The sequence below is a fragment of the Pontixanthobacter luteolus genome (genome assembly GCF_009828095.1).
GTDB lineage: Bacteria > Pseudomonadota > Alphaproteobacteria > Sphingomonadales > Sphingomonadaceae > Pontixanthobacter > Pontixanthobacter luteolus.
Genome location: NZ_WTYP01000001.1, coordinates 1,193,307 through 1,248,663, shown reverse-complemented (window position 1 = coordinate 1,248,663; position 55,357 = coordinate 1,193,307). Strand labels below are relative to the sequence as shown.

The following is a 55,357-nucleotide window of genomic DNA, read 5'->3' as shown; positions in this document are numbered from 1 at the left end:
TGATCGCAGCCGGCTGGATCCTCGTGCTTTTGCTGGCGGGCGGATTTGCGCTCGACCGCGCGCTTACCGATCTTGTTGAGGATAATTTCGACGAACAGCTGGAATATATGCTGACTGCAATGGTCGCCTCCGGCGAGATCGGCCCGGACGGCGAAGTGCTGTTTTACCGCGCGCTGGGCGATCAGCGCTTCCTCGAACCCAATAGCGGCCTGTACTGGCAAATCAGCGGAGATGGGCACGAACCGTGGCCTTCGCGCAGTCTGTGGGACCGGACGCTGGACCTGCGCGCCGACCACATCGACAACGATGTGCATTTCTATGACAGCGATCAATTCGGTGCAGAGCCGCTCCGTGTTGTCGAGCGTACGGTCATCCTGCCCGACAGCGACACCCGGTGGACGTTCGCCGTTGCATCTGCGCGCGGTGAACTGGACAATCAACTTGCCCGCATCCGTTCGATCCTGATCTGGTCGTTTGCGGTACTTGGCCTGGGCCTGTTCATCATGGCCGCCTTGCAAAGCTATTACGGGCTGCGTCCGCTGCGCCGGATACGCATGGCGATCCAGCGGATCAGAACAACCGGCACCAACCGCGTGACCGACCCGCTACCCCTGGAGGTTCAGCCGCTCGTTGAAGAACTGAACATGCTGCTCGACCATTCCGAAAAACAGGCCGACGAGGCGCGGATGCATGCCGGCAATCTCGCCCATGCGCTGAAGACGCCGCTGACAGTTCTGATCAACGCGGCGACAGCGAAGGACCCCGACCTGTCAAAGCTGGTCCACCGCGAAACGCGGACTATGCAGCGTCAGGTCGAACACCACCTTGCCCGCGCGAGGGCGATTGGCCGCCGCGCTGCCGGCCTCAGCCGCGCGGCTGTATGGCCCAGCGCGGAATCGGTGCTCCGCGCCGTTACCAGACTGTATGAAAACACCCGGTTCGACCTTGCGGGTAACAAGGTTGAGGTCGCGATCGAGCGACAGGATCTGGACGAAATACTGGGTAATTTGATCGAAAACGCAGCCAAATATGGCGGCGGCAGCGTGTTCGTGACGGTGGATGCAGAACCCGATGCGAAGGATTGCGTGATCTGGGTTGAAGATGACGGGATGGGGATACCCGAGCAGGAACGCACCCGAATATTCGACCGAGGCGCGCGTCTGGACACCGGAAAACCGGGCACCGGGCTGGGTCTGGCCATCGTTCGCGACGTGGCGGAGATTTACGGCGGTACGGTTGAACTTGGCGAGAGCGAAGATCTGGGCGGTCTGCTGGTCAAGCTGACCCTGCCGCGCGCGATTTAGGCCTGTCTAGCGTTCTTCGCGCGCCTGTTCATGGTGGCGGATCACCTCGTCGATGATGAAACGCAGGAATTTCTCCGAAAATTCGGGGTCCAGATGCGCCTCTTCGGCAAGGTTACGCAGCCGGGCGATCTGGCGCGCTTCGCGCTGCGGGTCTGCCGGGGGCAGGGTAACCCGCGCCTTATATTCACCAACCGCCTGTGTGATACGGAACCGTTCTGCCAGCATATGGATCAGCGCGGCATCGATATTGTCGATGCTGCGGCGGAAGGCTGCAAGCTGCGGATCGGGTTCGGGCGTGTCGGTCAGGTTGCTCATTGCGCAACTGCCTATCACGCAATTTGCAACGATTCTACGCCCGTTCGTACTTGCCATAACTTCGCCGCGCCGCCATGTGACTTCGCACTATGACCGCTGAAGTCGTTCCGATCCCGCGCAAAAAGCCCACGCTCGATCCGATGCTGGCACTCACAGCAAACGGCATGAACGCGGTGAATTCCGTGATTCTCGACCGGATGCAGAGTGAGATCCCATTGATCCCGGCCCTGGCTGGCCACCTGATTTCAGGCGGCGGCAAGCGGCTGCGCCCGATGCTGACGCTCGCCGGGGCTGAACTGGTGGGATACACGGGCGACCGGCACTACAAGCTCGCAGCGGCGGTGGAATTCATCCACACCGCGACCCTGCTGCACGACGATGTGGTGGACGGCAGCGACCTTCGCCGGGGCAAGGCGGCGGCCAACATCATTTACGGCAACCCGGCGACAGTGCTGGTCGGCGACTTCCTGTTCAGCCGCTCGTTCGAATTGATGACCGAAGACGGCAGCCTGAAAGTGCTCAAAATCCTGTCCGGTGCCAGCGCGATCATTGCCGAGGGCGAAGTCGATCAGTTGACCGCCCAGCGCCAGATCGAAACCAGCGAAGAACGCTATCTCGGGATTATTGGTGCAAAAACGGCGGCCCTGTTTGCCGCAGCCAGCCGCATCGCAGCAGTCGTCGGGGAATGTGACGATGCGCAGGAACGCGCGCTGGATGATTACGGACGCAATCTTGGCGTCGCGTTCCAGCTGGTCGATGATGCGATCGATTACGATTCCGATGCAGCCGAAATGGGTAAGGATCAGGGCGACGATTTCCGTGAAGGGAAAATGACGTTGCCAGTCATCCTCGCCTATTCACGCGGCACCGAAAGCGAGCGCAAGTTCTGGAAGAATGCGATTTCCGGCATCAAGGCAGACGATGCCGCGTTGCAGGAAGCGATTTCGCTGATCGACAAATACAACGCAGTGGAAGACACACGCGAACGCGCCCGCCATTTTGCCAGCCGTGCGGTGGATGCGATATCCATCTTCCCCGATAGCAAGGCGCGCGCAGCGATGGCAGAAGCCGCGCATTTCGCGGTCGCCCGGGGATATTGAGCGAACAACTGCCAATCCATTCGGTATTGCCGGAACTCCTTGGCGCGCTGGGGAGTGACGGCACCGCTGTCCTGATTGCCCCGCCGGGTGCGGGTAAGACCACTGCCGTTGCGCCCGCGCTGCTCGATCAGGATTGGTGCACCGGGCAGGTAATCCTGCTTAGTCCGCGCCGCGTTGCCGCCCGCGCTGCTGCCGAAAGAATGGCGGAACTGCTGGGCGAAAAGGCAGGTGAAACGGTTGGCTATCTGACCCGCCTCGACAGCAAGCAGTCACCGCGCACACGCATATTGGTGATGACGGAAGCGATTTTCGTGAACCGCATCGTCGAGGATGCCGAACTTGCCGGGGTCAGTGCGGTGTTGTTCGACGAAGCACACGAACGCCACCTCGACAGCGATCTGGGGCTGGCACTCGCGCTGGAAAGCCGCGCCGTGCTGCGCGATGATCTGCGCATCTGCGTTATGTCCGCCACGATTGACGGCGCACGGTTCGCCCGCCTGCTGGGCGATGATGCGCCGGTTATCGAAAGCCAGGGCAAAGCTTATCCGCTTGCGATCGAATGGCTCGGCTCGCGCGCGGAACTGCGCATCGAAGATGCGGTGACAGCGGCGGTGATGACCGCCTGGAAGGCAGAGGAGGGCGATGTGCTCGTGTTCCTTCCCGGAGTGCGCGAGATCGAGCGGGTTCGCGAACGGCTGGCGGAAAAACTGCCCGGAACACCGATCCTGCCGCTGCACGGGCAAGTCGACCCGGCCAGCCAAAGGGCCGCAATCAAGCGCGACCGTGATGGCCGCCGCCGGATAGTTCTGGCCACCGCGATTGCGGAAACATCGCTGACGCTCGACGGTGTATCCGTGGTTGTAGACAGCGGCCTGTCGCGGCGCGCGGAATTCGACCGGGCGGCGGGAACCTCGCATCTGATTACCGTGCGTGCGAGCCAAGCGGCTGCGGACCAGCGCGCTGGCCGTGCAGCGCGTCAGGGGCCGGGCACTGCCTACAGGATGTGGCTGGAAGGCGGCCATGCGGGCCGGCCACAGTTCGATCCGCCGGAAATCGAAACTGCTGACCTTGCTCCGTTGCTGCTGTCGCTGGCCCGTTGGGGCACTGCTGATCCATTATCGCTGCCGTGGCTCGATACTCCGCCAGCCGCGTCGATCGCGTCTGGCCGTGACCGGCTGCAAAAGCTGGGTGCGCTGGACGAACGCGGCGCGATTACTGACTGGGGCGCAAAGATTGCCGCCCTGCCAATGTCGCCGGCACAAGGTGCGGCGGTCTTGTTCGGGGCGCGATTCGGGTGCGCTGAAGATGCGGCGAAAATCGCGCTTCTGCTGCAGGAACGCGGATTAGGCGGGCGCAGCGAAGACCTGTTGCAGCGTCTTTCGCGCTGGAATGCCGACAGATCGGGCCGGGCAGAGGCGTCTCGCAAGCTCGCACATCGCTGGGCGAAAACGGCAAAGGGGCTTGTCAGTGCCGACGGCGCCGAAGCGCCAAGCCCGTCCGCCGCGCTGGCATTTGCGTTGCGCGACAATATCGCCAAACGGCGCGGCGCGTCGGGCGAAAACTGGATCTCAGCCGGTGGGCGCGGCTATTTCCTCGACCCTGCTTCGCCTCTGTCGCGGGAGGAATGGCTGGTTGTCGGCGATGCGCAGGGTCAGGCAAAAGGCGCGCGGATCACCGCTGCTGCGCCCTTGCTGCCCGAAGAAGTCGATCAGTATCTCGCTGACATGATCGAGCAGCGATCTACGCTCGCGTGGAATGAACAGGCCGGCAGGGTGGAGGCGCGCCTTGAACGTGCGCTGGGTGCGATCACCATGGCAAGTGGGCCGGATCCTGCCCCGGACATGGACGCGGTCCTGACATTGCTGCTGGAGAAAGCGCGCGAAAACCTTGGCGATTTAGTCCCGCCAGAACTTCTCGCCAGAGCGCGCTTCGCCGGCGTCGATGATCTGTCACTCCAGCGGCTTTCCGACAATGCCGAATTGTGGCTGGCCCCGCTGCTGACCGGCAAGCGCAATCTCGATGTGGCGAAGGGGCAGATTACCGAGGCTATCCTTGGCCAGCTGGATTGGAATGCGCGCCAGTCGCTCGATAAAGTCGCCCCGCGGCAGTTTACCAGCCCCGCTGGATCAAGCCACCCGATCGACTATTCGGGCGAGGGGGCACCGTCGGTCGAACTGCGTGTGCAGGCCCTGTTCGGGCTGGATAGCCACCCGATGATCGGCAAAACGCCGCTTCAGCTCAGCTTGACCAGCCCGGCGGGGCGTCCGATCCAGACGACCCGCGACCTTCCCGGATTCTGGCGCGGAAGCTGGCAAGATGTGGCGAAGGACATGAAGGGCCGCTATCCTAGGCACCGCTGGCCCGACCAGCCGTGGACAGAAAAGCCGAGCCTGAAAACCAAGAACGCCTTTTCACGCAGCGAAAGCTGATTTAAGGGGGCGGCCATGGCTGCACGTATTTACCAGATTCCGAAGAGCGCGATGCAATCGGGCAAGGCGAAAATTGACACCTGGGTGCTCGAATTCGAGCAGTCCGAGGCGCGCACTGCCGATCCCCTGATGGGCTGGACCGGCAGCGGCGACACGCAGGCGCAGGTGCAGCTCAAGTTCGAGAGCAAGGAAGCGGCCAAGGCGTATGCCGAGAAGCACGGCATCGCCGCGCGGGTTCATGCCACTCCGCCCAAATCGCTCAAGCTTCAGGCATATGCGGATAATTTCCGCTAAGCTGCTCGGATAAATCGGTTCCGGCGGCGCGACGCCACTGGACAAACCCCTGCAACATCACCATATGGCCGCCCGGGAGTCGGGTGGACGTTTGCGTTCGCTCACCGGGTCAGGTCCGGAAGGAAGCAGCCCAGGCGTGTTGCGACGGGTCGCTCGGCTCCTTTTTCACACACAATTACTGCATGCAGGAACATGACAAGCGCGGCTGCTGCGCCTACCAAGTCATGCATGGGTGATTCACCGGACAACACAGATTCTCCGCCTTGGGATACGGGCGAACAGGATAACACGCCGTCTGCCGCAGAGCTTGAGGCGGCGGGACAGAATTCGATGTTTGGCGATGCGCCCGCTGAACCGGAAAAACCGGCTGAGCCCGCACCGCAAGCGGTAGAGCCGAAACCAGCTCCGGCCCCGGCTGCTGCTCCCGCACAGGCCAACCAGCCTTACCGGGTTCTCGCGCGCAAATACCGTCCGCAGACATTCAGTGAACTGATCGGGCAGGAACCGATGGTTCGTACGCTGGCTAACGCGATTGAGCGGGACCGGCTGGCGCACGCATTCCTGATGACCGGTGTTCGCGGGGTCGGCAAAACCTCCACCGCGCGCCTGATTGCGAAAGGTCTCAATTGCATCGGGCCGGACGGGCAGGGCGGGCCAACGATCGACCCGTGCGGCGTGTGCGAACCCTGTACGGCCATTGCCGAGGGCCGCCATATCGACGTTATCGAAATGGACGCCGCATCCCATACCGGCGTGGATGACGTGCGCGAGATTATCGAGGCAGTGCGTTATGCAGCGGTTTCGGCGCGCTACAAGATTTACATCATCGACGAAGTTCACATGCTTTCGCGCAATGCTTTCAATGCCTTGCTCAAGACACTTGAAGAACCGCCTGCGCATGTGAAGTTCCTGTTCGCCACAACCGAGGTCGATAAGCTGCCGGTAACGGTGCTCAGCCGGACGCAGCGTTTCGACCTGCGGCGAATTCCCTCGGAAATGCTGCAGGAGCATTTCGGCAAGATTTGCGGCCTGGAAAATGTCGAGGCTGAGGACGAGGCGCTGCACATGATTGCCGCCGCAGCAGAAGGGTCTGTGCGCGACGGCCTGTCGATCCTGGATCAGGCAATCGCCCATGCCGACCTTGGCGGCGAGGGCAAGGTTACTGCCGAACGGGTGCGCGACATGCTGGGCCTGTCCGACAAAACTGCGCAGCGCCGTATGCTGGGCCTGCTTCTGGCTGGCGACGGCAAAGGGCTGCTTGCGGCGATGGCGGATCAGTATGCGCTGGGTGTCGAACCGCTGGCTCTGCTGCGCGGTTTGATGGATCTGGTCCACCGGATCACGGTGGCGCAGGTTGGCGGCGGCGAACCCGATGCGCCGACCAGCGAAGAACGCGCTGCACTCAAGGACTGGGCGGGCAAATTGTCTCCCGGCCAGTTGCACCGCCTGTGGCAATTGCTGCTGAAAGGGCACGAGGAAGTGCGCCAGGCGCCCGATCCGCTGATTTCTGCGCAGATGGCGCTGCTGCGCGCGTTGCACGCCGCCGATCTGCCCGATCCGGGCAAGCTGGCGAAAAAGCTGGAGCATCTGGCGACCACCGGGATCGCAGCCGCGCCGGCAGGCGGCGAGGGCGGGGCACCTGCCGCGCCTGCCGCCAGTGCGAACTGGAAAGAACTGGTTGAGCAGGTTGAACAGAACGGCAATCATCTCGCGTCGAGCATCATGCGTTTGCAGGTCCGGGTTGTCTCGCTGGAAAGTCAGACACTTCGCTTTTCGCGCCCCGAACAGTTCAAGGATGATATCAGCGCGCAACTGCGCGACGCATTGATGGGCGCAACGGGCGACCGCTGGACCGTCGAGGAATGCGATGAGGGCGGTGAAATGTCGCTCGTCGAACAGGACGAAGCGGCTCAGCGATCTGCGCTTGAACAATTGAAGAAACATCCCCTTGTAGAAGCCACGATGGCTGTCTTCCCCGATGCGGAGATGGTCGAAGAAGACAATTCCGCGCCGCAGAGCCGCAAGGCCTGGGGCCGCTAACCGTTTGAGGAACACCCGATGAAATCGATGGAAGAAATGATTCAGGCCGCGCAAAAAGCCGCCGAAACGATCCAGACGCAAATGAACGATGTGCAGGCCAAGCTCGATGCGATCGAGGTTCAGGGCGAGGCAGGCGGCGGTCTTGTGAAAGTCCGCGCCAGCGCCAAGGGCCGCATTCTGGGCGTGACCATCGATGAAAGCCTGATGAAGCCCGAAGAGAAGCAGATGGTCGAAGACCTGGTCGCGGCGGCGTTTAACGATGCACGCGGCAAGGCCGACCGGGTTTCGGAAGAGGAAATGAAGAGAATTCAGGGCGGTATGGGCCTTCCCCCAGGCTTCAATCTTCCCGGTATGGGATAAGCTATTTCCGTGCTATCAGTGGCGGAAAGAGACTGAAGGAGAGAGCGCAATGGCAACCGTAATGAACGACAATGGCACCGGGTCCGACGCAGATGTACGCGGCCAGGTTTCGGAAGAAGAATGGGCCGTTCGCGTCGATCTTGCCGCTGCCTACCGTCTTGTTGCGCTCTACGGTTGGGACGATCTGATTTTCACGCATCTGTCCGCGCGCGTACCGGGGCCGGAGCATCATTTCCTGATCAATCCCTACGACATGATGTTCGAGGAAATCACTGCGTCATCGCTGGTGAAAATTGACGTTGAAGGCCAGCCGGTTATCCCGACCTCGCACCCGGTAAATCCGGCCGGTTTCACCATTCATTCCGCGCTGCACATGAATTGTGAAGACGCGCACTCGGTCATGCATCTGCACACACCGGCCGGTCAGGCTGTCAGCGCGATGGCCGACGGGCTGATGCCGCACACGCAAACCGGCATGATTGCGCGCCACGACATCGCCTATCACGAGTATGAAGGCATCGCGACCGACCTTGAGGAGCGCGAGCGCCTGGTTGAGGATATGGGCGACAAGCACGCCATGATCCTGCGCAATCACGGCACGCTGGCGATCGGACGGACGGTGGGCGAGTGTTTCCTGCGGCTCTATTTCATCGAGCGCGCCTGCGATGCGCAGGTGAAAATGCTGTCTGCGGGCCGTGAAAACCTCAACAATCCGCCGCAGGGCACACCGGAAAAAGTGCAAACGCAAACGTCGCCTGCCGGTATCGGCATGGTCGCCAACGGGCTGGCATGGCCGGCATTGCTGCGCAAGCTGGACCGGATCGACCCGAGTTTCCGCGACTAGCGGAGACCGGGGGCGGGGGTTTTTGGATGGGAAGCGGGCGATGACTGACAAGTCGGCAACGTCGTTGACAGAACATTGCTACTGATCAAAAGTGTCCTTCATGGACGCTGTTATTTCTTCCGCTATTCTCTCTGCCATTCTCATTGCAATTCCAGAGCCTTCTTCGGTTCCGACCGAAGAACTCGGAGAATTAATACTCGAAGAGCGGGCTTCCCAGCCAATTGTTAGCCAGGAGCTTCGGCATTCCCAAATCTTCCGGCCTCTCACCGCGCTCGTCCTTAACGAGCAGGCGGTACGCCAAGGAGCTTCATGCCGCCGCACACAATGGCTGGTCAGGCTAACACCGACTGGAAATACAAACGAGACGAAGGTTTGGTGGGTCGACAGGAAGAAGGGAGTGCGTAGCCAAAGCCAGATCGCCTTGACGGACCCCTCAGGTGAATGCACCACCGAAGGCTACATACAAATATCGGATCAGGCGCGCGCTGATTCTGAGCGAGTGGCTTGGGGGCTTGATCGTTATCACGCCTTCTTGAACGGTGAGGAAACCACTCCTTACCGTTGCGTTGCTGAGGAGGAGCTGTTCCTTGACGCGTGTTCAGATCTTGAGGCCCTACGCTCAAGGCTTAGCGAAAAAACACCGGTTTATATCAATTCTTATAGCCAACATGTTCGGATCAAGATCGACAGTATGAGCGATGTCGAGATCGACTTTGCGTCTCCCCATCATTTGACCGTAAAATTGCATCGCCCAGCGATTTTCTAGCGGCATTCGCAAAACTTCTTAGCGCTCCGTCGCTTTCGCGCGACAACGCGACATACCTGATTTCCTACAAACGCCGCCGCCGCTAACATAGCCTCAGCGCCAAATGGCTCAACTTGGTCACCCGGCACCCGGCCTTTTAACTTAGCCCGTCTGGCACTGATCTTTTCCCGTTCAGAACCGTGTTCCATGTGTTCCAAGCTGTAGGATTTGCCGGGGGCGGGAGGTGATTTGGCGAGAATTGCCATGGCTGGCCCAACATCACCGTTGCAGCCGCGCGCAGGGGTTCCCATATGCTTTGCATGACACAGACATTTCCCCTTCTCCCCCTGCGCGACATCGTCGTGTTTCCTGGCATGGTTGTCCCGCTTTTCGTTGGACGCGACAAATCTGTTGCCGCGCTCGAAGTGGCGATGGAAGGCAACAAGGACATTTTCCTGCTCGCCCAGCTGGACCCGGGCTGTGATGATCCGCAGACCGATGATCTTTACGATATCGGCGTGGTGGCGCAGGTGCTGCAATTGCTGAAACTGCCCGATGGCACCGTTCGCGTACTGGTCGAAGGGACGGGCCGCGCGAAACTGGCGGAGCTGCGCGCCGAGGGCGAGCATATCCAGGCCGAAGTCGAATTGCTGGAACCGGAAACTGCGGCGGGCACCGAAGTCACCGCGATGATGCGGTCTGTGACCGAACAGTTCGGCGAATATGCCAAGCTGAACAAGAAGCTTGGCGAAGATGCCAGCGACGATCTGGGCGATATCGACGATGCCGGTGCGCTGGCCGATGCGATTGCCGCGGCGATCAATACCAAGGTTGCCGATAAGCAGGCGCTGCTGACCGAAGCCGATCCGCTGAAGCGTCTGGAAATGGTCATGTCCTTCATGGAAGGCGAACTGTCGGTGCTGCAGGTGGAGCGCAAGATCCGCGGGCGTGTGAAACGCCAGATGGAAAAGACCCAGCGCGAATATTACCTCAACGAACAGATGAAGGCGATCCAGAGCGAGCTGGGCGGCGACGGTGAAGATGGCGATGAAATTGCCGAGCTCACTGAAAAGATCGAAAAGCTCAAACTGTCGAAGGAAGCCAAGGCCAAGGCGCAGTCGGAACTGAAGAAGCTCAAAGGCATGCAGCCGATGAGCGCGGAGGCGACTGTCATCCGCAATTATCTCGACGTGCTGCTCGGGCTGCCATGGGGCAAGAAGAGCAAGATCAAGAAAGACATTTCGAAGGCTCAGGAAGTCCTCGATGCGGATCACTATGCGCTGGAGAAGGTCAAGGACCGGATCATCGAATATCTCGCGGTGCAGGCGCGCACGAACAAGCTGAAGGGGCCGATCCTGTGCCTCGTCGGCCCTCCCGGTGTGGGTAAGACCTCGCTCGGCAAGAGCATCGCCAAGGCGACGGGCCGCGAATTCGTGCGCCAGTCGCTGGGCGGCGTGCGCGACGAAGCGGAAATCCGCGGTCACCGCCGGACCTATATCGGTTCGCTGCCGGGCAAGATCGTGACCAATTTGAAAAAGGCCGGGACCAGTAACCCGTTGTTCCTGCTGGATGAGATCGACAAGCTGGGTCAGGATTTCCGCGGCGATCCTGCATCGGCCTTGCTCGAGGTTCTCGACCCCGAACAGAACAGCAAGTTCCAGGATCACTATCTGGAGCTGGATATCGACCTGTCGGACATCATGTTCGTGACCACCGCGAACAGTCTGAACCTGCCGCAGCCGCTGCTCGACCGGATGGAGATCATCCGGCTCGAAGGTTACACCGAAGACGAAAAGGTCGAGATCGCCCAGCGTCACCTGATCGCCAAGCAGATCGAACAGCACGGCCTGACGGAAGGCGAATTCGAGCTGACCGAAGACGGTCTGCGCGATCTGATCCGCTATTACACGCGTGAAGCCGGTGTGCGTACGCTGGAGCGTGAAATTGCCCGCCTGGCGCGCAAGACACTGCGCAAGATCCTCGAAAAAGAGGTCACCGGTGTGGTCATCACGCCGGAAAACCTCGGCGAATTCGCAGGGGTGCGCAAGTTCAAGCACGGCATGTCGGATGACGAGGCGCAAGTCGGCGCGGTGACCGGGCTTGCCTGGACCGAAGTCGGCGGAGAGCTGCTGACCATCGAAAGCGTTACGACACCTGGCAAGGGTGAGATCAAGACCACCGGCAAGCTGGGCGAAGTGATGAATGAAAGCGTCGCCGCTGCCTTCAGCTTTGTGAAGGCGAGGGCGCCCGCTTACGGGATCAAGCCGAGTATCTTCCAGCGCAAGAACATCCACATCCACCTTCCCGAAGGTGCGGTTCCGAAAGACGGGCCGAGTGCAGGTGTCGGTATGGTTACATCCATCGTCTCGACGCTCAGCGGGGTGGCTGTCCGGCCCGATGTCGCGATGACCGGCGAGGTTACTCTGCGCGGCCGTGTGCTCGCGATCGGGGGGCTGAAGGAAAAACTGCTCGCTGCCTTGCGCGGCGGCATCAAGACCGTCCTGATCCCGGAAGACAATGTGAAGGATCTTGCCGAGATTCCGGACAATGTGAAAACCGGGCTGGAGATTATTCCGGTGGCGCATGTCGATCAGGTGCTCGAAGTGGCGCTGACGTCGATGCCGGCGGCAATCGAATGGACAGAAGCAGACGATCTCGCGAGCCAGCCTGGCGGAGCGGGAGCAGGCGGAGCGCCTTCGCCGACCGCGCATTAGGTCATCCATGGCAATGCTGCATTGCAGCGACTCGGAAAAAAGCGGGGCGCCGACTTTCAGTGCGGCGCCCGCTTTATTTGCCCGGGCCGTTTCGATTCATCGCAAAATCTTTGATTATGCTTGGTTTGGGCCGTTTTTGACCGGATTTGCCTTTGACAGGTGCTGCAAAAATCCCTTCAATCTCGCGCTTCGCGGCGGCGATTCCGATGTCCCGCTAAAAGCATAATCCAGTGGGGGTTCAAGAATGAACAAAAACGATCTGATCAGCGCAGTAGCCGACGCCAGCGGCCTTTCCAAAAGCGACGCGGCAAGTGCGGTTGAAGGGGTTTTCGATTCGATCGTCACAGCACTTTCCAAGGGCGACGAAGTCCGTCTTGTCGGCTTCGGCACTTTTGCAGTTGCAAAGCGCAAGGCTTCAATGGGCCGCAATCCGCGGACCGGCGAACCCATGCCGATCAAGGCTTCCAACCAGCCGAAATTCAAGGCCGGCAAAGGCCTCAAGGATGCTGTGAACTAATACTGCGATAAACGATACGAACAGGGCCCCGTCAGCGTATTGCTGGCGGGGCCCTGTTTATTTGTACCTAGTACATGGGGGCTGGGTGGCCGCCCTTATTGGGCCAGATGGATCAAAGCTGTCGGTGCAGCCGCTGTCTTGAGCGACACGTTCCATGTCAGTGTCTGGGCAGAGACGCCGCCTACCGGGCCTTCATCGGTGTTGTTCGCCAGAATACTCCCATTGGTGATAATCCGGAATGTCCCGTCCATCATCGGAACCCCCGGCATTGCGCCGCCGCTTTCTTCGGCGTTAGCGCCCTCTGACATCGCAGCCGCCATTCCGCCTGCCATGCCGCCCATCATAAGGCCGCTCATCGGATTGTTACCTTCCGATGCTGTGAAGCCCGGCGCGTTGACGCGGACCTTGCCTTCATCGCGCAGGATGACCTGGACGAAGGGGGAGGGCACAGGCACGCCTTCCAAAATTGGAAATGTCAGGTCGTGGGTCAGGCGCCCGCTGACTGCGTAGCGCACGTTGAACAGCCCATCGCCAGCATATTCGACCGATTCCCACCCGCGTTGCCGTGCCAGCTTCTGGGCCAGCTCGTTACCGGCCTCGGGATCAGTAGGATCGATGCCGCCCATCATCTGGGCCATCTGCTTGGCTTCTTGCTCTCTCTTCAGGCGCCGCTCTTCAGCCCCTGCCTGCCATTCGGCTTCCTGCTCGGCTATCTCGGCGGCGGTGCACTCGCGGTCTTCATACGTATCCTCGTCGAAGCAGCCATCTGCCTCGTAAGTCTCTTCGCTATTGCTGCCCATCATTGCGAGCTGGCTCAGCCCAAGAAAGAATATCTCGCCCTCATAGGAGAAGCTGAAGCTTTCATCCCGGTTCAGCGTCAGGGTGGAATCGAACTGGCCGGGCGTGACAAAACACCCTGTCAGCATCATCGAGAGTGCGAGCAGCAGGCTCACGGCGCCGTTGCGTTTACGTGGCGTGGACTGAGACATGTAAAATTCCCCCTGATCATGTGCTGGATGACCTTTAGCGCGTGGCTATAGCATAAAGTGCAATCGCCGCCGCATTCGAGACATTGAGGCTTTCGATTGCGCTACTGATCGGCAGCTTGGCCAGTGCATCGCAGTGCGCCGCGATGTTCTGCCGCATTCCGTCGCCTTCGGCACCCATCACGAGCGCGACCGGCCCGGCGGGCAGCGCCTCGGCCAAAGTGGCTTCCGCTTCACCGGCCATACCGATTCGCCAATAACCAGCCTCTGCTATTTCATCGAGCGCGCGGGCCAGGTTCACGACCCGGACCCACGGAACAGTCTCCAGAGCGCCGGATGCGGTCTTTGCGACAACCCCCGATTCTGGTGGAGCGTGGCGATCCTGGGTGACAATGGCAGAAGCGCCAAATGCGGCAGCCGAACGAAGGATCGCGCCGACATTGTGCGGGTCGGTCACCTGGTCGAGCACCACGATCGGGCGGCTTGCGTCGCCACTCAGCACTTCATCCAGGTGAATATCATCGAGCGGGGCGCATTCCAGCACCAGTCCCTGATGCGGGGTGTCGCGCGTTACCAATCGGCCCAAATCGGATGCGTCAGCGTATTCGACAGGAAAATCTTCCGGCAGTTCACCATCGAGCGATGCGACACCCTCTCGTGTCGCCCACAGCTTGTTGTGGCTGCGCTGCGGGTTCATCAAGGCCGCTTCGACAGCATGGCGGCCCCAAAGCCGAACCTGACCCGTGCTTGCGCGCCCGCTGCCGCGACCACCTTGCATCCGGCCGGCTCGGCCCCTCAATGCGCGTTTGCGGTCACCCTTGGCCATGAATACTCCTGAAAATGTGCGTTCTTGGCGCCCCATGCCAGTAGCCCCATTGACAGGCAAGCGGACGTTCGCCATTGGGGCGCCTCTCGGCAGGTGACCTCGCGTTTTCGTGATTACCAGCAAAGCGGGATTTCCCGCTTCAGGCAAGCCAGTGGACAGGTGGCCGAGTGGTTAAAGGCAGCAGACTGTAAATCTGCCCGCGCAAGCGTACGCTGGTTCGAATCCAGCCCTGTCCACCACTTGCCCCACTCTTCAAAATTGTCGTTCAACGGCCACGCGAAATTTGATTTTGCGGGCTCTGAACTCCTGCGCCGTGTGCATACGAATGCGCCGAGTGGTGCAAATTGGACACTAAGTGTAAAAGTTGCGTGTTAAAACCGACACATTGCGTTGTGTAACGTTAGGACCGTGTGCATTAGTCGAAAATAACAGGACCGGCCCGTTTTAGAGGTGCGGCCTGACGATTAAGTGCCGGGATCGGCATGTGATATAAAGGGAAGAGGATGAAGAAAGCTCTGTTGAGTTCAACTGCGTTTGCGTTTGCCATGGGTTTCACCGGCACCGCTTATGCTCAGGATAGCGAAGCCGAAGAGGCGCAGGCGAATACGGACGATATCATTATCGTTACCGCGACCCGCCGCGCAGAAGACGTCCAGGATATTCCAATCGCCGTTACCGCCGTCAGCCCGGTTCAGCTTGAACGCCAGGGTGTCGTGAACGTGCAGGAAATCACCAGCGTTTCGCCAAGCTTTTCAACCTCAAGCGCGCAGCTTGCGTCCGGTTCGGTCGTTCTGCGTATTCGCGGTGTTGGTACAACATCGAACAATATCGGTTTCGAAAGTGCGGTCGGTATTTTCGTTGACGGTGCATACCAGTCGCGCCCCGGCGTTGCTCTTTCCGAGTTTGTCGATGTGGAACGTGTCGAGGTTCTGCGCGGTCCGCAGGGAACACTTTTCGGACGTAACACTTCCGCCGGCGCTCTCAACATTACCAATGTTCGCCCCGATCTCTCCGAATTCGGCGGCTTCGCGAACGCAACTTACGGCAATCGCGACCTGATGAGCATTCAGGGCGCTGTGAACCTTCCGGTCGTGCAGGACACTGTCGCTGTACGCCTGACAGGCGCTTACCGCGAGCGTGACGGATATATCACGGTCGTTGATCGCAACGGCACTGAAATCGGCGAATCGAACGGTTCCGATCAGTATCTGGTTCGTGGACAGGTGGGCTGGGAAACCGAAAGCGGCATTCGCGGCCGGATCATCGGCGACTATTCCAAGAGCGACGCCGGTGTCGGCGCTGCAGTGGAAGTGCTGCAATCACCTGTCGAAACGGCAGGTTTGTTCGCGGCGGTGGGCCTTGGCGCTCGTGGCGGTATGGCTGGGCCAATCGTGGCGACGAACGGTTTCGATCAGCAAACGGCCGAAGCGGCGACTGACAATCTGATTGCAACCGCGAATTTCGCACCAATCACAGAAGTCGAGCAGTTCGGTGTCACCGGCGAGATCGAGATCCCACTCGGCGATTCTGCGGACATTATCTATATCGGTTCGTACCGTGAGTTCGACGCATTCGAATCATACGATTCCGACTTCTCGGGTCTCGATGTGTTCAATGTCGATGGCAACGTGACCAGCATCAACACCATGACGCACGAACTGCGCGTTCAGGGTGATGCATTCGATGGCCGTATCAGTTGGCTGATCGGTGCGTATTATTCTGAGGAAGACATTTCGCAGGCCGTCAGCTTCTCGCTCGGGGAAGATTATGGCGAACTGATCGGTGCACTGTTCTTTGCACCAACCGGCGGTGCCTTGGGCGCTAATCCGCTCACGCTGCTTTCGGGCGGTGTCGATCCGGCGGGTACCACCAACACCAACCTCTACGCTCAGAACAGCAAGAGCTGGTCGGTGTTCACCCACAACACGTTTGAAATTACTGACAGTTTTGATCTGACAGTCGGTCTGCGGTATTCGGATGAAAGCAAGGATGGTTCCTTCGCGCAGGGTAACAACACCAATGCGATCTGCCCGGCAATTCTCGCATCGATCGCAGCGGGCGGGGTACCTGCGCCGCTGATCAACAACGTGTTCGGAACGGGCTGTTTCGCATTCACTGCACCGGCCGATCTGCCGCAGGCTGCGGCGTTCCCACTGCCGCGGACCTTCAATTCCAAGTTCAGCGACGAAGAACTGATCTATACGGTCAAGCTGGGCTACGAATTCGAGGCTCCGGTTAATGTCTACGCCAGCTTCACGCACGGTTATAAGTCGGGCGGTTTCAACCTCGATTCGACCGCTGCATCAGGCGGCGCAGACCCTCGCTTCGCCTCGGAAGAAGTCGATGCGTATGAAATCGGCATGAAGGCGCGTTTGATCGATAACGCGGTAACCCTGAACGTTGCGGCGTTCCGTGAGGAATTCACGAACTTCCAGGTTCTCGAATTCACCGGCGCGCAGTTCCAGACTTTCAACGTCCCCAAGGCGAATACCCAGGGGCTTGAAATCGAAACGGTTATCCGCCCGAGCGACAATCTGACGGTGAATGCCGGTGTCACATACACTGATGCCAATTACCCGAGCGATTGTGCGGGTACGCAGACCGCGGTCAACGTGGTCAACCTGTGCGGAATTTCTCTCACCAACGCGCCAGACATCGTTGGTATTATGGGCGCAACCTACGAACGTGATCTTGGCAATTACCTCGATTTCTTCATGACCGGTCAGATCCGCTTTGAAGATGATCGCCGGACTTCCACTCAGAAGTTCGATCCCGCGATCACCACGTCGCAGGTTCTGGTCCCGTTTGACGTTCAGGACAGCAACACCAAGATCAATCTGCGGGCCGGCATTGGTGCTCAGGATGATAGCTGGGCGCTGGAAGTGTTCGGAACCAACATCACCAACCAAGTCACTCGCGGGGTTACCTTCAACACCGTGCTACGTTCGGGTTCGCGCTCTGCGTTCCCGCAGGAACCACGCAGCTACGGCGTGACACTGCGCACCAAGTTCTAAGAACTGCTGCAAACATCGAACGGGCCGTCTGCGAGTGGCAGGCGGCCCGTTTTTTTATGCGCGGAAGGGAAGCGCAAATCTTGCGGCTCGGCCATTGCCGCAGTAGGCAGCAGCGATGGAACTTACACATCGTCCCGTCATTTCATCGACCGGCCTGTTCACGCCGTCGGAAAGCATTTCCAACGCAGAACTGGTCGAAAGCTTCAACAATTATGTAGAGCTGTTCAACACCCGCAACGCTGACGCGATTTCGGCAGGGGAGGTTGAAGCGCTTGCCCCTAGCTCAGTCGAATTCATCGAAAAAGCCAGCGGTATCAAGGCGCGCCATGTCATGGCCAAGGATCCTATACTCGATCCGGAAACCATGGAGCCGCGCTGGCCTGAGCGCGGTAATGACGAGCTTTCCATCCTCGCTGAAATCGGCGTTCTGGCTGCCCGCCAGGCGCTGGAAAAGGCCGGCCGCGACGCGAAGGATGTGGACGCTGTTTTGTGCGCTGCTTCCAATATGCAGCGGCCTTATCCGGCGATGGCCATCGAAATCCAGCAGGCGCTGGGAATCGACGGTTTCGGTTTCGATATGAACGTGGCTTGTTCCTCGGCGACCTTCGGCATCCAGACAGCGGCCGATTACATCCGCGCCGGTAACGCGCGCTCTGTTCTTGTGGTCAGCCCTGAAATCACCAGCGGGCACCTTAACTGGCGCGATCGCGACAGCCATTTCATCTTCGGCGATGTAGCGACTGCGGTGCTGGTCGAGGACGCAGCGATCGCCCCAGCCGAACATTGGGATATTCTGGGTACCAAGCTTAAAACAGTGTTCTCGAACAATATCCGTAACAATTTCGGGTTCCTCAATCGCGCTTCGCCGGAAACGGAAGGCACGCCTGACAAACTCTTCGTTCAGGAAGGGCGCAAGGTCTTCAAAGAGGTGGTCCCGATGGTCGCGCAGATGATTATCGACGAGGCGGATAGGCTGGGGATTGAACCTGAAGGGCTTCGGCGCCTGTGGCTGCATCAGGCCAATGCGGGGATGAACCGCCTGATCGCGCACCGTGTGCTCGGGCATGAGGCGAATGACGATGAAAGCCCGACTGTTCTGGACACCTATGGCAACACGTCCAGCGCAGGTTCGATTATTGCTTTCCACCTCAACAGCGAAGATCTGAAGGCGGGCGATACCGGCCTGATCTGCAGTTTCGGGGCAGGCTATTCTGCGGGTACTGTGTTCGTCAGGAAGGGGGCCTGAACCCTCGGCAGAGGGGCAGACTGTCCACCGCTTCGGTCCCAAAGGTAGGCGCTTCGGCTTGTCGCTTTGCCGGCGAGACCCTAGGTATCAATCATGGCCGGTGAAATTCTAGACAATCAAGGGCGCGGTGAAGCTGGCTGGCAATGGCCGGCAATTCACCCTGAAGGCAGGAAGTTTGGCGTGATCGCAGGTGCGATTGCGCTGGCATTCCTGCTGATTCTCGATTGGGAAATCATCGGGTGGCCAATGCTGGCTCTTACCGGCGGCATTTTCGCATTTTTTCGCGATCCGGAACGCGTTGTCCCGCAGGATGACAGAGCCATCATTTCGCCAGCTGACGGTACTGTTTCGCAAATCATACAGGTTGAACCGCCCAGAGAACTGGTTGGCGATGACGGGTCGGGTCATGACGGTTTGTCTGACGGCGCGATAACCAGAGTTTCGATTTTCATGAGCGTGTTCGATGTGCACATCAATCGCTCGCCAATCGCGGGTACGGTGAAGCGCCTCGTCTATATTCCCGGGAAGTTCATGAACGCTGACCTCGACAAGGCGAGCGATGAGAATGAGCGCCAGCATATCCTGGTTGAACGCGGTGATGGCATTGTGATCGGGTTCACCCAGATTGCCGGCCTGGTTGCGCGGCGGATTGTTCCGTTTGTGAAACCTGGCGACATGGTGGCCGCTGGTCAGCGCGTCGGTCTCATTCGTTTTGGCAGCCGAATAGATGTTTATCTGCCTGCCGGTACCGCACCCAAGGTATTGATCGGACAGAAAGTTGTTGCAGGTGAGACGGTTATCGCCGAACTGGGGCAGCAGAAACTAATTGAGGGAGTTGCCCAGTGAACGAAGAGAACGCTCGGGTCGGTCCCAAGGCCGCAGAAGATGAAGTCCCTGCAAAGCATGGCTTGCGCAAGGGGCTGTCGCTTAGAGCGGTGCTGCCCAATGCTATTACAGCTGCCGCGCTTTGTTCGGGGCTTACAGGCATCCGTTTCGCCATTTCGGCCGATTGGGGGCCGGCCATCTTTGCAATCATTCTTGCCGGCTTGCTCGACGGGATAGATGGCAGGATCGCCCGCCTGCTGAAGGCGCAGTCGCGTTTCGGCGCAGAACTGGACTCGCTTGCTGATTCGTTATCCTTCGGGATGGCACCTGCGATTATCTTCTATCTCTGGACGCTGCAGGACTTGCCCCGTCTGGGCTGGTTCGCATCGCTTGCCTTCGCGATTTGCTGCGCTTTGCGGCTGGCGCGCTTCAACGCGCAAATCGACACCGATGATCAACCGCACAAATCCGCAGGATTTCTGACCGGCATTCCGGCACCAGTGGGTGCGGGGCTTAGCTTTCTGCCGTTTTACCTTTGGATGGCAACCGGCATCGCCGAATTCCGTGAGCCGTGGTTCAACGCTGTCTGGATGATTATCATCGCGTTCCTGATGATTTCGAACATCGCCACGCTTAGCTGGACTTCGATCAGGCCGCGCAGGCAGGTGAGGCTGGAATTGATCGCGCTGGTCGGGATCCTTTTCGCAGCGTTGCTGCTCGAACCTTGGTGGACCCTGGCGGTGATTTCCGCAGGTTACCTCCTGCTCATGCCATATGGTCTGATCCGTTACGGCCGGATCAAGCGGCAGCGGGCAGCAGCATAGGATCGGCCAGACCGGCATTTTCCCGGAACGACCGGGTGATGCGGTAAGTATTGGCCTCCGCCAGCAGCGCAAAGTCTGCAGGTGCGTGTTCACGAATAACTTCTGCCTGCGGCACTGCCGCGCAATCAGGCTGCGAAGCTTGACGCAAATGCTGATAGGCCCTGTGGCCGCGCACCGCGCTGTCCGCCAGCGAAATCAGCGTTGCCACAGCGGCAACAGCGAACAATGTACCCAGAACAAATGCAGTCATCTCGAACCTCAATCAATCGGCACAGGCTGTTGGTAACCTGTGGATATAGTGTTAATACGTCTGGAGAACGCATCTGGTTTCCCAATACGGAACAATGTTCTCTGTTTGTTCTCGCCTGTCAAGCGATTTTCGCGGCAGGCTTGGCATTTTCGTCGGTGAACCGAGGGCAGATTGAGGGTGGATTTCCATCCGGCACAGCGCTATGGGCACCTATCTGAATGGCGGAGGCCCCGATTCCCGGGGTGAAAGTCATCAGAAAATCCACATGGAAAGCACATATACCGGTGCCGCAGAGGGATCTCCTCACGGTTCCAGCTTTCCAGAGGCATAACCGGAAGGAATTCTACTATGGCGGCACCTACCGTCACAATGCAGCAATTGATCGAGGCCGGCGCACACTTCGGCCACCAGACCCACCGCTGGAACCCGCGGATGAAGCCGTATATCTTCGGCGCCCGCAACGGTGTTCACATTATCGACCTGTCGCAGACTGTTCCGCTTTTCGCGCGCGCACTCGATTTCGTTGAATCGACTGTTCGTTCGGGCGGCAAGGTCCTGTTCGTAGGCACCAAGCGTCAGGCGCAGGAACCGATTGCTGAAGCTGCCCGTCGCAGCGGCCAGCATTTCGTAAACCACCGCTGGCTCGGCGGCATGCTGACCAACTGGAAAACCATCAGCGGTTCGATCAAGCGTCTCAAGACCCTTGAAGAGCAGCTTGGCGGCGACACTTCGGGTCTCACCAAGAAAGAAGTCCTCCAGCTCACCCGCGAACGCGACAAGCTGGAACTTTCGCTCGGCGGTATCCGCGACATGGGCGGCATTCCGGACGTGATGTTCGTAATCGACGCCAACAAGGAAGAGCTGGCGATCAAGGAAGCCAACGTTCTTGGTATTCCGGTTGTCGGTGTTCTCGACACCAATGTCGATCCGTCGGGCATCGCGTTCCCGATCCCTGCCAACGATGACGCGGCACGCGCCGTTCGCATGTATTGCGACGCGATTGCGGAAGCAGCGACTTCGGGCAAGGGCGGTGCAGTTGCCGATTCCGGCGCTGACTTTGGCGCGATGGCTGAACCACCGGTTGAAGCGTAAGCTTTAAACCCGATATCAGCGTCACATTCTTGCAATGGACGCGATCTAGCGCGCCGGACCAGCCCGATCTACCGTTTATGGCAGGTCACTTTCGCGGTCCGGCGACGCAATTTTTGAAAGGATTAGAGCAATGGCTGCATTCTCAGTCGCTGACGTAAAAACGCTGCGCGAAAAGACCGGCGCAGGCATGATGGACGCCAAGAAGGCGCTGACCGAAGCTGGCGGCGACATCGAAGCCGCTGTCGACGCGCTTCGCGCCAAGGGTCTCGCAACCGCACAGAAGAAATCCAGCCGTACTGCGGCTGAAGGTCTCGTGGGCGTTGCCGTGGAAGGCACCCGCGGTGTCGCCGTTGAAGTGAACTCCGAAACTGACTTCGTCGCGAAGAACGACCAGTTCCAGGAATTCGTACGCAACACCACCGAAGCTGCACTGGCTGTTGACGGTGACGATGTGGAAGCTCTCAAGGCTGCATCTTACCCGACCGGCGGTACCGTCGCTGAAAAGCTGACCGATAACATCGCAACCATCGGTGAGAACCAGCAGGTTCGCCGCATGAAGACCGTCACTGTCGAAAACGGCATTGTGGTCCCGTACATGCACAACGCCGCAGCGCCGAACCTCGGCAAGATCGGTGTTCTGGTCGCGCTGGAAAGCGAAGCCGGTGCTGACGTGCTGGAGCCGCTTGGCAAGCAGCTTGCGATGCATATCGCTGCTGCTTTCCCGCAGGCCCTGAACGCTGACGGCCTCGATGCAGACCTGATCGCACGCGAACGCGCGATTGCTGCCGAGAAAGCTGCTGAAAGCGGCAAGCCTGAAAACGTCCAGGAAAAGATGGTTGAAGGTGCGGTGAAGAAATTCGCCAAGGAAAACGCACTCCTCAGCCAGGTCTTCGTGATGGACAACAAGACGCCGATCGCAGACGTCGTCGCCAAAGCTGGCAAGGATGCCGGCAAGGAAATCGTCCTGAAGGATTATGTCCGCTTCCAGCTCGGTGAAGGCATCGAGAAGGAAGAGAGCGACTTCGCAGCTGAAGTTGCAGCAGCAGTTGGCGGCTAAGCCACGCTGAAAACTCGGCAAAACAAGATCGGCCGCCGGACCCAATCGGGATCGGCGGCCGAATTATTTTCGGGTCCGTATACCGCGCTGTCGCAACTGGTTTACAACCTGCTTTCGATCTCGAGTTCGTTGTTCCCTGCTGGAAGGACAAGGATCAAGAGACCTTCGCCGCTGGTGATCTGTCCATCAAATCGAGATTGCGGGCGCGGCCTCCGCCTGCATCAATGACGAAAACATGATCGCCAACGACGATCACATTGCATGTCCCGGCACCGGCTGGATTTGGCAGTGCTAATCCGGTTCCACAAAGGCCGAGTGTAAGCGCGTCTTCTGAAGCCAGTACTCGGCGCGTGTTTCGGCTTTCTACTGCTTTTTCAAACAGTAACTGGACGGTCTGCTCCTGAAATGTGAAGCTGGCTGTTACGATCAAACCTGCCAGCCTGAACAGGCTCAGCAAACTTTTCTTCATGGGCATTCCCCCCAAAGCGGGCGGCCTTTCCCTTTGCGCCTGTTCGGCTGTCCGGCTAAGGAACCCGGCAACCTCATAAACAGCCGGATTCTCGTAAAGCCATGACAGCCCCCAAATACAACCGCGTCCTGCTCAAACTTTCGGGCGAGGTGCTGATGGGGGAGCAGGACTATGGCATCGATCCTGCCTATGTCGCGCGCCTGGCCGAGGAGGTTAAGGCAGCCAAGGATACGGGCCTCGAAATTTGCCTTGTAATCGGCGGCGGCAATATCTTCCGCGGCGTTGCAGGGGCGGCTAGGGGGCTGGACCGTACGACCGGCGATTACATGGGTATGCTGGCCACAGTGATGAACGCACTGGCCATGCAAAATGCGCTGGAGCAGATCGGTGTTCCTACCCGCGTCCAGTCGGCCATTCCGATGTCGTCCGTGTGCGAACCCTATATTCGCCGCCGTGCCGAACGCCACCTCGAGAAAGGGCGGATCGTGATCTTCGCCGCGGGCACAGGCAATCCGTTTTTCACCACCGATACCGGCGCTGCATTGCGCGCTGCCGAAATGAGCTGCGATGCCTTGCTTAAAGGCACCAGCGTTGACGGTGTGTATGACAGCGATCCGAAAACCAACAAAGACGCCCAACGTTTCGAAGAGATCACCTATTCGCGTGTTCTGAATGACAATCTGAAAGTTATGGATGCCACCGCCGTTGCGCTATGCCGAGAAAACAGCATCCCGATCGTGGTCTTTTCGATCCGCGAGAAGGGCAATGTCGCACGGATAATCGACGGTGACGGCACCAAGACAGTTGTGAGAGAGGAAGCCTGACAATGGCAAAGTATGAAAAAGCCGATATCGAACGGCGTATGCAGGGCGCGGTGGACGCGCTGAAAAGCGACCTTTCCGGTCTGCGTACCGGGCGCGCGAACACATCGCTGCTCGATCCCGTGGTGTGCGAAGTTTACGGCGCAATGATGCCGCTGAACCAGGTCGCAACCGTCTCAGCGCCGGAACCGCGCATGCTCAGCGTGCAGGTGTGGGACAAGGCAAACCTAACCGCAGTCGAGAAGGGCATCGCACACGCCAATCTTGGCCTCAATCCGATGATCGATGGGCAGACACTGCGCCTGCCGATGCCCGACCTGACGGAAGAGCGCCGCAAGGAACTGGCAAAACTGGCTGGCACCTATGCGGAAAAGGCCAAGATCGCAGTTCGCAACGTGCGCCGTGACGGCATGGAATCCCTGAAGGAAGACGAGAAAAAGAAAGAAATCTCGGAAGACGACCGCAAGCGGATGGAAGACGAGGTGCAGAAGCTAACCGATCGCTTCACCGGCGAATGCGACACCGCTGCCGAAGCCAAAGAAAAAGAAATCATGACCCAGTGATCAGATCACTCGGGGGATTTTCAGAGTGACTAGCGAAAGCCAGCAGGGCGATAGCGCCCAGAAAGCGCGGCATGTCGCCATCATCATGGATGGGAACGGCCGCTGGGCGAAGCGCAAGCACTTGCCGCGGGTCATGGGCCACCGGCAGGGTGTGGAGGCGGTTCGCAAGCTGGTGCGAAGCGTGGAAGGCATGGGGATAGAATGCCTGACGCTGTATGCCTTCAGCAGCGAAAACTGGAAGCGGCCCGAAGAAGAGGTTGATGACCTGATGAATTTGATGCGCAAGTTCATCAAATCGGATTTGCCAGAATTCATCGCCAATGATGTCCGGCTGAAAATTATCGGTGATTGGCAAGGGCTTGCGCCCGATATTGTGGAGATGCTCGAGGATGCGCTCGATCAGACTTCCAAGGGCAAGAATACGCTTGCCGTTGCGCTCAATTACGGTTCGCAGGACGAGATTGTCCGCGCAGCCAAGAGCGCCGCAGCGGCGGGGGAGATCACCACAGAAAGCTTAGAAGCGAACCTCGATACCGCAGATCTGCCGCCGCTCGACCTGCTCATCCGCACAAGCGGTGAAGTGCGGCTGTCAAACTTCCTGCTGTGGCAATGTGCCTATGCAGAAATGAGTTTTGTCGACGTATTGTGGCCGGATTTCACACCGGAACATTTGCAGGCCGAGCTCGATAATTTTGCAATTCGTGAGAGACGCTTCGGTGGACGGTGACGGTCTGAAAAAGAAATCCGATCTGGGCGTCAGGGCGGTATCCGCAGTGATCATGCTGGCGGTCACAATAACCGCCCTGTGGCTTGGCGGCGTGTGGCTGGATATTTTCTTCGCGCTCGTTACGTTTGCGGCATTCGCTGAGTTTGTGCGGCTTATCCTGCGGATCACGGACAGCCCGCTCAAGCGGGTTATCAGCATCGTCCTTGGCGTAGTTTACATCGGGTTTGCCGCGATTTCGCTCATCCAGGCGGATTCCTATTACGTAATTGCGGCTCTGGGTGCCGTGGTATTCACCGACACGTTTGCCTATTTCTTCGGCCGCACGATCGGCGGGCCGAAAATCGCGCCCCGCATTTCGCCTTCCAAGACCTGGGCGGGACTTTTCGGCGGCATGGTGGGCGCAGCCTTGTGGCTGGGCCTGTGGGTTTCCACGTTTCACTACACCAGCGGTTACACTGAATGGGCCGATTTTCTGGAGGCGACTTCGCAGGATTCGATGGGCGCTGCCGTCATCGGTGCAATTCTGGCGATCGCAGCCCAGTCCGGTGATTTCCTTGAAAGCTGGCTGAAGCGAAAAGCCGGGATGAAAGACAGCTCCAACCTGATACCGGGCCATGGCGGCGTGTTTGACCGGGTCGATGGAATTATCCCCGTTGCCTGCATCGTTGGCTTGCTGTCGGGGGTCGCATGACCCGCTCCATCTCAATTCTCGGCGCGACCGGGTCGGTTGGCGCTTCCACGCTGGACCTGATCCGCCGCGAGAGGGGCAAATGGCGTGTGGCTGCACTCACCGCAAACTCCAGTGCCGACGAGCTGGCAAAACTGGCGATCGAATTCGGCGCGGAGATCGCGGTTGTCGGTGATGAAAGCTGCCTCAATGATCTGCGCGCCGCATTGTCGAGCACGGGCGTGGAGGCCGCAGGCGGCGCACAGGCTCTGCGCGAGGCGGCGGCGCGCCCGGTCGATATAACGGTCGGGGCGATTGTCGGCTGTGCTGGCCTCGCGCCTGTTATGGCAGCGATAGAGCAGGGCGGTACGATCGCGCTCGCCAACAAGGAAGCGCTGGTCTCTGCTGGTGACGTAATGACCGCTGCTGTTGCAAAACACGGGGCAACGTTGCTGCCGGTCGATTCCGAGCACAACGCGATTTTTCAGTGCCTTCAGGGCAATGACATGGGCGAGGTCAACTGGATCACCCTGACGGCCAGCGGCGGGCCGTTCCGCGAATGGTCGCAGGCGCAGCTCGATGCTGCGACGCCGAAGCAGGCGGTCGCGCATCCAAACTGGGATATGGGCGCGAAAATCAGCGTCGATTCGGCGACGATGATGAACAAGGGTCTGGAATTCATCGAGGCGCACCATCTGTTCCCGGTCGGGCTCGAACGGTTAAGGATAATCGTGCACCCGCAAAGCGTGATCCATTCAATGGTCGAATACCGCGACGGATCGACGCTGGCGCAGCTTGGCCCATCGGACATGAAAGTGCCAATCGCGTCGTGCCTTGCCTGGCCGAAACGGATGGAAACCGGCTGCCAACCGCTTGATTTGGCGGCAATTGGGGAGTTGTCTTTCTTCGCCCCCGACGAAGATCGTTTCCCCGCAACCCGCCTGGCCCGCGAGGCAGTGCACGAAGGTGGTTCGGCCCCGGCGACGCTAAACGCCGCCAACGAAGTTGCAGTCGCGGCATTTCTTGCCGGTCAGATTGGGTTCACCAGGATTGCGGCAATAGTGGCAGAAGCCTTGAACCGCGATATAGACACTGCGCCGGCCACGCTTGACGAGGTTCTGGCGGTCGACGCAGACGCCCGATTAAGGGCAACCGAAATTTTGGAGAAAGCCTGACTTGTTTGATTCCGTACCACTGTGGATGATGATTGCCGGGTTCCTGCTGGTTCTCGGCCCGCTCGTCACGATTCATGAACTTGGCCACTATCTGGTGGGCCGCTGGTTCGGAGTGAAAGCGGAAGCGTTCTCGGTCGGTTTCGGCAAGGAAATTGCCGGGCGCACCGACAAGCACGGCACGCGCTGGAAGCTGTCTGCCTTGCCGCTTGGCGGATATGTGCAGTTCAAAGGCGATATGAACCCGGCCAGCATCCCGGATGCGGGCGCGCTGGAGGATCTTTCCGAAGAAGAGCGCGAAGGCAATTTTCACCACGCGGCGCTGTGGAAGCGAGCGTTGATCGTGGCTGCTGGGCCAGCAACAAACCTGATCGTCGCTGTGGCCATATTTGCCGGCTTCAACATGATCTATGGCAAGGCCGTGTCGGTTGATGAGGCGCAAACCAATGTTGTCGGCTCTTTTGCGGAGGTTTCGACCGGCCGTGACGCAGGGCTGCAAGTCGGCGACCGAATTCTGGCGATCGATGGCGACACCGTTACCGAATTTCAGCAAATCGTGGAAAAGATTGTTCTGTATCCCGGGCAGAAGATCGACATCTCGATTGACCGAGAAGGACAGCAAACTGTCATTCCGGTGACAATCGGCGATTACACCGAGAAAGACCGATTTGGGAACGAAGCCCGGGTCGGCAGGATCGGTGTGTTTTCAGCCGAACAGCAGCTCCAGACAGTTGGCCCGGGCGAGGCAGTGACGCTGGCGCTCGATCAAACGGTCGGGATGGTCAAAATGATGGTCACTGGCGTCGTCCAGATCGTGACGGGTGACCGGTCGGTGCAAGAGTTGGGCGGACCGATAAAAATTGCCAAGTATTCAGGCGAGCAGTTGAGCCTCGGCTGGCCGGCTTTCATCAGCTTTGCCGCGCTGATCTCGCTTAATTTGGCATTCATCAACCTGCTGCCAATCCCCGCGCTCGATGGAGGACATCTGGCATTCTACGCGGTCGAGGCCGTACGCAGGAAGCCTGCTGGCCCGCGCGGTACCGAATGGGCGTACCGCACAGGCGTTGTGCTGGTGCTGGCGCTGATGATCTTCGTAACGGTCAATGACGTGATTTCGCTGCCGATTTTCAGCAGTTGAATTGCAACGAGAGGAACTCCTTGGGGGAGTAGGGCCTCACACCGCTTGATTGGGGGCACGGCATCGGGCAGAGGGCGGCAAGTGTCCGTCAGGGCCCGATGGCATCGGCGGTGACGATAATTTTTTTGGTTTATACGGGAAACCCGTGTTGATGATTGGACGGAAAATGCGCGGCGACAACAACATGCAAAATGGTCGCCGACTGGCGTTGGCATTGCTAGGTGGAACGATGTTGGGCGGGATGCCCGTCATGGCATCTGCTCAGGATGAAAACGCCGAAGAAGCAGCGCCGCAGCCCAGCGCTCAGCCGCAGGCACAGATCATTCAGTCGATTGCGATCGTCGGTGCAGAACGTCTCGAGCCGCAGACCATCCTCAGCTACATCACCTTGCGTGCAGGGCAGCCATATTCGCAGGCTGCAGCCGACCAGGCGCTGAAGGAACTTTACGCGACCGAGCTGTTCGCGAACGCCAGCGTTCGCAACGATGCCGGCAACGTCGTCATTAACGTCACTGAAAACCCGGTGATCAACCGCATTATCCTGGAAGGGAACAAGCGGATCAAGAACGACAAGATCGTTCCTGAAATCAAGCTGGCCGCGCGCCAGATTTTCACCCGATCCAAGGTTCGCGCCGACGTTGCGCGTATCATCGAATTGTACAAGCGGCAGGGCCGTTTCGCTGCCACCGTAGAGCCGAAGATGGTTCAACTGAGCCAGAACCGTGTCGATGTGATCTTCGAAATCAGCGAAGGGCCCAAATCGAAGGTTCGCCAGATCAATGTCATCGGCAACGATGTGTTTTCTGATGGTGAGCTTCGCAGCGAAATGGTCACCAAACAGGCGCGTTTGACCAGCTTTTTCAGCTCGAACACCAGCTACGATCCTGACCGTCTGGCATTCGACCAGCAGAAACTGCGCCAGTTCTATCTGACTGAAGGTTACGCCGATTTCCGCGTGGTATCGGCGGTCGCCGAACTGACCCCTGACAAGCGTGATTTCATCATCACCTACGTCGTTGAGGAAGGCGAACGCTACAAATTTGGCGATGTGAACGTCGAGAGCCAGATCCGCGACTTTGACAGCGGCCTGATGACGTCGAACCTCGCGATGAAGGGTGGGGACTGGTACAACGCTAAATCCGTCGAGGACACAGTCGAACAGTTGACGGAACTGGCTGGCCGTTTCGGCTATGCATTTGCCGATGTTCGCCCGAACTTTACGCGTAATCAGGAAACGCTGACGATGGATGTGACCTACTCCATCAACGAGGCGCCCCGTGTTTATGTCGAACGGATCGACGTAAACGGTAACACGCTCACGCAGGACAAGGTTCTGCGCCGTGAATTCCGTGTCGCAGAAGGTGACGCGTTCAGCTCTATCGGCGTCAATCGTTCCACCAACCGCATCAAATCGCTGGGTTATTTCCAAGAAAACTTCGAGATTGAACAGAAGGAAGGCAGTGCGCCTGACCGGATCATTCTTGAAGCGAATGTTGAAGAGCAACCGACGGGCGAGCTGCAGCTGTCGGCGGGTTTCTCATCGATTGAAAGCTTCATCTTATCCGGTTCGATCCGCCAGCGTAACTTCCGCGGGCGGGGCCAGACGGTTGGCGCCAGCGTCAATTATTCGCGTTATTCGCGCTCTTTCAATCTGAGCTTTACTGAACCGTATGTTTTCGACCGGAATATCTCGGCGGGGATCGATATATATCGCCGAGACTTCAACAGCTTCAATTTCCAGAACAATACGCGCAACACCACATACGAACAGTCCACAACAGGCGCATCATTGCGTGTCGGCGTGCCGCTGACCGAATACATGTCGCTGGTTGGTAGCTACACGTTCAACTACGATGAAATTGGCTTGGACGAAGGAACTTTCTTCCGCGACCAGAACGGCGACGGTATCCCGACCTGCGATCCGTTCCTCGCCGGCCGGTTCCTGTGCGATGTCATCGGTTCGCGGACCAGTTCAATTTTGGGGGCGACGCTGGCATTCGACAACACTGATAGCCGCTTCCGTCCAACGCGTGGTCGCTCGGTCACATTTACGACAGAGTATGCCGGTCTTGGCGGCTCAGTTAAGTATCTGCGCTTCCGCGGCAAGGCGGCACAGTACTGGAATGTACTCAACGGCTTCATCTTCTCGCTTTCTGCAGAAGGCGGTGTGATCAACGGCCTACAGGATCGCGGCGGGGTAGGCGTCGATGACGTTATCCTGACCGACCGCTTTTTCCTCGGCGAACCGCAAATTCGCGGGTTCGATATTCGCGGTGTTGGTCCTCGTGTTCTGCGTCAGCGCATCGTTGAAGACCCGGATAGTCCAGAGGGCGATCCGCAGCCGTTAGTCCTCACCGATCGCAACCAGGTCAGCGATGACGCGATTGGCGGTAAAGCCTACTACCTCGGCCGTGCCGAACTTGAAATTCCGCTTGGTTCCGGTGTACGCGAACTTGGCCTGCGGCCTTCGATTTTCATCGATGCCGGCGCACTGTTCAATGTTACCCGTCCTGAACTTCTCAGCAGCCCGTTTCTGCTGCAGACTGCGGATGCTGACGGAAATCTCCAATATGTTCGTCCCGATGGCGTGGTTACCATCGAGCCGAACGACGGGATGGGCACAGATTATGATCCTGACCTCGCGGTCAATCCCGGCGCCTTCCAGGAAGTTTTCCTTGGCGATTCCGCCAAACCACGCATCACTATTGGTGCTGGTGTGAACTGGAATTCGCCTTTCGGTCCTTTCCGGATCGATTTCGCCCACGCCATCACCAAGGTTGATGGTGATGACACAAAGAAATTCTCGTTTAACGTAGGAACTCAATTCTAATGAAAAACCTTCTCAAACCGGCGCTTGCCGCTGGCCTCGCCATGGTAGTTGCTGTCCCGATGTCTGCGCCAGCGCAGGCACAGGTCGCCGGCATCGCAACCAGCAGCCCTGAATCGGTGCTGGTCCGTTCGGAAGCCCGCATCGCTGCATATCAGGCGATCAACACCACCTATGCATCGCAGATCCAGCAGGTGAATACCTTGCGCCAGGAAGTGCAGACGCTGTCGCAGAGCCTCGACACCAATTCCGACCAGCAGATTTCGCAGGCTGAAATCGACGCCAACCCATCGGTTCGCGGTCAGATCGAACAGAAGCAGCAACAGGTCGAAACCCTGACGCAGCCGATCGCACTGGCGCAGTATTACGTGGTTGAGCAGATCATCAATGATTATGCCAATGCGCAAAATCAGGTCATCCAGAACAAGAACATCCAGATCATGCTGACGCCTGAAGCGTTCCAGTATGCGGCTGAGGGTGTCGACGTTTCTGACGACATTCTGGCAGTTGTGAACCAGCGCCTGCCGACTGTCGCGACCACGCCGCCGGCAAACTTCCGCCCGCGCCAGAACACTGTGCAAACCCACCAGTCGATTCAGCAGATCATCCTTGCAGCAGCGCAGCGCGCCGCGATCCAGCAGCAACAGCAGCAGGGCGCAGCCGCGCAGCAGCCGGCACCGACTGGCCGTTAATTCACGGGAAATGGGGGCAAGGCCATGAGCAATGAGAAGGGCGAGGAATTCGCCTATGATATTCAAAAGGTGCTCAAGGCCTTGCCGCACCGCTACCCGCTATTGCTGGTAGACAAGGTTAAATCGCTGGAGCTTGGCGAACGTATTCACGCGGTGAAGGCCGTGACGTTCAATGAAGAGTTCTTCCAGGGGCATTTCCCTGGTGCGCCGATTATGCCTGGCGTGCTTCAGATCGAAGCCATGGCCCAGGCGGCAGCAATTCTCGGGATCGAGACGCTGGAACTGGCCGGTACTGGTAAACTGGTGTTCTTCATGGGCATCGATGGAGCCAAGTTCCGCTCACCGGTTACCCCGGGCTGTCTGTTGGACCTGGAGGTCGAGTTTCTGCAGAAGCGCAGCCGCGTTTACAAATTCAAGGGCAAGGCCAGTGTCGAGGGCAAGGTGACCAGTGAGTGCGAATTCACTGCAATGATCGCCGATCCGCCAGCAGGTTGACCGCAACCCCTTGCCAAATGCTGCGGTCCGCCCTATTGGCGCCGCTTCTCATTTCAGTTGCAGTTCCGGTCGGTACCGGAACGATTGCATAAAGGACTATGCCATGAAGGCCGAAGGACACCCCGATTACCACATGATCACGGTCAAGATGACCGATGGCACCGAATTCCAGACCCGCTCCACCTGGGGCAGCGAAGGCGACACTCTCGCACTGGAAATCGACCCGACCAGCCACCCGGCATGGACCGGCGGCAAGCAGCAGCTTCAGGAAGGCGGCCGCGTTGCAGCCTTTAACAAGCGTTTCGGCGGCATCAGCCTCAAGAAATAAGCTGGGATATCAGTTTTGCGGTTTTCGGACCGTAAAAGAAGGGCGGCCCGACGGGGCCGTCCTTTTTGATTCGTGTCCGGCCGGTAGTCAGCCAGGGTTGATCAGGCAGCGTGCTTGATGCAGCGCGTCGCGATTGGGCGTGCCTTCAGCCGCTCTATTCCGATGTCTTCACCGCATGTCGCACAGGTGCCGTAAGTCCCTTTTTCGATGCGGAACAATGCGGCGCGCACCTGTCCGATCTCTTGGCGGAGAACTTCGTCCACGCCAATCAGCGCCTCGTCATCGGCCAGATCCTGTGCCTGTTCTTCCCAGTCGTCGTCGAGTGGATGCCGCAGATCATCTTCGATCACCTCGGCGCGTTCGACCAGGGTTTTCAGCCTTGTCTTGAGTTGATCTTCTAGCTCTTTGTACTGGTCCATATTCATCCCCATTCCTTTTCCCGGTACCATTTGGTCAGGATGTATTTGACCCCTTGGCGAACCTTCATGCCATGGTGGATCGTGTCGGGATTAACTGCAAGATCGCTTGTGCGATTATTCCAGCAGAGCAGCTTGCCCGCCTCAGGTTTGAACGTCTTGCCGATTGCCTTGAAACGGGTGCCGCCGCCGGCCTCCACGTCGTTTAGGTAGATCATGAATGTCCAGGTGCGTTGGCCCGCGACGCTGCAATATTTGAGATAGTCGGTTCCGCCAGGGTTGAACCAATCGCTATGGGCCTTGAATTCCTGGCCAACGTCATAACGCTGCCCCTGCAGCGGTTCTCCATAGCGTGGGTCGATGCCATTTAGTTCATACAGCAATTTCTCGACCAAGCTGACGGCTGGTTCCTCCGGTGCAAGATCGCATGTTTCGCTGGTCCGGAAATGCTTGTCCCCGTTGTCGTCAGCGATGGTGGAGGGGCGCCGTTCCGCTTCGATCAGGCCGACCAGCTCCCGCGCGAGAGCATCCGGCAGAAAATCACGCAGCTGGAAAATTTCTGCTTTCGGTGTCAGGACGCGCTGCATCCCTTGCTGCTGGAGCAAGCGCCGAGCCGAAGAATCACCCCCATGTGTCACCAAAACAGTGATAAGCCCGGGCAATCCCATGGCAAGGCGCGAAATAATCTTGCGCCGATTGCAAATTGACGCAGTTTTCGCTTTCAAAATCCGGTAAGCTATGCAATTGGCGCTCGCCCGCGTCGGAAGCGGCTTGACCGCACGCCGTGCAGCCTTAACAGGCCCCGCAGCACGGCATTTCACGAGTGCGGATGCGGATATGTGGCGATCGTAGCTCAGTTGGTTAGAGCGCCGGTTTGTGGTACCGGAGGTCGGGGGTTCGAGACCCCTCGATCGCCCCATTATCCCCCTCCCAATGCCGTCCCTGCAAAAAAACGCATTCCGCGAGCGGACTGCAATTGGGAATTTTATAATGACGGCATTCTGGACGGAACCGGACTTTGACGATCACGAGAACGTACAGCTCGTGCATGATCGAAAATCGGGTCTGACGGCCATTATCGCCCTTCATTCCACGCATCTTGGCCCGGGCGCTGGCGGGACCCGGTTCTGGCATTATCCAGAGCCCAAGGATGCCATGCGCGATGCATTGCGCCTCAGCCGCGGGATGAGTTACAAGAACGCAATGGCAGGCCTGCCTCTCGGCGGCGGCAAAGCGGTGATCCTGGCTGGCAAGGACAAGGCTAAAACTCCTGAAATGCTCGCAGCCTTCGGCGATGCAGTCGATGCGCTCGGCGGCCGCTATGTCACTGCAGAGGACGTGGGCATCAGCGAGGCGGACATGGTTGCCGTATCGAAGCGCACCGAATTCGTTTCGGGCCTCCCGGTATCGGGCGAAGACGCTGCTGGCGGCGATCCCGGACCGTTCACGGCCATGGGCATCTATCACGGTATCAAGGCAGCAGTGCTGCACAAAATGGGCAAGGATTCGGTCAAGGGTGTGCATGTCGCAATCCAGGGCACCGGCAGTGTTGGTGGCGGCGTTGCGCGTCTGCTTGCCCATGACGGTGCGAAGCTTACGCTCTCTGACATTCACGAAGACCGGGCGAAGGCGCTGGCTGGTGAACTAGGCGGCGAATTTGCCCCGGCTGACGCGATCATGAGCACGGCGTGCGATGTCTTCAGCCCGAACGCACTAGGTGCGATTCTCGACGATGAAGGGATTGCCCGGCTTGAGGCTCCGATCGTGGCAGGCGGCGCGAACAATCAGCTGGCGAGACAGGGACACGGCCAGAAGCTGGCTGATCGCGGCATTCTGTACGCACCCGATTACGTCATCAATGCAGGCGGCATCATCAGCGTTGCGATGGAATATCTTTGCAAGCGCCATGGCGACCCGTGCGACATTAACGAGGTGCGCAAGCGGATTGCGCAGATCCCTGGTCGGCTGGAGGAAATTTGGGCCGAAAGCGACACCAGCGGCGTCTCGCCCGATGTCGTTGCCGACCGCATGGCGCAAAAACTTATCGGTCGCTGATCGGGCGGGGGATTGTAGTCTTGCGACCTTCCGTCAGCCCTGCCAAAGCTGGTGCCGGACGGTAACAAATGCACGGCTTTGCCAATCCCAAACGATTTCTGGCCCTCGCGAGCTGGCTAACCCCGCTTTTGCTGGTCAGTGGCTTGTTGCTGACGTCCGTCGCACTTTTCTGGGGCGTTACATCTGTTCCGCCGGATCAGCTGATGGGCGAGACAGTGCGCATCCTGTTCATCCATGTCCCGGCTGCGTGGCTTGGGATGGGCGGGTGGACTGCCATCGCGCTATCCAGCCTGGTCTTTTTGGTGTGGCGTCACCCCCTCGCAAGTCTTGCTGCACGGGCAGCTGCTGTGCCCGGTGCTGCTTTCACCGCGATGTGCCTGATCACCGGATCAATCTGGGGCCGCCCGACATGGGGCACTTGGTGGGTTTGGGATGGGAGGCTGACATCGATGCTGGTTCTGCTGTTCCTCTATTTCGGCTATATCGCGCTGTCGCAGGCCGTTGCGCGGGATGGCGGCTCCAGCCGAATCCCGGCGATTTTCGGCCTCGTTGGTGCGATCAACATTCCGATCATCAACCGGTCGGTGGTTTGGTGGAATTCGCTGCATCAACCACCAAGCATAACCATGGGCAAAAGCGCGATCGATCCTGAATTTCTCGTCCCACTTGGGGTTGCCGTCTTGGGCTTTTCGCTGTTGTTCGGCGGCGTGGTTTTGGCCCGGATGCGGGCGTTGCTGGCAGAAATCCAGACAGAGGCGCGCTTGCGCCGTAAAGCTGGCGGAGCAAGCTGATGCGTGAAAATCTGGACCAGTGGGACTATGTGATCGCGTGCTACATTATCGGCATTGTGATGACGCTCGGTCTGGTAGGGTGGAGCTGGATTAGCATGAAACGCGAAGAAAAACGGCGTGCGGAGGCGAGGCGCAAATGACCAATGGTTTGAAGGCCAAGCATCAACGGCTCATCCTGGTGGTGATCGCGCTTGTCGCGCTCATCGGGGCGGGGCTGCTTGCCGCGTGGGCGCTGCGCAATCAGGCGAATTATTTTTACCTGCCAGGACAGATGATTGCAGAACCGCCAGAGGTTGGTCAGGCAGTCCGTCTGGGCGGAATGGTGCAGCAAGATTCAATCCGTAACATGCCAGACGGTGTAACCGTCTCCTTTATTGTAACGGACAAGGACAGCGCAGTCGTGCCAGTGCGCTTCACCGGTATCCTGCCGGACCTGTTCGTCGAAGGGTCAGGAGTTGTGGCGGAAGGGCGGCTGGCCGCCGACGGGACGTTCGTTGCAGACAACCTGCTGGCCAAGCATGATGAGAACTACGTTCCGCGCGAACTTCAGGAAATGGATCAGCACAAAGCGGATGAAACTCTTGTAGCGCAGGGGCCTGCTACATGATCGCAGAGCTGGGGCTTGCGGCATTGTGGCTAGCGGCCGCGCTTTCCGTGCTGCAATTGATCGCAGGTGCGCTTGCGCTCCGAGACGGCAGCGGAGAGCTCGCGTCGCTGGTTCGTCCTGCCGCTATCGTACAAGGCCTGCTTGCAGCCTTTGCATTCGTGATGCTGCTGTGGCTGTTTGCGGTTACCGACCTTTCGGTAAAGCTGGTCGCAACCAATTCGCATTCAGCCAAACCGATGATTTTCAAGCTCGCCGGTGCGTGGGGTAACCACGAAGGGTCGATGCTGCTCTGGGTGACTGTCATGGCGCTGGCAGGCGGATTGATCGCGCTCGTGGAACGGCGGTTGCCCGAACGGACAATGTTTGCCACGCTCGCAGCGCAAGCCTTTGTCGGAATTGGCTTTTACGCATTTCTATTGCTGAGCTCCAACCCGTTTGAACGGCTTCCGGAGCCAGCGTTGGAGGGGATGGGGCTAAACCCGCTATTGCAGGATATCGGCCTCGCATTCCATCCGCCCACATTGTATTTCGGCTATGTGGGATTGTCGGTCGCCTTCAGCTTTGCCGTTGGTGCCTTGCTTACGCGCCAGGTTGGTCCGGCATTCGCCAGAGCGATGCGGCCATGGGTGCTAGGCGCATGGATTTTCCTGACGCTGGGAATCACAGCGGGAAGTTACTGGGCGTATTACGAACTCGGTTGGGGCGGCTGGTGGTTCTGGGATCCGGTCGAGAACGCGTCCCTCATGCCGTGGCTAGCGGCAACCGCGCTGCTCCATTCGGTGAGTGTTCTGGCGGCCCGCGATGCATTGCGGGCGTGGACCATCATGCTTGGCGTCGTGGCTTTCTCCATGTCCATGCTCGGCACGTTTCTCGTCCGATCCGGCATCCTGACCAGCGTGCATGCATTTGCAGTCGATCCTGAGCGCGGTACGTTCATCCTGTTCTTGCTCGGGCTCTACATCGGCGGCGCGCTGCTTTTGTTTGCGTTGCGGGCTGGCTCCGTTGCGGAGGGTGAGCGCTTTTCCATCACTTCGCGCGAAGGTGCGCTGGTGTTCAACAACGTGATGCTCAGCGCAATCCTGGGCATCGTATTGCTCGGCACACTCTATCCTTTGCTGACCGAAGTGTTCGATGTGCGAGTATCCGTGGGACCGCCTTACTTTAATCCAGCAGGGGCGATCTTCACGATCCCCATGCTGCTGGTCATGGCAGTCGGGCCGTTGCTCCGCTGGCGGGGTGACAGAATTTCCCGAATCAAAGTGCCGATGATTGTCATCGCAGCCATCATGCTAGCGGTGCTGGCTGTGGTCATCATCCTCGGCTCATACGGGCTATTGGCTGATCTGGGCCTGGCGGTTGCTGCCGGACTTGCCATTGCCAGCTTCCTGCCTCTGCGCGGGCGCAACCTGCTGCGCGTACCCATCGCGACCTGGGGTATGGTTGTGGCCCATTTCGGGATCGCAGTGGCGCTGTTCGGAATGGCGAGCGAATCTGCGTTCTCAGAAGAAAAACTGGCCGCTGTAAGCGTTGGCGACAATGTGGAGATCGGGCCTTGGAACGTGTCACTTCTGGCGACCAGGCCCGTTGCTGGCCCGAACTGGACAGCCATCGAAGGGCAATTGATGGCCAGTTACGATGGCGGCGAAGCTATCCTGCTGAAACCGCAATCCCGCAATTTCTGGGCTCCGCCACAAGAGACGACGGAAAGTGTGCTCTCAACGCGCTGGAACGGCCAGCTTTACGCGGTCATCGGGAACGAGGCCAGCGGGGGCGAGGGCGCGGAACGGTGGCAGCTGCGGCTGTGGTGGAAGCCATTTGTCACGCTGATCTGGTACGGCGGTATCCTGGTGGCGCTGGGCGGATTGCTTGCCCTTATCGGCCGCGTGAAGGGCGACCTTAAACGCCGGTATGTCCAGTCGCGCCTTGCTGGCCGGAAGGAAGAAGGGGAATCCGCATGAAGGGGGTGCGCATGTGGGTGCCGCTGCTGCTGTTTGCGGGCTTCTGCGGTTTGGCGGCGTATCAGCTGACACAGCCAAAGGATGAATTCATCGAAAGCACGATGATTGGCGAACCGGTTCCCGATTTCAATCTCAGGCCGGCCATCGAAACGCGCCCGGGCGTCGCCTTGGCGGACCTCAAGGATGGCCGGGCGAAACTGCTGAACATCTGGGCCAGCTGGTGCGTCCCGTGCATTGCAGAGGCTCCTCAGCTTGAGGCACTGCAGCGGCAGGGCGTACCGATTGTCGGGATCGCCATTCGCGACAAACCGGAAGACGTCGCGCGCTTTCTTGCAAATTACGGCAACCCCTACACCCGTATCGGGGCCGACGATTTGTCCGAAGTGCAATTGTCGATTGGATCGTCAGGCGTGCCGGAAACCTTTGTGGTGAACGGTGACGGGGTCATAACCTACCAGCACATCGGCGACATTCGTGCTGAACACGTGCCCTTGTTGCTGCAAGAACTGGCCGAGGCCGGGGCATGAGGTGGTTCCTGCGCATAGCGATAGCACTGGCTGCTGCCGTGTCAGGCCCGCTTGCCGCTCAGCAATCGCTGCCGCCCGCGCCGCTTGCTTATGAGCAATTGCCCGATGCAGAGCAGGAAGCGCAGGCGCAAGCGTTGATGGAGACACTGCGCTGCCTGAAATGTCAGAGTCAGTCGATTGCCGACAGCGATGCCCCAATGGCCGGGGACATGCGGCATCAGGTGCGAACACGCATCGCAGCTGGTGAAGATCCAGAGGCAATCCGCGCATGGCTTGTCGCGCGATATGGCGACTATGTTAGCTACGCGCCCACTGTAAGCGAAACTACTTGGCCGTTATTCGCCATACCGGGTTTGCTTATTCTGATCGCCGGTATGATCCTTTGGCGCCGTTTGAGGAAACAGGCATGAGCTGGCTCCCGATTATCGCGCTTGGCGTTGCTGCATTCATTCTCGCGGCATTTGTGTTTCGCTTGCCCAAGGGGGGCTGGACACTGTTCGGTGCCGCTTTGCTGTTCGGGCTGGCGGGATACGCATTACAGGGTTTCCCCGGATATGCAGGCGCTCCGAAGAGCGCACAGCCGGACGCAAGCGAGGGCAACGAGATATTGATCGAAGCCCGCCGTGAATTTTATGGCCCTCAGTCAACGCCGAGCCGGTTTGTCACTGTGGCCGATGCGTTTGCTCGAAAAGGGCAATATGAAGATGCTGCGAACATGCTGGGGAACGCAGTTACGGAAAATCCGGTAGATGCCGAGGCCTGGACTGCGATGGGCAATGCGCTGGTGGAACATGCAGAGGGTTCCCTGACCCCGGCCGCGCTTTATGCATATTCGCGCGCGGAACGGGCAGACCCCGGCAATCCTGCGCCGACGTATTTTCTCGGCATTGGCTTTCTGCGTGCGGGGCAACCGGGCCGGACCCGCGACCTTTGGCTGAACCTGCTGGAAAATTCGCCCGAAGATGCACCATGGCACGCTGATCTCGAGCTGCGGTTGGAACGGCTCGAGGCCCTGATGACGCAAATGGGTCAATAATCCGTAGCGGCTAATCTATTGCCGGGTGTATTCGATACTGCTAAGCGCCGCCGCCTTTGAACCGGCAACCATTTGACGCCGGGTAGCTACAGTCGGGACTACCGATCCAATGGCCGAAACCAGCCAGCACAAGATTGTACCACCGCCGGGAGCGGTCTCGGGGCATGCCGCTTCCAAGACTGCGCTTGCCGTGGGTGCGATTGGCATCGTCTTCGGTGATATCGGTACCAGCCCGCTTTATGCTTTCCGCGAAACGTTTGTCGGACCGCACCCGCTGGCGCTGGACACAGCGCATGTGCTCGGTGTTATCAGCCTGATTTTCTGGTCGATGACGCTGGTCGTGTCGTTACAATATGTCACGATCCTGATGCGCGCCGATAACAAGGGGCAGGGCGGCAGTCTTGCTCTTGTGGCGCTAATTTCAAGCAAGATCAGCAAATCTCGATATGGCTGGCTTGCCGTGCTGCTTGGTGTGTTTGCGACGTCGCTTTTCTATGGTGATAGCATGATCACACCGGCGATCTCTGTCCTGTCCGCGGTCGAAGGGCTGACGGTCGTCGACCAGGGGCTGAAACAATTCGTGATTCCCATCGCCTTGGCGCTGCTTGTATTCCTCTTCATCCTGCAGAAACGCGGGACGGCGAAGGTCGGGGCGCTGTTTGCTCCGGTAATGATTGTCTATTTCACCGTGATTGCCTGCATGGGCGCATGGCAGATCGTCCAGACCCCAGAAATCCTGTGGGCTTTGAACCCGTATTACGCAGTCAATTTCTTTGTCATCGACGGCACGCTCGCTTTTCTGGCGCTGGGATCGGTCGTGCTGGCCGTGACAGGGTCAGAGGCGCTTTATTCCGACATGGGGCATTTCGGTCGCGGACCGATGCGCTTGTCATGGTTCGGCTTTGTCATGCCGTGTTTGCTGCTCAACTATTTCGGGCAGGGCGCAATGATTATCGGCCTTCCTGCAGATCAGGCCGCGCAGGCCATCCAGAGCCCGTTCTTCTTCCTCGCGAATGAAGAATGGAGGCTGCCGCTGGTGTTCCTGGCGACAATCGCAACTTTCATCGCCAGCCAAGCGGTGATTTCCGGCGCGTTTTCCATCACGCACCAGGCCATGCAGATGGGATATATTCCCCGCCTGTCGATCCGCCACACCAGCGAAACCGAAGGCGGCCAGATTTATATTCCGGTGGTCAATTGGGCGCTGATGATCGCCGTGATCATTCTGGTTCTGACATTCCAGAATTCGTCCAACCTCGCCAGCGCATACGGCATCGCGGTGACCGGGGCGGTCACTATCGATACGCTTCTCATGGGCGTTCTGTTCGTAGGCGTATGGAAGTGGAAGTGGTGGTACGCCGCGCCAGTGGTGGCTTTGTTCCTGATCGTGGACGGCGCCTACTTCGCAGCCAACTTGACCAAGGTGCCGCAAGGCGGCTGGTTCCCGCTGCTGGTCGGTGCGATCGCCTTTACCTTGCTCACCACCTGGGCGCGCGGGCGCAAGCTGATGCGCGAACGGATGAGCGAAGTTGCTCTGCCGATCGAGATTTTTGCCAAGTCGGCGAAAAACAGCGCGGTTCGCGTTCCCGGGACGGCGATCTTCATGGCATCGTCGACCGGCGGCGTGCCTTCTGCGCTGCTGCACAATATCAAGCACAACAAGGTTCTGCATGAACGGGTTGTGATCCTGACGGTGCAGATTGCCGAGATACCCTATGTCGATCCGGCGACCCGGTGCGAGTATCATGATCTGGGCGATGGCTTCTTCCGCGCTGTGCTGCATTATGGCTTCATGGAAGAGACCGCTGTTCCTGCCGGGCTGAAAACGATGCAGCAATGCGGCGGTGAATTCGACATGATGCAGACCAGCTTCTTCCTGTCGCGGCAGACCTTGTTGCCGTCGGAGAATCCGGGAATGCCGATCTGGCGAGAAAAGATTTTCGCGTGGATGCTTCGGAATTCGGCGACCGCGATGGAGTTCTTCCGCCTGCCTACGAACCGGGTTGTAGAATTGGGCAGTCAGGTCCGGATCTGACCGGAACGGACGGTGTTAGTCCATTTCAAGCGTTTTGGATAGGTAGTGCGAAGCGTGACCTTTTGGCCGGTCATGCAGTGTCGCCATATGCGTGTAACCCAGCTTTTCGTAAAAGGGCCGCGCTTGCCAGCTGGTGGTCTCGACCAGTGCTTTCCTGCAGTTCTGGCTGATGGCGAATTCTTCGGCTTTCTCGACTAGTTCGCGGCCAATTCCTGTTCCGCGCGCGGTGTCTGACAGCCACAAAAGCTCAATGTGAAGCGTGTTCCAGTAACAGGTGGCTCGCAGCCCGCCGGCCACATTCCCAGCCGCGTCTTGCGCCAGGACATGGAACTGCGTTTCAGCCTCGTTCGGCTCCAGATCGGGAACAGCAGCCCGGTTGAACTCCACTATTCCCTCGCTGAGCTGCTGTGCCCGCTCACGATCCAGATCGAGTTCGATGGAGACTTTCAAATTTGCTGCCTCAGCTGCCCGTAGGCGGCTCTTCCTTGATCACGTCATCCTTTGCCTCGACATCAAGGCCGTGACGCATCAGCATCGGTATCTGGCTGAAGGTAAACAGAAATGTCAGCGGCATGAACACCCAGAACTTGGCCCATAGCCAAGTTTCGAAATTGTCGTTCTCTACATTGTAGAGATAACGCAGCACCTCGTTCAGGATGGCTAGCGCGAAGAAGAAGATACCCCAGTTGCGTGACAGTTTTAGCCAACCTTCATTGCTTAGCCCCTCGAACGCGGCCTCCAGCAGAACCTTGAGCAGCGCCTTCCCCTTGAACCAGCCAAGGGTCAGGACCAGACCGAAGATTGTGTAGATAATAGTCGGCTTGATCTGCACGAATGTCGGATCGCCAAAGAAAATCGTAAGGCCGCCGAAACCGACGATCAGCGCGGTGGAAAACCACAGCATCGGGGAAACGTGTCCAAGTTTGAATTTGGAAAACAGCAATGCGATCACGGCGGCGATCATGAAAGCGAAGGTGCCTTTGATCACGGCAGTCACTTCGGCGATCGCGTTGGCCTCTTCCGGTGAGGAGTATTTGTAAACGCCGAGGAAGACGAGCAGTGGCCCGTAATCGACTGCTACATTGAGCCACCCGGAAGGTTTCTTTTTCGCCGGGGCGGTTTCACTTTTCATCAGGCTACTCCTGCAATTACACGGGCAACCAGGTCCGGATCGAACGGCCGCAAATCGTCAATTTTCTCACCAACGCCAATGGCATGGATCGGCAGGCCGTATTGTTCCGCGGCTGCAACAAGAACGCCGCCACGCGCGGTCCCGTCCAACTTGGTCATGATCAGACCGGTTACGCCGGCCACTTCCTTGAAGGTTTCGATCTGGGCGAGGGCGTTCTGGCCGTTGGTTGCATCGAGCACCAGCACCACGTCATGCGGCGCCTCAGGATTGAGCCGCCCGAGCACACGGCGGATTTTTTCCAGTTCGTCCATCAGTTCGCGCTTGTTCTGCAGGCGTCCTGCAGTGTCGACAATCAGTGCATCGATGCCCTGTTCTGTTGCCGCCTTCACCCCGTCGAAAACAATGCTCGCCGGGTCGCCGCCTTCAGGGCCGCGAACAATCGGGACCCCGATGCGGTCAGCCCAGGTAGCAAGCTGGCCAATGGCGGCAGCGCGGAATGTGTCACCTGCCGCCAGCATCACGCCGTAATCGTCTTCCTGAAACAGATGCGCCAGCTTGGCGATGGTAGTCGTTTTGCCGCTGCCGTTCACGCCAATAACCAGCACCACTTGAGGGCGGGGAAAAGCGGTGATTTCGAGCGGCTTCGCAACCGGACGCAGAATCTCGGCGATCTCTGCCGCCACTGCCTCGCGCAGTTCGGTTTCGGTAATGTTCAGCCCGAACCGTTTTTCTGCCAGCTTGCTCCGAATGCGCGCGGCAGCGGAGGGGCCGAGATCCGACATGATCAGCGCATCTTCGACATCATCCAGCGCCGCATCGTCGAGCTTGGCAGTCCCGACGACACCGGTCAGATTGCTCGACAGCCGCTCTGACGTCTTGCGGAAACCGCCGAATACGCGGTCGGTCCAACTTGTGTCGCTCATCTTAGCAAGCCTTCGCTGAGTTCATTCGGAGTGATAGTCAGGATTGTGCCGGCAGCGGTGCCCTGTGGCACCTCGACCCGCGCGAAATTGGGCGCATAGCCTGTTCCATCCCGTTCCGCGAGGACGGAAAGCGGCTGGCCGACCAGCGTTTGCATCCAGGCATTGCGCCGCGACCGGACAGCTTCGCGCAGTTCGGCGGCACGCTGTTTGATCAGCGGGCGGCTGTGCTGGGGCATACGCGCCGCTGGGGTGTCGGGGCGCGGTGAGTAGGGAAACACATGGCCGTGGACGATATCGAGCGCTTCGATGATCGAGAGGTTATCGGAATGCATCGCCGCGTCTTCTGTCGGAAATCCAGCGATCAGATCTGCCCCGATGGCGATTTCTGGACGCTTGGCTTTCAATCGTTCAACCAGGGCAATCGCATCTGCGCGAAGGTGCCGCCGCTTCATCCGTTTGAGCATCATGTCATGCCCATGTTGAAGCGACAGGTGAAGATGCGGCATCAGCCGGTCCTCGCCCATGAACAATTCTTCCAGCTGCGGATCGATTTCGATCCCGTCCAGCGACGACATGCGCAGGCGCGGCAGGTCCGGGAAACGGTCCAGCACCGCCGATACGAGTTTGCCCAGTGGCGGATTGTCGGACAGATCATGGCCCCAGGAAGTCACATCGACCCCGGTTAGGACGATCTCCGGCGCGCCAAGTGCAAGATGCTTTTCCACCTCTTCCAGCACTTGGGGGATGGTTTGGGACCGGCTTTTCCCTCTGCCTTGGGGAATGACACAGAAGGTGCAGGCGTGGTCACACCCGTTTTGGACTGTGACAAAGGCGCGGGTCCGGCTGGGCACGAAGGGTGGTGCATCCAGCGGTACGTTCCAGGCACGCGGATCAAGCTTGGCGGTGTTTTTGACGAGGCCGTCGACCTCGGGCATCGCAGCCAGCTGGTCGCGTTCGATATCCGCCGCACAGCCAGTCACCATCAGGCGGGCTTCAGGGCGCGCCTTCCGCGCCTTGCGGATCGCCTGCCGTGTCTGGCGCACCGCTTCCGACGTGACTGCGCAGCTGTTGATGACAACCACATCATCTTCCCCGGCGAGCATCGCCTTGATCTGCTCGCTCTCGGAAATATTCAGCCGGCAGCCTAGGGATATGACTTCGGAATTGCCGCTCATGCGTAATCGGACCATTCGAATGTACCGCGATACGATTCTGTGGCCGGGCCTTCCATGATGATCGATTGGCCTTCCGACCATTCGATTGTCAGTGTTCCGCCGGGCAGCGTCACCTTGACCGGCGATTGAACCAAACCCCGGCGCAGCGCGGCTACGGCGGTTGCGCATGCACCGGTTCCGCAGGCGCGCGTCAACCCGGCACCGCGTTCCCACACGCGCAGATTGATCGCACCGCCTGAAACCTGCGCGACATTCACGTTAACGCGCTGCGGGAACAGCGGATCGGTTTCGATCACAGGCCCCAGCCGGGCAAGATCGATTGCGGCCAGATCGTCAACAAAGAAGATCACGTGCGGGTTACCGACATTGACCGCGGAAGGATCTGTGAGCCCCTCCCAAGAAACGGGGAGGTGCAGGGTATCCATCGCATAATCGATCGGGATAGCGTCCCATTCGAAGCGCGGCTGCCCCATGTCGACACGGGCTCCGCTTTCTGACCGGGAAATATTGATGATGCCGCCGCCGGTTTCGACTGCCGCCGCCCGTCCGTGCAGCAATGCGGCCGCGCGAGAGGCATTGCCGCATGCTTCCACTTCGCCGCCATCGGAGTTGTATATTCGCATCCGGAAATCAGCGCGGTTCGAAGGCTCCAGCACAATCAGCTGATCGCAACCAATACCGGTATGCCGGTCGGCAAGCGCAGCTACAGTGGCCGCGGTCAGATCAGGCAGATCCTGTTCACGCGCGTCGAGCATGATGAAATCATTGCCGAGGCCGTGCATCTTGGTGAAGGGGATGCGCATAGCAGCGTGCATCTATGCATGAAGGGGCCGCGCGTCCAGTGGGCGGGGTTTCAGGCAGTATTCATGCGCGTGCTGAGAGTGTACAGGTCAGATGGCTTCGCGCTTCGCATTGACGGTCTCATCCTCAGGCGGCAACATGCTGTCTTCGGCTTCCGGATGATGATCTGCGAGCAAATCCATTGCGGCCAAACGGCCTCTTACCGCGGCGGCATGTTCGGGCTTGCCGTAGTGATACCCCTGACCCTTCATCTTGCCTTTGCCCTTGAGCGCTTTCAGAATTTGCGCGTCCTCGATACCTTCGGCAGTGACCGGAAGGTCCAGGCCGTCGGACAGAGAGATGATCGCGTTGACGATCTTGTCGCTGGCATCTTCATCGTTCAGTTCGCCAACGAAGCTGCGATCGATCTTGAGGCGATCAAAGGGCAGGGTGCGGAGTTGGGTAAGACTGGAATAACCGGTGCCGAAATCATCCAGGCTGATCTGAACGCCCTGATTTTTGAGGCTGGTGATCATCGATTTCACCACGCCGACATTTTCATGCAGGCAGCTTTCCGTGATTTCGATATCGAGCCGTTCAGGCGGGAAATTGTGCTTCACCAGCAGCTTAAGAAGTTTCTGGGAGAACCACGGATCGCGTAGCTGCACCGGCGAAATGTTGACCGAGAGTGTCAACCGCGAGTGCCAACCCTTAGCGTCTTCAAACGCCTGCTCGATCAGATTCTCCGACAGGGCGGCGATCACGCCGATTTCCTCGGCAACTGGAATGAAAACTTCAGGACTGACGAGGCCTAGGTCTGGCGAATGCCAGCGTGCCAGCATTTCGAAACCCATCAGTTCACCGGACTGCAGATCAATCTGCTGTTCGTAATAGGGCACAAATTCCCCATTCTTGATGCCGTTCCTGATGCCGGTTTCCAGATCGCTGCGAAAACGGAGTTCTTTCTCCATTGACGGTTCAAACCAGAAATAACGGTTCTTGCCCTGCTTTTTCGCATGGTACATCGCGATATCGGCGCGGTGCATCAAATCTTCACCGCACGCCGGAGCTTTGTCGCGGGTTTCCTGCGCACTCGTCGCAATGCCCACGGAGAGCGTGATCTCGATCATCGACTTGTTGATTATTTCAGGGCGCGATGTGCGCTCTATGAGTGTTGCAGCCAACTGATCGACGGCATCGGGCTTGCGACAATCGAAAGGTACAATGCAGGCGAATTCATCTCCGCCGAGGCGCGCCAGGGTTGCACCCGAAGGCAGGACTGCGCGAATCCGGTCGGCGGTTGTTTGCAGCACCCGGTCTCCGACCTTGTGGCCGTTCAAATCGTTGATCTGTTTGAAGTTATCCAGATCCACCATGAGGAACGCGACTGCCGCATCGCTCTGGTCGATCTTCGCAATGAGATCATCGACGACCGGCGCTACGCTCCGGCGGTTTAGGCAGCCTGTCAGTGGGTCTGTCTCAGCGAGGAGCTTGGCCTTTTCCTCGGCCTTGCGGCGTTCCTCGATCTCGGAGATGAGCTCGCGGTAGCGGCGCATACCGAAGACAATGAGTGCGATATTGAGTAGGAGAGCATTGACCAACAGATTGTCCGGGCCCTCAACGCCCTGGATCCAGCTGCGGGCAATCGATGGCAGGACCGAGCTGCCGGTGCCGACGAACATGAGTATGGCAGCAATCGCAATGCCCAGTGCGACCATATCCCGTTCGACGCGCTTCTTGCTGTCATTCGTGGGTTCTTGTTTTGCAGACATTATTGATGCGGCATGAGCAGCCGCGCCTCCCCTGAAGCATTTGAAGGTTCGGACGATAAGAATTTGGATTGAAGAACTGGTTAATTCGCCCCGTAGCCGGGTGGAAACATTCTATCCGCGCCGCTAGTCCGGAAGCATCGATGACCGGCTTTGATGGGAGAATGTGAAAATGGCGCGTTTCTGGCTGATGAAATCGGAACCGGATGCCTACAGCTGGGACGATCTCGTCAAGCAGGGTGAAGGCACGTGGGATGGTGTTCGCAACCACCGCGCAAAAAACAATCTCGCCGCCATGGAGGAGGGCGACCAGGTGTTCTTCTATCATTCCAATGTCGGGCTGGAGATCGTGGGCATCGCGGAAGTAACCGTGGCCGGGATTGCCGACCCGACCGATCCGACCGGCAAATGGGCCGCAGTAAAAGTGAAACCGGTCCGTAAATTGAAGCGTCCGGTCACTTTGAAACAGGTGAAGGCCGAGCCGGCACTGGCCGAAATGGAGCTAGTGAAGCTGATGCGCCTTTCCGTCAGCGAGGTACGCCCCGCAGAATGGGAAAAGATCCTCCAAATGACGGAAGAATGACCGGAATAGGCTGACCAAGCTTGGTTAATGTCCCGATCTAGGCCAGTGGATAGCTGCCCCGCGCATAATGGTTAGTATTCCGTTAACACGGCACCCATGCGTAGATCACTTGTTCTTTCAGACGAAACCGCCGGTCACCCATTTCTGGCATCGCTCCCCCCGCATGTGAGGGCGGGCAGCGTTCCGGTTCCTGCACGTCCGGCACTGTCGATCACCCGTGAAGATATTCGCGGATTCCTGACCGCCTATGTCGGGTGTTTCGTGGCTGCGCTGATTTTCTTCAGCTAGCCTATCTCAACTAGCGGGGCTGTTCGCCGCGGCGGTTAGCTCGGCGTTGTAGAGCCGTTTGCCGAGCCATGCCGATACCAGGCACATGCCGGCGCTCATCAGCAGCTGTTCGGCTATCGAAATGCCGATCATATTGAGCGCCATCGCGGCCAGTGATCCGATCACCATTGCCCCTGAATTGACGATATTGTTGGCTGCGATCGTACGCGCTGCCTGTTCTGGCGGAACGCGGGTGGTGAGAAACGCATAGAGCGGCACCACGAACATGCCGCCGGCAATTGCGATACCAAGCAGTGACAGAAGCAGGAAACTTGCCATCGGCCACGCCAGGAATTCAGTCACCCCGAGCATTTCGGTCGGCTGGCCTGCAGCCCACAGTCGCGACACAAAATAGAATGCCACCACGAACCCGCCCATCGCAATGACGGAAATCGGTGAATAGCGGGCGGAGACTGTGCCCTTCAGCAGGTAATTAATCGACACCGAACCGATTGCGACACCGACAGAGAAGATGACCAGGAACAGGCTCGCGACCTCTGGCTCGGCCATGATGACGTTCTTCGCCAGTGGCACGAACTGGATGAACAGCACGGCGCCAATGGTCCAGAAGAAGCTGATGGCGAGGATCGCGTAGAACACTTCCTGATTGTGCATGGTCTCGCGAATGAGGTTCTTCGACGCGCGGAACAGGTTCCAGTCGAGCTTTTCCTTCACCAGTCCCTGCGGCGGGGCATCGGGGACCTGACGGCTGACGAAATAACCGATGATGGAGGTTATGATGATGCCTACGGCGGCGTATTCGACATCGATCCATCCGGCGAGGATGGTGCCCGCGAGGATTGCGATATAAGTGCCTGCCTCGACCAGACCGGTCCCGGCCAGGACCTCGTCCTTCTTCAGGTGCTGCGGCAGGATCGCATATTTGATCGGGCCAAGAAATGTCGACTGAACGCCTGTCAGCAGCAGAGCCAGCAGCAATAACGGTATCGCAACCGTTTCCACTGCAATTCCCTTCCACGCCAGATATAGTCCGGTCGCCCCGATGATCATCAAAATGATCTCGCATGCTTTGACCGTTCGGATAATCGCTGCCTTGTCCCTCATATCGGCGAGTTGCCCCGCGAGCGCGGAAAGAAGGAAGAAGGGGAGGATAAAGAGGCCCGATGCTACGGCACTGAAAAGACCCTCGGTATTGGGCGAGTTATAGACCTGGTACACCACGAACAGCACCATGGCGTTCTTGTACAGATTATCGTTGAAAGCATTGAATAACTGGGTGACGAAGAGAGGCAGGAAACGCCTGCGCCGCAAAAGGTGCGTCGATGTTGTCATACTGGCTGCGTTACCCCAAACTTTGAGCCTTCTCGGCATCTGCGGCCCTTTGAACAGGGATAAAGCGGGGGGACAAGCGCAAACAGGTGCTTTTGCCCCGCCGACTAAGCGGGTAGAGGGGGTGTGATGCTGACTTTGCCTAACATGTTGACCCTGTCGCGGATCGTGGCCGTCCCCTTGCTGGCTGCGCTGCTTTGGTGGCCCGAATGGAAGTTGGGCTATTGGTTCGCGTTCGCGCTGTACTGCCTCATGGGCATCACCGATTATTTCGATGGTTATCTGGCGCGGTCCAGCGGAGCCGTGTCGAAGCTAGGCATTTTTCTGGATCCGATCGCCGACAAGATCATGGTTGCCGCGGTAATTCTGGTGCTTACGGCGCAAGGCTATCTGCGGGGGCCTTATGTCGGTGACTTGCACGTGATTGCGGGCCTGATCATCCTGATGCGCGAGATCGCCGTATCAGGACTGCGTGAATTTCTGGCTGGGTTGCAGGTATCCGTACCGGTGACGCGACTGGCGAAATGGAAAACGACTCTCCAGCTCGTTTCGCTGGGCGCGTTGATCGGGGGCGGGGCGGTTCATGGACCGCCGCCGACGCTGATGGCCGAAGCGGCGAGGCCGCTGGCTGATCAATGGATTCACCTGACGGGCCTGGCATGCCTGTGGGGCGCTGCGGCGCTGACAGTGATAACGGGTTGGGATTACCTCAGGGTCGGCCTGAAGCACATGGACTGATGCTTTATTCGATCAGACCCGCAGCCACCGAGCATTCGACAAGCGGAATACCAAAGCGATCACGCGGATCATCCCGGTCAAATTCTTCTTCAGACGAGTAACCGAATGCCTCGACAACCTTTTGGTGCAGAGGCAGATCGAATTTAATCCCGACATTCCGGTCGACACGCCAGACAATTTTGCCCGGCATCGCGACTTTATCACTCAGCTTTATTTCGACCTGAGCGCCTTGCTCGGCCAGTTTGCTGCCGGTTTCGATCATGCAGCCGCCACTGGACAGGTTGTAAAGGGACACGGCGCCCTTCTTGCGGCCGATCCTGCATTCCACTTTGTGGTCTGTTTTAAAGCGATTATAAGAACGCATCTGCCGTTTCCTGCTGCTACCCGTGGCGTCTGCGACTATTACTATCCGTTCAATCGCAAATATTTAGTAAATATTCGGTAGGGAATATTTAACCATCGGATGGCTCTGGAACCCTCGACAGATGGCGCCGACCAGTCAGCCAGCTCGCAATTCCTCCGCGAGGAGGCGGAATTCCTCGCCGCGAGGCGAATTCTTACGCCAAATCAGCGCAATTTCGCGGCTGGGGTTATCAGTCTGCAGGGGGCGGGCGATAATCTCTGTACCTTTAAGAATACCGGCCTTGATCGCCATTTCGGGCAGCATGGTAATGCCGAGTCCGTTATCCACCATCTGGACCAGCGTATGCAGGCTGGTACCGATCATCGTGGCGCTGGCATTGAGTTCGGGCCGGTTGCAGGCGGCCAGCGCGTGTTCCTTAAGGCAGTGCCCGTCTTCCAATAGCAGCAGATGTCCCTCATCAATCATGGATGGGGGAATGGAAGCCGGCGGATCCCGCGGGTCATCCTTTGGAAAAGCGACGAACAGCTTGTCGTCGCAGATATGTTCATATTCGATGTCGCCCGTCGCGAAGGGCAGGGCGAGCAACACGCAGTCGACCCGCCCGTGCTGAAGCGATTCGATCGCATCTGCGCTGGTTTCTTCGCGCAGGAACAGTTTCAGTGCAGGGCGCTCCTTGCGAAGCCGGGGCAATATGTGCGGCAGCATGAAGGGGGCGATTGTGGGAATGACGCTCATCCGCAATTCGCCCGACAGCGGCGTCCCTGATGCCTGCACCAGTTCGCTCAACTCTTCGGCTTCGCGCAGCAGACGGTGCGCCTTGGCAACAACCTTGTCACCAAGCGGGGTGAAGCGGACCACACGGCGGCTACGCTCGACTAGCGTTACGCCCAGCAGTGTCTCGAGCTCGCGGATGCCCGCCGACAAGGTGGATTGGGAAACGAAGCTCGCCTCTGCCGCACGGCCGAAGTGGCCGGTTTCATGCAGCGCGACCAGATATTGCAATTGCTTGATGGTGGGGAGGTAGGTGCTCACTCGCGTTCTTCACCGTTGCTATCGCTGTCACTCTCGCGGCTTCGCTCACCTTCGGAAGGCATCTCGTCAGGTTTCGCCTGTGCATCGTCAGCGTCGTCCGCATCATCGGCAGGCGCGGCATCGCCTTCGGCAACATCGATATGCGTCATGATGAGCCGGCCGTCCTTTACCGCGAAACCGGTTTTGCCTTCGACCAGTTCCAGCGCGTCCTGACCGAACACATCGTAACGCCAACCTTTCAGGATCGGCAGATCTCGAAGGCCAGCGGCCAATGCTTCCAGCTCATCCGATTTCGTCAGCAGGCGGCTGGCAATATCGATCTCGCGTGAACGGATCTTGAGCAACAGTTTGAGCAGGTCGGCAACCAGCGCCCCTTCCTTGCCCAGTGGCGCGCCGCGCTTGGTCTTGGTCGGCATTTCGCTTTTCGGCAGCGGTTCGGCACCGGACAGGACTCTCATCATCCGTTTGCCGATGTCATTTTCGCGCCAGGCGTTGGACAGGCCGCGAACCTTCGCAAGGTCTACCTGCTTCTTCGGCGGGTGGCTGGCAATGTCGGCCAGCGTTTCATCACGCATGATACGGCCGCGCGGGATATCCTTGTGCTGGGCTTCTTCTTCACGCCAGGCTGCCAATGCCTTCAGCCGTCCCAGAACCTGCGGGTTACGCCCGGCGGCGCGAATCCGGTGCCATGCCTTGGTTGGATCGTTGCGATAATTCTCCGGATCGGCGAGTTTTTCCATTTCGGCGTTCAGCCATTTGCCGCGGCCTGTCTTGATCAGCTTCTGCAGCATTTTCGGGAAGATTTCGGACAGGTGTGTCACATCGCCGATTGCATACTCGATCTGCCGATCGGTCAGCGGGCGGCGGCTCCAGTCGGTAAAGCGCGCGCCCTTGTCGACTGTGATGCCCAGCCAGCTCTCGACCAGGTTGGCATAGCCGATCTGTTCACTCTGGCTGATTGCCATCATGGCGATCTGGGTATCGAAAATGGGGTGGGGCGTCTTGCCGGTCAGGTTGTAGATAATTTCGACGTCCTGACCGCCGGCGTGAAATATCTTCAGCACGTCTTCATTGTCGCACATCAGGTCGAGCAGGCTCGTCAGGTCGATGCCGTCTGCAAGCGGATCGATTGCGGCCGCTTCTTCATCATTGGCGATCTGGACCAGGCAGAGTTCAGGCCAATACGTGTTCTCGCGCATGAATTCCGTATCGACGGTGACGAAGTCGGATTTTTCGAGGCGAGAGACCAAATCGTCGAGTGCTTCGGTCGTGGTAATCAAATCATGTATTTTCATCGTACTTTTCTATATGCGGGCGGAGTACCGCCACTCGGGATCCGCATCGGCGTTCTGTCACCTTGACAAAACCCCTCGGTTCCCCTGTTAGCCCGCCCACACATTTGAGCGAGGGCGCAGCCAATGCGCCCCTAGCGCCATAGTCCGGAAATTGGAAAGATTTTAGATGCACGCCTATCGTACCCACAACTGCGCAGCCCTGACCAAGGCGAATGTCGGTGACACCGTCCGCCTTTCCGGCTGGATCCACCGCAAGCGCGACCATGGCGGTGTGCTGTTCGTCGACCTGCGCGATCATTACGGACTGACCCAGATCGTTGCTGACGAAGATTCGCCCGCTCTGCCGATTCTCGACGGTCTGCGCGTTGAAAGCGTCGTGACGATCGACGGTGAAGTGAAAGCGCGGGGCGAGGGCACAATCAATTCTAACCTGCCCACAGGTGAAATCGAAGTCTTTGCGCGCGGCGTAACGGTCCAGTCCAAGGCAGACGAACTGCCACTGCCGGTTGCCGGCGAGCAGGAATATCCCGAAGATATCCGCCTCAAATACCGTTTCGTCGATTTGCGCCGCGAGACGATGCACAACAACATCATGCTGCGCAGTCAGGTGATCTCCTCGATCCGCCGCCGCATGACCGATCAGGGTTTCAACGAAATCCAGACGCCGATTCTGGCAGCTTCCAGTCCCGAAGGTGCTCGCGACTACCTTGTCCCAAGCCGTCTGCACCCGGGAAGCTTCTACGCGCTGCCCCAGGCTCCGCAAATGTTCAAACAGCTGCTGATGGTTGCTGGTTTCGACCGGTATTTCCAGATTGCGCCCTGCTTCCGCGATGAAGATCTGCGCTCCGACCGCAGCCCGGAATTCTACCAACTCGACCTCGAGATGAGCTTCGTTACGCAGGAAGACGTATTCCAGGCGCTGGAACCGGTATTGGCCGGCGTGTTCGAAGAATTCGCGAACGGCAAGAGCGTGACGCCATCGGGTGAGTTCCCGCGCATCCCTTACCGCGAGGCCATGCTGAAATACGGCAGCGACAAGCCCGATTTGCGCAACCCGCTTATCATCAGTGATGTCACCAGCCACTTCGAGAAATCAGGCTTCGGCCTGTTTGAGAAAATCGTTGGCGGCGGCGGTGTGGTGCGCGTGATCCCTGCTCCTAAAACCAACGAGAAGAGCCGCAAGTTCTTCGACGATATGAATAATTGGGCCCGCGGAGAAGGTTTCGCAGGGCTCGGCTATGTGACCCGCAAGGGCGGCGAATTCGGCGGGCCGATTGCAAAAAATCACGGGCCTGATCTGATGGCCAAGCTTTATGACGAATTGGGCCTGGGTGATGATGACGGTCTGTTCTTCGCGGCTGGCAAGGAAAAAGAGGCCGCCAAACTTGCCGGTGCTGCACGCACCCGGGTGGCAGAAGAGCTCGGTCTGATCGAAGAAGGCTGCTTCAAGTTCTGCTGGATCGTCGATTTCCCGATGTTCGAATACGACGAAGAGCGGAAAAAGGTTGATTTCAGCCACAACCCATTCTCCATGCCGCAGGGTGAGATGGACGCTCTGGAAAACCAGGACCCGCTGGACATCCTTGCGTGGCAATATGACATTGTCTGCAATGGCTACGAACTGTCTTCCGGTGCGATCCGGAATCACAAGCCGGAAATCATGTACAAGGCATTCGAAGTCGCCGGCTACAGCAAGGAAACGGTCGATGCCGAATTTTCGGGCATGATCGAAGCGTTCAAACTTGGCGCACCACCGCATGGTGGCTCTGCACCGGGGATCGACCGCATCGTCATGCTGCTCGCGGATGAGCCGAATATTCGCGAAGTGATCGCATTCCCGCTC

57 protein-coding genes, 2 tRNA genes and 1 other RNA gene (2 of these 60 only partly in view) are annotated in these 55,357 nt (G+C 58.6%); 43 read left to right on the top strand and 17 right to left on the bottom strand.

What is annotated here, in order from left to right; translation table 11 throughout:
• Positions 1 to 1,304, top strand: partial view of a sensor histidine kinase gene (locus GRI43_RS06000; protein ID WP_160730119.1) — the 3' portion only. The gene continues 106 nt to the left of window position 1, outside the view; 1,304 of the gene's 1,410 nt are visible here — the last part of the coding sequence; its start codon lies beyond the left edge, outside the window; its stop codon occupies positions 1,302 to 1,304.
• A gap of 6 nt (positions 1,305 to 1,310) precedes the next feature.
• On the opposite strand, the gene GRI43_RS05995 is transcribed toward GRI43_RS06000, so the two are convergent.
• Positions 1,311 to 1,619, bottom strand: a complete 309-nt coding sequence (locus GRI43_RS05995) for a chorismate mutase (protein ID WP_160730118.1) — start codon at positions 1,617 to 1,619, stop codon at positions 1,311 to 1,313.
• A gap of 89 nt (positions 1,620 to 1,708) precedes the next feature.
• Between GRI43_RS05995 and GRI43_RS05990 the strand changes: the two genes are divergently transcribed.
• From GRI43_RS05990 to GRI43_RS05940, 11 genes are all read left to right on the top strand, one after another.
• Positions 1,709 to 2,719, top strand: coding sequence for a polyprenyl synthetase family protein (locus GRI43_RS05990; RefSeq protein WP_160730117.1), 1,011 nt, complete (start codon positions 1,709 to 1,711; stop codon positions 2,717 to 2,719).
• Complete coding sequence (hrpB, locus tag GRI43_RS05985; RefSeq protein WP_160730116.1) at positions 2,716 to 5,148, top strand: ATP-dependent helicase HrpB; 2,433 nt, start codon at positions 2,716 to 2,718, stop codon at positions 5,146 to 5,148. The genes GRI43_RS05990 and hrpB overlap by 4 nt, the downstream gene beginning before the upstream one ends.
• 15 nt (positions 5,149 to 5,163) lie before the next feature.
• The gene (locus tag GRI43_RS05980) at positions 5,164 to 5,442 is read left to right on the top strand and encodes an ETC complex I subunit (RefSeq protein ID WP_160730115.1); all 279 of its coding nucleotides are present in this window, start codon (positions 5,164 to 5,166) and stop codon (positions 5,440 to 5,442) included.
• A 72-nt stretch (positions 5,443 to 5,514) separates the two neighbouring features.
• An RNA gene (gene ffs / locus GRI43_RS05975) (signal recognition particle sRNA small type) lies at positions 5,515 to 5,609 on the top strand.
• 61 nt (positions 5,610 to 5,670) lie between these two features.
• On the top strand, positions 5,671 to 7,482 hold the full coding sequence (locus tag GRI43_RS05970) for a DNA polymerase III subunit gamma/tau (RefSeq protein ID WP_160730114.1): 1,812 nt from the start codon (positions 5,671 to 5,673) through the stop codon (positions 7,480 to 7,482).
• An 18-nt stretch (positions 7,483 to 7,500) separates the two neighbouring features.
• Positions 7,501 to 7,842, top strand: a complete 342-nt coding sequence (locus GRI43_RS05965; RefSeq protein WP_160730113.1) for a YbaB/EbfC family nucleoid-associated protein — start codon at positions 7,501 to 7,503, stop codon at positions 7,840 to 7,842.
• Between the two features lie 49 nt (positions 7,843 to 7,891).
• Complete coding sequence (locus GRI43_RS05960; protein WP_235903617.1) at positions 7,892 to 8,686, top strand: class II aldolase/adducin family protein; 795 nt, start codon at positions 7,892 to 7,894, stop codon at positions 8,684 to 8,686.
• A 100-nt stretch (positions 8,687 to 8,786) separates the two neighbouring features.
• A complete protein-coding gene (locus GRI43_RS05955) occupies positions 8,787 to 9,452 on the top strand; it encodes a hypothetical protein (protein WP_160730112.1) in 666 nt (221 codons plus the stop codon).
• Positions 9,453 to 9,751: 299 nt separating this feature from the next.
• Positions 9,752 to 12,145: an endopeptidase La gene (gene lon, locus GRI43_RS05950; RefSeq protein WP_160730111.1), complete on the top strand. Its 2,394-nt coding sequence runs from the start codon at positions 9,752 to 9,754 to the stop codon at positions 12,143 to 12,145.
• 7 nt (positions 12,146 to 12,152) lie between these two features.
• On the top strand, positions 12,153 to 12,371 hold the full coding sequence (locus GRI43_RS05945; RefSeq protein WP_160730110.1) for a hypothetical protein: 219 nt from the start codon (positions 12,153 to 12,155) through the stop codon (positions 12,369 to 12,371).
• Positions 12,372 to 12,389: 18 nt separating this feature from the next.
• Positions 12,390 to 12,662, top strand: coding sequence for an HU family DNA-binding protein (locus tag GRI43_RS05940; RefSeq protein WP_160730109.1), 273 nt, complete (start codon positions 12,390 to 12,392; stop codon positions 12,660 to 12,662).
• A 95-nt stretch (positions 12,663 to 12,757) separates the two neighbouring features.
• Here GRI43_RS05940 and GRI43_RS05935 read toward each other — a convergent pair whose 3' ends face one another.
• Together GRI43_RS05935 and rlmB are read right to left on the bottom strand one after the other, a co-directional pair.
• A complete protein-coding gene (locus GRI43_RS05935) occupies positions 12,758 to 13,651 on the bottom strand; it encodes a hypothetical protein (protein ID WP_160730108.1) in 894 nt (297 codons plus the stop codon).
• Between the two features lie 34 nt (positions 13,652 to 13,685).
• A complete protein-coding gene (gene rlmB, locus GRI43_RS05930; RefSeq protein ID WP_160730107.1) occupies positions 13,686 to 14,474 on the bottom strand; it encodes a 23S rRNA (guanosine(2251)-2'-O)-methyltransferase RlmB in 789 nt (262 codons plus the stop codon).
• Positions 14,475 to 14,627: 153 nt separating this feature from the next.
• Between rlmB and GRI43_RS05925 the strand changes: the two genes are divergently transcribed.
• The 5 genes from GRI43_RS05925 (at position 14,628) to GRI43_RS05905 (ending at position 20,383) form a co-directional block, all read left to right on the top strand.
• Positions 14,628 to 14,713 (top strand) — tRNA-Tyr (locus GRI43_RS05925).
• Between the two features lie 264 nt (positions 14,714 to 14,977).
• Complete coding sequence (locus GRI43_RS05920) at positions 14,978 to 17,488, top strand: TonB-dependent receptor (protein ID WP_235903616.1); 2,511 nt, start codon at positions 14,978 to 14,980, stop codon at positions 17,486 to 17,488.
• Positions 17,489 to 17,603: 115 nt separating this feature from the next.
• A complete protein-coding gene (locus tag GRI43_RS05915) occupies positions 17,604 to 18,734 on the top strand; it encodes a beta-ketoacyl-ACP synthase III (protein WP_160730106.1) in 1,131 nt (376 codons plus the stop codon).
• 93 nt (positions 18,735 to 18,827) lie between these two features.
• The gene (locus GRI43_RS05910) at positions 18,828 to 19,580 is read left to right on the top strand and encodes a phosphatidylserine decarboxylase (protein WP_160730105.1); all 753 of its coding nucleotides are present in this window, start codon (positions 18,828 to 18,830) and stop codon (positions 19,578 to 19,580) included.
• Positions 19,577 to 20,383, top strand: a complete 807-nt coding sequence (locus tag GRI43_RS05905; RefSeq protein ID WP_160730104.1) for a CDP-alcohol phosphatidyltransferase family protein — start codon at positions 19,577 to 19,579, stop codon at positions 20,381 to 20,383. The genes GRI43_RS05910 and GRI43_RS05905 overlap by 4 nt, the downstream gene beginning before the upstream one ends.
• Here the strand turns inward: GRI43_RS05905 and GRI43_RS05900 are convergent.
• A complete protein-coding gene (locus GRI43_RS05900) occupies positions 20,358 to 20,633 on the bottom strand; it encodes a hypothetical protein (protein WP_160730103.1) in 276 nt (91 codons plus the stop codon). The two genes, GRI43_RS05905 and GRI43_RS05900, sit on opposite strands and share 26 nt — an antisense overlap.
• A gap of 348 nt (positions 20,634 to 20,981) precedes the next feature.
• Between GRI43_RS05900 and rpsB the strand changes: the two genes are divergently transcribed.
• Together rpsB and tsf are read left to right on the top strand one after the other, a co-directional pair.
• A complete protein-coding gene (gene rpsB / locus GRI43_RS05895) occupies positions 20,982 to 21,725 on the top strand; it encodes a 30S ribosomal protein S2 (protein ID WP_160730102.1) in 744 nt (247 codons plus the stop codon).
• A 130-nt stretch (positions 21,726 to 21,855) separates the two neighbouring features.
• Entirely contained in the window at positions 21,856 to 22,782 is a 927-nt protein-coding gene (gene tsf, locus GRI43_RS05890; protein ID WP_160730101.1) for a translation elongation factor Ts, read from the top strand.
• A 154-nt stretch (positions 22,783 to 22,936) separates the two neighbouring features.
• Here the strand turns inward: tsf and GRI43_RS05885 are convergent, their stop codons facing one another.
• Positions 22,937 to 23,251: an MBL fold metallo-hydrolase gene (locus GRI43_RS05885; RefSeq protein ID WP_160730100.1), complete on the bottom strand. Its 315-nt coding sequence runs from the start codon at positions 23,249 to 23,251 to the stop codon at positions 22,937 to 22,939.
• Between the two features lie 101 nt (positions 23,252 to 23,352).
• Between GRI43_RS05885 and pyrH the strand changes: the two genes are divergently transcribed.
• The 10 genes from pyrH (at position 23,353) to rpmE (ending at position 32,681) form a co-directional block, all read left to right on the top strand.
• On the top strand, positions 23,353 to 24,075 hold the full coding sequence (pyrH, locus tag GRI43_RS05880; protein WP_160730099.1) for a UMP kinase: 723 nt from the start codon (positions 23,353 to 23,355) through the stop codon (positions 24,073 to 24,075).
• Between the two features lie 2 nt (positions 24,076 to 24,077).
• The gene (frr, locus tag GRI43_RS05875) at positions 24,078 to 24,635 is read left to right on the top strand and encodes a ribosome recycling factor (protein ID WP_160730098.1); all 558 of its coding nucleotides are present in this window, start codon (positions 24,078 to 24,080) and stop codon (positions 24,633 to 24,635) included.
• 85 nt (positions 24,636 to 24,720) lie between these two features.
• Positions 24,721 to 25,362, top strand: coding sequence for a polyprenyl diphosphate synthase (uppS, locus tag GRI43_RS05870; RefSeq protein WP_160730664.1), 642 nt, complete (start codon positions 24,721 to 24,723; stop codon positions 25,360 to 25,362).
• Positions 25,337 to 26,053 carry a phosphatidate cytidylyltransferase gene (locus tag GRI43_RS05865; RefSeq protein WP_338090014.1) on the top strand — a complete coding sequence of 239 codons (717 nt, stop codon included), beginning with the start codon at positions 25,337 to 25,339 and terminating at the stop codon, positions 26,051 to 26,053. Before uppS ends, GRI43_RS05865 begins: the two co-directional genes overlap by 26 nt.
• Positions 26,050 to 27,204 (top strand): 1-deoxy-D-xylulose-5-phosphate reductoisomerase, encoded by a 1,155-nt coding sequence (locus tag GRI43_RS05860; RefSeq protein WP_160730097.1) that lies wholly within the window; start codon positions 26,050 to 26,052, stop codon positions 27,202 to 27,204. The genes GRI43_RS05865 and GRI43_RS05860 overlap by 4 nt, the downstream gene beginning before the upstream one ends.
• Before the next feature lie 25 nt (positions 27,205 to 27,229).
• Positions 27,230 to 28,339, top strand: a complete 1,110-nt coding sequence (rseP, locus tag GRI43_RS05855; protein ID WP_160730662.1) for an RIP metalloprotease RseP — start codon at positions 27,230 to 27,232, stop codon at positions 28,337 to 28,339.
• Between the two features lie 151 nt (positions 28,340 to 28,490).
• Positions 28,491 to 31,169, top strand: coding sequence for an outer membrane protein assembly factor BamA (bamA, locus tag GRI43_RS05850; protein ID WP_235903615.1), 2,679 nt, complete (start codon positions 28,491 to 28,493; stop codon positions 31,167 to 31,169).
• Complete coding sequence (locus GRI43_RS05845; RefSeq protein WP_160730096.1) at positions 31,169 to 31,858, top strand: OmpH family outer membrane protein; 690 nt, start codon at positions 31,169 to 31,171, stop codon at positions 31,856 to 31,858. Before bamA ends, GRI43_RS05845 begins: the two co-directional genes overlap by 1 nt.
• A gap of 24 nt (positions 31,859 to 31,882) precedes the next feature.
• A complete protein-coding gene (gene fabZ / locus GRI43_RS05840) occupies positions 31,883 to 32,353 on the top strand; it encodes a 3-hydroxyacyl-ACP dehydratase FabZ (RefSeq protein WP_160730095.1) in 471 nt (156 codons plus the stop codon).
• Between the two features lie 103 nt (positions 32,354 to 32,456).
• Positions 32,457 to 32,681 (top strand): 50S ribosomal protein L31, encoded by a 225-nt coding sequence (gene rpmE / locus GRI43_RS05835; RefSeq protein WP_160730094.1) that lies wholly within the window; start codon positions 32,457 to 32,459, stop codon positions 32,679 to 32,681.
• 101 nt (positions 32,682 to 32,782) lie between these two features.
• On the opposite strand, the gene GRI43_RS05830 is transcribed toward rpmE, so the two are convergent.
• Both GRI43_RS05830 and GRI43_RS05825 read right to left on the bottom strand, forming a co-directional pair.
• Positions 32,783 to 33,100 (bottom strand): TraR/DksA family transcriptional regulator, encoded by a 318-nt coding sequence (locus tag GRI43_RS05830; RefSeq protein WP_160730093.1) that lies wholly within the window; start codon positions 33,098 to 33,100, stop codon positions 32,783 to 32,785.
• Positions 33,101 to 33,102: 2 nt separating this feature from the next.
• Positions 33,103 to 33,735, bottom strand: a complete 633-nt coding sequence (locus tag GRI43_RS05825) for a prolyl hydroxylase family protein (protein WP_338090013.1) — start codon at positions 33,733 to 33,735, stop codon at positions 33,103 to 33,105.
• A 204-nt stretch (positions 33,736 to 33,939) separates the two neighbouring features.
• On the opposite strand from GRI43_RS05825, the gene GRI43_RS05820 reads away from it, so the two are divergent.
• The 10 genes from GRI43_RS05820 to GRI43_RS05780 all read left to right on the top strand — a co-directional run bounded on the left by GRI43_RS05820 (position 33,940) and on the right by GRI43_RS05780 (position 42,106).
• A tRNA-His gene (locus GRI43_RS05820) sits at positions 33,940 to 34,016 on the top strand.
• 71 nt (positions 34,017 to 34,087) lie between these two features.
• Positions 34,088 to 35,152: a Leu/Phe/Val dehydrogenase gene (locus tag GRI43_RS05815; RefSeq protein WP_160730091.1), complete on the top strand. Its 1,065-nt coding sequence runs from the start codon at positions 34,088 to 34,090 to the stop codon at positions 35,150 to 35,152.
• A 68-nt stretch (positions 35,153 to 35,220) separates the two neighbouring features.
• Positions 35,221 to 35,943 carry a heme ABC transporter permease CcmC gene (gene ccmC / locus GRI43_RS05810; protein ID WP_160730090.1) on the top strand — a complete coding sequence of 241 codons (723 nt, stop codon included), beginning with the start codon at positions 35,221 to 35,223 and terminating at the stop codon, positions 35,941 to 35,943.
• Complete coding sequence (locus GRI43_RS13855; protein ID WP_202391599.1) at positions 35,943 to 36,083, top strand: hypothetical protein; 141 nt, start codon at positions 35,943 to 35,945, stop codon at positions 36,081 to 36,083. Before ccmC ends, GRI43_RS13855 begins: the two co-directional genes overlap by 1 nt.
• Complete coding sequence (gene ccmE, locus GRI43_RS05805) at positions 36,080 to 36,550, top strand: cytochrome c maturation protein CcmE (protein WP_160730089.1); 471 nt, start codon at positions 36,080 to 36,082, stop codon at positions 36,548 to 36,550. Before GRI43_RS13855 ends, ccmE begins: the two co-directional genes overlap by 4 nt.
• Positions 36,547 to 38,508, top strand: coding sequence for a heme lyase CcmF/NrfE family subunit (locus GRI43_RS05800; RefSeq protein ID WP_160730088.1), 1,962 nt, complete (start codon positions 36,547 to 36,549; stop codon positions 38,506 to 38,508). The genes ccmE and GRI43_RS05800 overlap by 4 nt, the downstream gene beginning before the upstream one ends.
• Positions 38,505 to 39,035, top strand: coding sequence for a DsbE family thiol:disulfide interchange protein (locus GRI43_RS05795; protein WP_160730087.1), 531 nt, complete (start codon positions 38,505 to 38,507; stop codon positions 39,033 to 39,035). The genes GRI43_RS05800 and GRI43_RS05795 overlap by 4 nt, the downstream gene beginning before the upstream one ends.
• Complete coding sequence (locus GRI43_RS05790; RefSeq protein WP_160730086.1) at positions 39,032 to 39,445, top strand: cytochrome c-type biogenesis protein; 414 nt, start codon at positions 39,032 to 39,034, stop codon at positions 39,443 to 39,445. The genes GRI43_RS05795 and GRI43_RS05790 overlap by 4 nt, the downstream gene beginning before the upstream one ends.
• Positions 39,442 to 40,071, top strand: a complete 630-nt coding sequence (locus tag GRI43_RS05785) for a tetratricopeptide repeat protein (RefSeq protein ID WP_160730085.1) — start codon at positions 39,442 to 39,444, stop codon at positions 40,069 to 40,071. Before GRI43_RS05790 ends, GRI43_RS05785 begins: the two co-directional genes overlap by 4 nt.
• Before the next feature lie 109 nt (positions 40,072 to 40,180).
• Positions 40,181 to 42,106 carry a potassium transporter Kup gene (locus tag GRI43_RS05780; protein WP_160730084.1) on the top strand — a complete coding sequence of 642 codons (1,926 nt, stop codon included), beginning with the start codon at positions 40,181 to 40,183 and terminating at the stop codon, positions 42,104 to 42,106.
• A gap of 15 nt (positions 42,107 to 42,121) precedes the next feature.
• Here the strand turns inward: GRI43_RS05780 and GRI43_RS05775 are convergent, their stop codons facing one another.
• The 6 genes from GRI43_RS05775 to GRI43_RS05750 all read right to left on the bottom strand — a co-directional run bounded on the left by GRI43_RS05775 (position 42,122) and on the right by GRI43_RS05750 (position 47,888).
• A complete protein-coding gene (locus GRI43_RS05775; protein WP_160730083.1) occupies positions 42,122 to 42,556 on the bottom strand; it encodes a GNAT family N-acetyltransferase in 435 nt (144 codons plus the stop codon).
• Between the two features lie 10 nt (positions 42,557 to 42,566).
• The gene (locus tag GRI43_RS05770; RefSeq protein ID WP_202391598.1) at positions 42,567 to 43,238 is read right to left on the bottom strand and encodes an inner membrane-spanning protein YciB; all 672 of its coding nucleotides are present in this window, start codon (positions 43,236 to 43,238) and stop codon (positions 42,567 to 42,569) included.
• Positions 43,238 to 44,161, bottom strand: a complete 924-nt coding sequence (gene ftsY, locus GRI43_RS05765) for a signal recognition particle-docking protein FtsY (RefSeq protein WP_160730082.1) — start codon at positions 44,159 to 44,161, stop codon at positions 43,238 to 43,240. Before ftsY ends, GRI43_RS05770 begins: the two co-directional genes overlap by 1 nt.
• Positions 44,158 to 45,336: a MiaB/RimO family radical SAM methylthiotransferase gene (locus tag GRI43_RS05760; RefSeq protein WP_160730081.1), complete on the bottom strand. Its 1,179-nt coding sequence runs from the start codon at positions 45,334 to 45,336 to the stop codon at positions 44,158 to 44,160. Before GRI43_RS05760 ends, ftsY begins: the two co-directional genes overlap by 4 nt.
• On the bottom strand, positions 45,333 to 46,139 hold the full coding sequence (gene dapF, locus GRI43_RS05755; protein WP_160730080.1) for a diaminopimelate epimerase: 807 nt from the start codon (positions 46,137 to 46,139) through the stop codon (positions 45,333 to 45,335). Before dapF ends, GRI43_RS05760 begins: the two co-directional genes overlap by 4 nt.
• 87 nt (positions 46,140 to 46,226) lie before the next feature.
• Entirely contained in the window at positions 46,227 to 47,888 is a 1,662-nt protein-coding gene (locus tag GRI43_RS05750; RefSeq protein ID WP_160730079.1) for a putative bifunctional diguanylate cyclase/phosphodiesterase, read from the bottom strand.
• 169 nt (positions 47,889 to 48,057) lie between these two features.
• Here GRI43_RS05750 and GRI43_RS05745 point away from each other — a divergent pair, with 169 nt between their 5' ends.
• Together GRI43_RS05745 and GRI43_RS05740 are read left to right on the top strand one after the other, a co-directional pair.
• The gene (locus GRI43_RS05745) at positions 48,058 to 48,468 is read left to right on the top strand and encodes an EVE domain-containing protein (protein ID WP_160730078.1); all 411 of its coding nucleotides are present in this window, start codon (positions 48,058 to 48,060) and stop codon (positions 48,466 to 48,468) included.
• Between the two features lie 96 nt (positions 48,469 to 48,564).
• A complete protein-coding gene (locus GRI43_RS05740) occupies positions 48,565 to 48,756 on the top strand; it encodes a hypothetical protein (protein WP_160730077.1) in 192 nt (63 codons plus the stop codon).
• Positions 48,757 to 48,762: 6 nt separating this feature from the next.
• On the opposite strand, the gene GRI43_RS05735 is transcribed toward GRI43_RS05740, so the two are convergent.
• Positions 48,763 to 50,088, bottom strand: a complete 1,326-nt coding sequence (locus tag GRI43_RS05735) for an MFS transporter (protein ID WP_160730076.1) — start codon at positions 50,086 to 50,088, stop codon at positions 48,763 to 48,765.
• A gap of 126 nt (positions 50,089 to 50,214) precedes the next feature.
• On the opposite strand from GRI43_RS05735, the gene pgsA reads away from it, so the two are divergent.
• Complete coding sequence (pgsA, locus tag GRI43_RS05730; protein ID WP_160730075.1) at positions 50,215 to 50,823, top strand: CDP-diacylglycerol--glycerol-3-phosphate 3-phosphatidyltransferase; 609 nt, start codon at positions 50,215 to 50,217, stop codon at positions 50,821 to 50,823.
• A 4-nt stretch (positions 50,824 to 50,827) separates the two neighbouring features.
• Here pgsA and GRI43_RS05725 read toward each other — a convergent pair whose 3' ends face one another.
• The 3 genes from GRI43_RS05725 to rnd form a co-directional block, all read right to left on the bottom strand.
• Complete coding sequence (locus tag GRI43_RS05725) at positions 50,828 to 51,187, bottom strand: PilZ domain-containing protein (protein WP_160730074.1); 360 nt, start codon at positions 51,185 to 51,187, stop codon at positions 50,828 to 50,830.
• A 135-nt stretch (positions 51,188 to 51,322) separates the two neighbouring features.
• Positions 51,323 to 52,219, bottom strand: coding sequence for a hydrogen peroxide-inducible genes activator (locus GRI43_RS05720; RefSeq protein WP_160730073.1), 897 nt, complete (start codon positions 52,217 to 52,219; stop codon positions 51,323 to 51,325).
• Positions 52,216 to 53,514 carry a ribonuclease D gene (gene rnd / locus GRI43_RS05715; protein ID WP_160730072.1) on the bottom strand — a complete coding sequence of 433 codons (1,299 nt, stop codon included), beginning with the start codon at positions 53,512 to 53,514 and terminating at the stop codon, positions 52,216 to 52,218. Before rnd ends, GRI43_RS05720 begins: the two co-directional genes overlap by 4 nt.
• 166 nt (positions 53,515 to 53,680) lie before the next feature.
• Between rnd and aspS the strand changes: the two genes are divergently transcribed.
• On the top strand, positions 53,681 to 55,357 hold the 5' portion of the coding sequence (gene aspS / locus GRI43_RS05710) for an aspartate--tRNA ligase (protein ID WP_160730071.1). The gene runs 114 nt beyond the window's last position; 1,677 of the gene's 1,791 nt are visible here — the first part of the coding sequence; the start codon lies at positions 53,681 to 53,683; the stop codon falls past the right edge of the window.

Excerpts from the sequence above, each read along its gene's own strand:
- GRI43_RS05995 (WP_160730118.1), bottom strand. The coding sequence starts at position 1,619 with ATGAGCAACCTGACCGACACGCCCGAACCCGATCCGCAGCTTGCAGCC.
- GRI43_RS05990 (WP_160730117.1), top strand. The coding sequence starts at position 1,709 with ATGACCGCTGAAGTCGTTCCGATCCCGCGCAAAAAGCCCACGCTCGAT.
- GRI43_RS05980 (WP_160730115.1), top strand. The coding sequence starts at position 5,164 with ATGGCTGCACGTATTTACCAGATTCCGAAGAGCGCGATGCAATCGGGC.
- GRI43_RS05970 (WP_160730114.1), top strand. The coding sequence starts at position 5,671 with ATGGGTGATTCACCGGACAACACAGATTCTCCGCCTTGGGATACGGGC.
- GRI43_RS05965 (WP_160730113.1), top strand. The coding sequence starts at position 7,501 with ATGAAATCGATGGAAGAAATGATTCAGGCCGCGCAAAAAGCCGCCGAA.
- GRI43_RS05960 (WP_235903617.1), top strand. The coding sequence starts at position 7,892 with ATGGCAACCGTAATGAACGACAATGGCACCGGGTCCGACGCAGATGTA.
- GRI43_RS05955 (WP_160730112.1), top strand. The coding sequence starts at position 8,787 with ATGGACGCTGTTATTTCTTCCGCTATTCTCTCTGCCATTCTCATTGCA.
- lon (WP_160730111.1), top strand. The coding sequence starts at position 9,752 with ATGACACAGACATTTCCCCTTCTCCCCCTGCGCGACATCGTCGTGTTT.
- GRI43_RS05945 (WP_160730110.1), top strand. The coding sequence starts at position 12,153 with ATGGCAATGCTGCATTGCAGCGACTCGGAAAAAAGCGGGGCGCCGACT.
- GRI43_RS05940 (WP_160730109.1), top strand. The coding sequence starts at position 12,390 with ATGAACAAAAACGATCTGATCAGCGCAGTAGCCGACGCCAGCGGCCTT.
- GRI43_RS05935 (WP_160730108.1), bottom strand. The coding sequence starts at position 13,651 with ATGTCTCAGTCCACGCCACGTAAACGCAACGGCGCCGTGAGCCTGCTG.
- rlmB (WP_160730107.1), bottom strand. The coding sequence starts at position 14,474 with ATGGCCAAGGGTGACCGCAAACGCGCATTGAGGGGCCGAGCCGGCCGG.
- GRI43_RS05920 (WP_235903616.1), top strand. The coding sequence starts at position 14,978 with ATGAAGAAAGCTCTGTTGAGTTCAACTGCGTTTGCGTTTGCCATGGGT.
- GRI43_RS05915 (WP_160730106.1), top strand. The coding sequence starts at position 17,604 with ATGGAACTTACACATCGTCCCGTCATTTCATCGACCGGCCTGTTCACG.
- GRI43_RS05910 (WP_160730105.1), top strand. The coding sequence starts at position 18,828 with ATGGCCGGTGAAATTCTAGACAATCAAGGGCGCGGTGAAGCTGGCTGG.
- GRI43_RS05900 (WP_160730103.1), bottom strand. The coding sequence starts at position 20,633 with ATGACTGCATTTGTTCTGGGTACATTGTTCGCTGTTGCCGCTGTGGCA.
- rpsB (WP_160730102.1), top strand. The coding sequence starts at position 20,982 with ATGGCGGCACCTACCGTCACAATGCAGCAATTGATCGAGGCCGGCGCA.
- tsf (WP_160730101.1), top strand. The coding sequence starts at position 21,856 with ATGGCTGCATTCTCAGTCGCTGACGTAAAAACGCTGCGCGAAAAGACC.
- GRI43_RS05885 (WP_160730100.1), bottom strand. The coding sequence starts at position 23,251 with ATGAAGAAAAGTTTGCTGAGCCTGTTCAGGCTGGCAGGTTTGATCGTA.
- pyrH (WP_160730099.1), top strand. The coding sequence starts at position 23,353 with ATGACAGCCCCCAAATACAACCGCGTCCTGCTCAAACTTTCGGGCGAG.
- frr (WP_160730098.1), top strand. The coding sequence starts at position 24,078 with ATGGCAAAGTATGAAAAAGCCGATATCGAACGGCGTATGCAGGGCGCG.
- uppS (WP_160730664.1), top strand. The coding sequence starts at position 24,721 with ATGGATGGGAACGGCCGCTGGGCGAAGCGCAAGCACTTGCCGCGGGTC.
- GRI43_RS05860 (WP_160730097.1), top strand. The coding sequence starts at position 26,050 with ATGACCCGCTCCATCTCAATTCTCGGCGCGACCGGGTCGGTTGGCGCT.
- rseP (WP_160730662.1), top strand. The coding sequence starts at position 27,230 with ATGATGATTGCCGGGTTCCTGCTGGTTCTCGGCCCGCTCGTCACGATT.
- bamA (WP_235903615.1), top strand. The coding sequence starts at position 28,491 with ATGATTGGACGGAAAATGCGCGGCGACAACAACATGCAAAATGGTCGC.
- GRI43_RS05845 (WP_160730096.1), top strand. The coding sequence starts at position 31,169 with ATGAAAAACCTTCTCAAACCGGCGCTTGCCGCTGGCCTCGCCATGGTA.
- fabZ (WP_160730095.1), top strand. The coding sequence starts at position 31,883 with ATGAGCAATGAGAAGGGCGAGGAATTCGCCTATGATATTCAAAAGGTG.
- rpmE (WP_160730094.1), top strand. The coding sequence starts at position 32,457 with ATGAAGGCCGAAGGACACCCCGATTACCACATGATCACGGTCAAGATG.
- GRI43_RS05830 (WP_160730093.1), bottom strand. The coding sequence starts at position 33,100 with ATGGACCAGTACAAAGAGCTAGAAGATCAACTCAAGACAAGGCTGAAA.
- GRI43_RS05815 (WP_160730091.1), top strand. The coding sequence starts at position 34,088 with ATGACGGCATTCTGGACGGAACCGGACTTTGACGATCACGAGAACGTA.
- ccmC (WP_160730090.1), top strand. The coding sequence starts at position 35,221 with ATGCACGGCTTTGCCAATCCCAAACGATTTCTGGCCCTCGCGAGCTGG.
- GRI43_RS13855 (WP_202391599.1), top strand. The coding sequence starts at position 35,943 with ATGCGTGAAAATCTGGACCAGTGGGACTATGTGATCGCGTGCTACATT.
- ccmE (WP_160730089.1), top strand. The coding sequence starts at position 36,080 with ATGACCAATGGTTTGAAGGCCAAGCATCAACGGCTCATCCTGGTGGTG.
- GRI43_RS05800 (WP_160730088.1), top strand. The coding sequence starts at position 36,547 with ATGATCGCAGAGCTGGGGCTTGCGGCATTGTGGCTAGCGGCCGCGCTT.
- GRI43_RS05795 (WP_160730087.1), top strand. The coding sequence starts at position 38,505 with ATGAAGGGGGTGCGCATGTGGGTGCCGCTGCTGCTGTTTGCGGGCTTC.
- GRI43_RS05790 (WP_160730086.1), top strand. The coding sequence starts at position 39,032 with ATGAGGTGGTTCCTGCGCATAGCGATAGCACTGGCTGCTGCCGTGTCA.
- GRI43_RS05785 (WP_160730085.1), top strand. The coding sequence starts at position 39,442 with ATGAGCTGGCTCCCGATTATCGCGCTTGGCGTTGCTGCATTCATTCTC.
- GRI43_RS05780 (WP_160730084.1), top strand. The coding sequence starts at position 40,181 with ATGGCCGAAACCAGCCAGCACAAGATTGTACCACCGCCGGGAGCGGTC.
- GRI43_RS05770 (WP_202391598.1), bottom strand. The coding sequence starts at position 43,238 with ATGAAAAGTGAAACCGCCCCGGCGAAAAAGAAACCTTCCGGGTGGCTC.
- ftsY (WP_160730082.1), bottom strand. The coding sequence starts at position 44,161 with ATGAGCGACACAAGTTGGACCGACCGCGTATTCGGCGGTTTCCGCAAG.
- GRI43_RS05760 (WP_160730081.1), bottom strand. The coding sequence starts at position 45,336 with ATGAGCGGCAATTCCGAAGTCATATCCCTAGGCTGCCGGCTGAATATT.
- dapF (WP_160730080.1), bottom strand. The coding sequence starts at position 46,139 with ATGCGCATCCCCTTCACCAAGATGCACGGCCTCGGCAATGATTTCATC.
- GRI43_RS05750 (WP_160730079.1), bottom strand. The coding sequence starts at position 47,888 with ATGTCTGCAAAACAAGAACCCACGAATGACAGCAAGAAGCGCGTCGAA.
- GRI43_RS05745 (WP_160730078.1), top strand. The coding sequence starts at position 48,058 with ATGGCGCGTTTCTGGCTGATGAAATCGGAACCGGATGCCTACAGCTGG.
- GRI43_RS05740 (WP_160730077.1), top strand. The coding sequence starts at position 48,565 with ATGCGTAGATCACTTGTTCTTTCAGACGAAACCGCCGGTCACCCATTT.
- GRI43_RS05735 (WP_160730076.1), bottom strand. The coding sequence starts at position 50,088 with ATGACAACATCGACGCACCTTTTGCGGCGCAGGCGTTTCCTGCCTCTC.
- pgsA (WP_160730075.1), top strand. The coding sequence starts at position 50,215 with ATGCTGACTTTGCCTAACATGTTGACCCTGTCGCGGATCGTGGCCGTC.
- GRI43_RS05725 (WP_160730074.1), bottom strand. The coding sequence starts at position 51,187 with ATGCGTTCTTATAATCGCTTTAAAACAGACCACAAAGTGGAATGCAGG.
- rnd (WP_160730072.1), bottom strand. The coding sequence starts at position 53,514 with ATGAAAATACATGATTTGATTACCACGACCGAAGCACTCGACGATTTG.